Source organism: Paenibacillus sp. MZ03-122A (assembly GCF_024213325.1).
In the GTDB taxonomy this organism is placed as follows: domain Bacteria; phylum Bacillota; class Bacilli; order Paenibacillales; family Paenibacillaceae; genus Paenibacillus; species Paenibacillus polymyxa_B.
Genome location: NZ_JANAVI010000008.1, coordinates 115,343 through 173,013, shown reverse-complemented (window position 1 = coordinate 173,013; position 57,671 = coordinate 115,343). Strand labels below are relative to the sequence as shown.

General features: G+C 47.9%; 46 protein-coding genes and 1 riboswitch (1 of these 47 cut by a window edge). Of the genes, 9 read left to right on the top strand and 37 right to left on the bottom strand.

Annotation, left to right across the window (positions count from 1 at the left end; translation table 11 throughout):
- The 3 genes in view from cydS to NLX74_RS18025 are tightly spaced (at most 6 nt apart) and all read right to left on the bottom strand, a layout consistent with a single transcriptional unit that may run on beyond the window.
- On the bottom strand, positions 1-6 hold the 5' end (the start) of the coding sequence (cydS, locus tag NLX74_RS26025; protein WP_414126406.1) for a cytochrome bd oxidase small subunit CydS family protein. Its footprint begins 105 nt before the window's first position; the window shows 6 of its 111 coding nt (coding positions 1-6); it begins with the start codon at positions 4-6; its stop codon lies beyond the left edge, outside the window.
- A 6-nt stretch (positions 7-12) separates the two neighbouring features.
- A complete protein-coding gene (locus tag NLX74_RS18030; RefSeq protein ID WP_254329536.1) occupies positions 13-1,044 on the bottom strand; it encodes a cytochrome d ubiquinol oxidase subunit II in 1,032 nt (343 codons plus the stop codon).
- Positions 1,041-2,387 carry a cytochrome ubiquinol oxidase subunit I gene (locus NLX74_RS18025; protein ID WP_254329535.1) on the bottom strand — a complete coding sequence of 449 codons (1,347 nt, stop codon included), beginning with the start codon at positions 2,385-2,387 and terminating at the stop codon, positions 1,041-1,043. The genes NLX74_RS18030 and NLX74_RS18025 overlap by 4 nt, the downstream gene beginning before the upstream one ends.
- Positions 2,388-2,803: 416 nt before the next feature.
- Between NLX74_RS18025 and NLX74_RS18020 the strand changes: the two genes are divergently transcribed.
- Together NLX74_RS18020 and NLX74_RS18015 are read left to right on the top strand one after the other, a co-directional pair.
- Positions 2,804-3,937, top strand: a complete 1,134-nt coding sequence (locus NLX74_RS18020) for a virulence factor (RefSeq protein ID WP_254329534.1) — start codon at positions 2,804-2,806, stop codon at positions 3,935-3,937.
- Positions 3,938-4,058: 121 nt separating this feature from the next.
- A riboswitch (Lysine riboswitch) is annotated at positions 4,059-4,261 on the top strand.
- Positions 4,262-4,396: 135 nt separating this feature from the next.
- Positions 4,397-5,863 carry an amino acid permease gene (locus NLX74_RS18015; protein WP_367997047.1) on the top strand — a complete coding sequence of 489 codons (1,467 nt, stop codon included), beginning with the start codon at positions 4,397-4,399 and terminating at the stop codon, positions 5,861-5,863.
- A gap of 118 nt (positions 5,864-5,981) precedes the next feature.
- On the opposite strand, the gene NLX74_RS18010 is transcribed toward NLX74_RS18015, so the two are convergent.
- Together NLX74_RS18010 and NLX74_RS18005 are read right to left on the bottom strand one after the other, a co-directional pair.
- Entirely contained in the window at positions 5,982-7,358 is a 1,377-nt protein-coding gene (locus tag NLX74_RS18010) for an MFS transporter (protein ID WP_254329533.1), read from the bottom strand.
- A 47-nt stretch (positions 7,359-7,405) separates the two neighbouring features.
- The gene (locus NLX74_RS18005) at positions 7,406-8,533 is read right to left on the bottom strand and encodes a transglutaminase domain-containing protein (protein ID WP_254329532.1); all 1,128 of its coding nucleotides are present in this window, start codon (positions 8,531-8,533) and stop codon (positions 7,406-7,408) included.
- Between the two features lie 280 nt (positions 8,534-8,813).
- On the opposite strand from NLX74_RS18005, the gene NLX74_RS18000 reads away from it, so the two are divergent.
- From NLX74_RS18000 to NLX74_RS17990, 3 genes are read left to right on the top strand one after another with little or no spacing between them, the layout of a single operon-like run.
- The gene (locus NLX74_RS18000) at positions 8,814-9,059 is read left to right on the top strand and encodes a FeoA family protein (protein WP_016820309.1); all 246 of its coding nucleotides are present in this window, start codon (positions 8,814-8,816) and stop codon (positions 9,057-9,059) included.
- Positions 9,050-11,059, top strand: a complete 2,010-nt coding sequence (gene feoB / locus NLX74_RS17995; protein ID WP_254329531.1) for a ferrous iron transport protein B — start codon at positions 9,050-9,052, stop codon at positions 11,057-11,059. Before NLX74_RS18000 ends, feoB begins: the two co-directional genes overlap by 10 nt.
- A 36-nt stretch (positions 11,060-11,095) precedes the next feature.
- Positions 11,096-11,272, top strand: coding sequence for a FeoB-associated Cys-rich membrane protein (locus NLX74_RS17990; protein WP_081112420.1), 177 nt, complete (start codon positions 11,096-11,098; stop codon positions 11,270-11,272).
- Between the two features lie 87 nt (positions 11,273-11,359).
- Here the strand turns inward: NLX74_RS17990 and xylB are convergent, their stop codons facing one another.
- Together xylB and xylA are read right to left on the bottom strand one after the other, a co-directional pair.
- Positions 11,360-12,883, bottom strand: coding sequence for a xylulokinase (gene xylB, locus NLX74_RS17985; RefSeq protein ID WP_254329530.1), 1,524 nt, complete (start codon positions 12,881-12,883; stop codon positions 11,360-11,362).
- A gap of 57 nt (positions 12,884-12,940) precedes the next feature.
- Positions 12,941-14,257 (bottom strand): xylose isomerase, encoded by a 1,317-nt coding sequence (xylA, locus tag NLX74_RS17980; protein WP_254329529.1) that lies wholly within the window; start codon positions 14,255-14,257, stop codon positions 12,941-12,943.
- A gap of 134 nt (positions 14,258-14,391) precedes the next feature.
- Between xylA and NLX74_RS17975 the strand changes: the two genes are divergently transcribed.
- On the top strand, positions 14,392-15,564 hold the full coding sequence (locus NLX74_RS17975; protein WP_254329528.1) for an ROK family transcriptional regulator: 1,173 nt from the start codon (positions 14,392-14,394) through the stop codon (positions 15,562-15,564).
- Positions 15,565-15,745: 181 nt separating this feature from the next.
- Here NLX74_RS17975 and NLX74_RS17970 read toward each other — a convergent pair whose 3' ends face one another.
- On the bottom strand, positions 15,746-15,976 hold the full coding sequence (locus NLX74_RS17970) for a glutaredoxin family protein (protein WP_007432162.1): 231 nt from the start codon (positions 15,974-15,976) through the stop codon (positions 15,746-15,748).
- Between the two features lie 58 nt (positions 15,977-16,034).
- Positions 16,035-16,976, bottom strand: a complete 942-nt coding sequence (gene trxB / locus NLX74_RS17965; RefSeq protein WP_254329527.1) for a thioredoxin-disulfide reductase — start codon at positions 16,974-16,976, stop codon at positions 16,035-16,037.
- A gap of 281 nt (positions 16,977-17,257) precedes the next feature.
- On the opposite strand from trxB, the gene NLX74_RS17960 reads away from it, so the two are divergent.
- On the top strand, positions 17,258-17,989 hold the full coding sequence (locus tag NLX74_RS17960) for a ZIP family metal transporter (RefSeq protein ID WP_061828899.1): 732 nt from the start codon (positions 17,258-17,260) through the stop codon (positions 17,987-17,989).
- Positions 17,990-18,071: 82 nt separating this feature from the next.
- On the opposite strand, the gene NLX74_RS17955 is transcribed toward NLX74_RS17960, so the two are convergent.
- Positions 18,072-18,533: a hypothetical protein gene (locus NLX74_RS17955; protein WP_254329526.1), complete on the bottom strand. Its 462-nt coding sequence runs from the start codon at positions 18,531-18,533 to the stop codon at positions 18,072-18,074.
- A gap of 10 nt (positions 18,534-18,543) precedes the next feature.
- On the bottom strand, positions 18,544-19,098 hold the full coding sequence (locus NLX74_RS17950) for an NAD(P)H-dependent oxidoreductase (RefSeq protein ID WP_061828901.1): 555 nt from the start codon (positions 19,096-19,098) through the stop codon (positions 18,544-18,546).
- 133 nt (positions 19,099-19,231) lie between these two features.
- Between NLX74_RS17950 and NLX74_RS17945 the strand changes: the two genes are divergently transcribed.
- Both NLX74_RS17945 and NLX74_RS17940 read left to right on the top strand, forming a co-directional pair.
- Positions 19,232-19,867: an HlyD family secretion protein gene (locus NLX74_RS17945; protein ID WP_025724158.1), complete on the top strand. Its 636-nt coding sequence runs from the start codon at positions 19,232-19,234 to the stop codon at positions 19,865-19,867.
- Between the two features lie 9 nt (positions 19,868-19,876).
- The gene (locus tag NLX74_RS17940) at positions 19,877-21,400 is read left to right on the top strand and encodes a DHA2 family efflux MFS transporter permease subunit (RefSeq protein WP_254329525.1); all 1,524 of its coding nucleotides are present in this window, start codon (positions 19,877-19,879) and stop codon (positions 21,398-21,400) included.
- Positions 21,401-21,501: 101 nt separating this feature from the next.
- Here the strand turns inward: NLX74_RS17940 and NLX74_RS17935 are convergent, their stop codons facing one another.
- The 26 genes from NLX74_RS17935 to NLX74_RS17810 form a co-directional block, all read right to left on the bottom strand.
- Positions 21,502-23,484 carry a heavy metal translocating P-type ATPase gene (locus NLX74_RS17935; protein WP_302058650.1) on the bottom strand — a complete coding sequence of 661 codons (1,983 nt, stop codon included), beginning with the start codon at positions 23,482-23,484 and terminating at the stop codon, positions 21,502-21,504.
- A 426-nt stretch (positions 23,485-23,910) separates the two neighbouring features.
- A complete protein-coding gene (locus tag NLX74_RS17930; protein WP_254329523.1) occupies positions 23,911-25,362 on the bottom strand; it encodes a PEP-utilizing protein in 1,452 nt (483 codons plus the stop codon).
- Between the two features lie 308 nt (positions 25,363-25,670).
- Entirely contained in the window at positions 25,671-28,112 is a 2,442-nt protein-coding gene (locus NLX74_RS17925; RefSeq protein ID WP_254329522.1) for a heavy metal translocating P-type ATPase, read from the bottom strand.
- A 185-nt stretch (positions 28,113-28,297) separates the two neighbouring features.
- Complete coding sequence (locus tag NLX74_RS17920; protein ID WP_007432172.1) at positions 28,298-28,666, bottom strand: ArsR/SmtB family transcription factor; 369 nt, start codon at positions 28,664-28,666, stop codon at positions 28,298-28,300.
- A gap of 158 nt (positions 28,667-28,824) precedes the next feature.
- The gene (locus NLX74_RS17915) at positions 28,825-29,946 is read right to left on the bottom strand and encodes an NADH:flavin oxidoreductase (RefSeq protein ID WP_254329521.1); all 1,122 of its coding nucleotides are present in this window, start codon (positions 29,944-29,946) and stop codon (positions 28,825-28,827) included.
- Positions 29,947-30,147: 201 nt separating this feature from the next.
- Entirely contained in the window at positions 30,148-30,483 is a 336-nt protein-coding gene (cyoD, locus tag NLX74_RS17910; RefSeq protein ID WP_013311980.1) for a cytochrome o ubiquinol oxidase subunit IV, read from the bottom strand.
- The gene (gene cyoC / locus NLX74_RS17905) at positions 30,484-31,092 is read right to left on the bottom strand and encodes a cytochrome o ubiquinol oxidase subunit III (protein ID WP_023990327.1); all 609 of its coding nucleotides are present in this window, start codon (positions 31,090-31,092) and stop codon (positions 30,484-30,486) included. It lies immediately after the preceding gene.
- Entirely contained in the window at positions 31,092-33,068 is a 1,977-nt protein-coding gene (locus tag NLX74_RS17900) for a cbb3-type cytochrome c oxidase subunit I (RefSeq protein WP_235309930.1), read from the bottom strand. Before NLX74_RS17900 ends, cyoC begins: the two co-directional genes overlap by 1 nt.
- A gap of 25 nt (positions 33,069-33,093) precedes the next feature.
- On the bottom strand, positions 33,094-34,077 hold the full coding sequence (gene cyoA, locus NLX74_RS17895) for a ubiquinol oxidase subunit II (RefSeq protein WP_254329520.1): 984 nt from the start codon (positions 34,075-34,077) through the stop codon (positions 33,094-33,096).
- Positions 34,078-34,423: 346 nt separating this feature from the next.
- A complete protein-coding gene (locus NLX74_RS17890) occupies positions 34,424-34,672 on the bottom strand; it encodes a hypothetical protein (protein ID WP_061828909.1) in 249 nt (82 codons plus the stop codon).
- Between the two features lie 223 nt (positions 34,673-34,895).
- Positions 34,896-36,242, bottom strand: coding sequence for a GH1 family beta-glucosidase (locus NLX74_RS17885; protein WP_254329519.1), 1,347 nt, complete (start codon positions 36,240-36,242; stop codon positions 34,896-34,898).
- Positions 36,239-38,716 carry a glycoside hydrolase family 95 protein gene (locus tag NLX74_RS17880; protein WP_235309928.1) on the bottom strand — a complete coding sequence of 826 codons (2,478 nt, stop codon included), beginning with the start codon at positions 38,714-38,716 and terminating at the stop codon, positions 36,239-36,241. The genes NLX74_RS17885 and NLX74_RS17880 overlap by 4 nt, the downstream gene beginning before the upstream one ends.
- Before the next feature lie 105 nt (positions 38,717-38,821).
- On the bottom strand, positions 38,822-40,516 hold the full coding sequence (locus NLX74_RS17875) for an ABC transporter substrate-binding protein (protein WP_254329518.1): 1,695 nt from the start codon (positions 40,514-40,516) through the stop codon (positions 38,822-38,824).
- Positions 40,517-40,590: 74 nt separating this feature from the next.
- Positions 40,591-41,493 (bottom strand): carbohydrate ABC transporter permease, encoded by a 903-nt coding sequence (locus tag NLX74_RS17870; protein WP_023990333.1) that lies wholly within the window; start codon positions 41,491-41,493, stop codon positions 40,591-40,593.
- Positions 41,494-41,508: 15 nt separating this feature from the next.
- Positions 41,509-42,522, bottom strand: a complete 1,014-nt coding sequence (locus NLX74_RS17865; protein ID WP_254329517.1) for an ABC transporter permease — start codon at positions 42,520-42,522, stop codon at positions 41,509-41,511.
- A 451-nt stretch (positions 42,523-42,973) separates the two neighbouring features.
- A complete protein-coding gene (locus NLX74_RS17860; protein WP_254329516.1) occupies positions 42,974-43,390 on the bottom strand; it encodes a cupredoxin domain-containing protein in 417 nt (138 codons plus the stop codon).
- Between the two features lie 104 nt (positions 43,391-43,494).
- Positions 43,495-45,261: a thiol reductant ABC exporter subunit CydC gene (cydC, locus tag NLX74_RS17855; protein ID WP_254329515.1), complete on the bottom strand. Its 1,767-nt coding sequence runs from the start codon at positions 45,259-45,261 to the stop codon at positions 43,495-43,497.
- Positions 45,242-47,002: a thiol reductant ABC exporter subunit CydD gene (cydD, locus tag NLX74_RS17850; protein WP_254329514.1), complete on the bottom strand. Its 1,761-nt coding sequence runs from the start codon at positions 47,000-47,002 to the stop codon at positions 45,242-45,244. The genes cydC and cydD overlap by 20 nt, the downstream gene beginning before the upstream one ends.
- On the bottom strand, positions 47,002-48,015 hold the full coding sequence (cydB, locus tag NLX74_RS17845) for a cytochrome d ubiquinol oxidase subunit II (RefSeq protein ID WP_254329513.1): 1,014 nt from the start codon (positions 48,013-48,015) through the stop codon (positions 47,002-47,004). Before cydB ends, cydD begins: the two co-directional genes overlap by 1 nt.
- Complete coding sequence (locus NLX74_RS17840; RefSeq protein WP_254329512.1) at positions 48,002-49,408, bottom strand: cytochrome ubiquinol oxidase subunit I; 1,407 nt, start codon at positions 49,406-49,408, stop codon at positions 48,002-48,004. Before NLX74_RS17840 ends, cydB begins: the two co-directional genes overlap by 14 nt.
- A 405-nt stretch (positions 49,409-49,813) precedes the next feature.
- The gene (locus NLX74_RS17835) at positions 49,814-51,472 is read right to left on the bottom strand and encodes a response regulator transcription factor (protein WP_254329511.1); all 1,659 of its coding nucleotides are present in this window, start codon (positions 51,470-51,472) and stop codon (positions 49,814-49,816) included.
- Entirely contained in the window at positions 51,465-53,255 is a 1,791-nt protein-coding gene (locus NLX74_RS17830; protein ID WP_254329510.1) for a cache domain-containing sensor histidine kinase, read from the bottom strand. The genes NLX74_RS17835 and NLX74_RS17830 overlap by 8 nt, the downstream gene beginning before the upstream one ends.
- Before the next feature lie 162 nt (positions 53,256-53,417).
- The gene (gene def, locus NLX74_RS17825; RefSeq protein ID WP_165179319.1) at positions 53,418-53,999 is read right to left on the bottom strand and encodes a peptide deformylase; all 582 of its coding nucleotides are present in this window, start codon (positions 53,997-53,999) and stop codon (positions 53,418-53,420) included.
- Between the two features lie 299 nt (positions 54,000-54,298).
- On the bottom strand, positions 54,299-55,273 hold the full coding sequence (locus tag NLX74_RS17820) for a polysaccharide pyruvyl transferase family protein (protein WP_254329509.1): 975 nt from the start codon (positions 55,271-55,273) through the stop codon (positions 54,299-54,301).
- Positions 55,248-56,627, bottom strand: coding sequence for a lipopolysaccharide biosynthesis protein (locus NLX74_RS17815; RefSeq protein WP_023990346.1), 1,380 nt, complete (start codon positions 56,625-56,627; stop codon positions 55,248-55,250). The genes NLX74_RS17820 and NLX74_RS17815 overlap by 26 nt, the downstream gene beginning before the upstream one ends.
- Positions 56,628-56,699: 72 nt before the next feature.
- Entirely contained in the window at positions 56,700-57,653 is a 954-nt protein-coding gene (locus NLX74_RS17810) for a glycosyltransferase family 2 protein (RefSeq protein WP_254329508.1), read from the bottom strand.
- Positions 57,654-57,671 lie beyond the last annotated feature (18 nt).

Below are 57,671 nucleotides of genomic sequence, written 5' to 3'. Positions count from 1 at the left end.
AGCCACTCTAACTCACCCTTTCTTCCCTTCATGTCCGCGCACATATTTTGCATCGAACAGAAACAATCTTAATATCAGGATCAGCGAAGGGATCAGCACCAGCAGACCCGCAACAAACGCCGTAATCAACGCATACGCCATCGTAGAATTTGTAAAGCTGTCGTAGACATTAATGTAGGGATACAGAACATACGGGAGATGCGAACGGCCGTAGCCATACCAGGCAAATGCAAATTGCAGCATCACCAATATGAATGAAACCCCCAGATGCCGCCGCTGCCATACCAGATAAACTGCTCCTGCAAAGCATATGAAGGATGCAACAAACATCCAGGCTATGTTCAGCATATTGGTAAAATGATCTGGATTTTGTTTGTTAATCTGAAAAAATGCGAGCAGACTCGCAACAATCGTTGGGCCGCTCCAAAGCAGCGCATATCCCCGTACAATTTCAAAAGCGACCTTGTCTCCCGCCCTTTTGGCATAATAGGCCAAAAACATTGCCGAGATATACAGCACGCTCACCAGCGCCAGAATAATAACCGCCCACGTGTAGGGATTACTTAATAGCTGGCCCCATTGCAGCTGTACACCTGTACTGTTTTCTATAATAATGCCGCCCTCCGAAATAGCGAGAACTGTGGATAGTGCCGCCGGAATCAGCAACCCTGTCGCACCGTACAACGCCATGTAGACGATATTATTTTTACCGGAATGCCCATACGTATTGTATGCATAATACACTCCCCGGATGGCAAGAAGCACAATCGCAATACTGCCGGGAACGAGTAACGCCGTACCATAGTAATATGCTGCATCCGGGAAGAACCCGTTTAATCCCACCACAAAAAAGATGAGAAATACGTTTGTTACCTCCCACACCGGGGATAGATACCGTTGAATGATATTGTGGATTTTGTTCTGGTGGCCTGTTAACACACTGTAAAAGCTGAAAAACCCTGCACCAAAATCAATGGATGCCACAAGCAAATATCCGAACAGGAACGTCCACAAAATGGCGATACCTACAATTTCATAGCTCACTTGCCTTCAGCCCCTTCCAGGCCCAGCTGCCTTATCTCTTCCTCCGCATCCTTATTGCGGAATAGCTTGCTGAGTACCTTAATGGCCGAGAAACACAACACCAGATACAAAATAACAAACAACACCAGCATCCACCCGACACTCGTAGAAGTGGTTGCTGCTTCGGATACCTTCATATATCCGCGTAAAATCCACGGCTGTCTACCGACCTCCGCAAACATCCATCCGAGCTCAATAGCTACCATCGCCATAGGCCCCACTAGAATGAGCGCCAACAGCAGCCATCTGGGGTACGGTTTGCGACCTGGCAAACGCTTGCGGATCAGATACAGCAGTGGGATGACGAGAATCAGCACTCCTGTGGTGATTTTGAGGTCAAACATATAATGAATAGACAGCGGCGGACGCTCCTCCACCGGATAGTCATTTAATCCCTTAACCTCCGTACTGGGCAAATTACCAGCCAACACACTAAGTGCATAAGGCACTTTCAAGGCATATTTGATTTCACCGTTTTTATCCATGTATCCGCCATATACAAAGGGGGCGTGCGTCATCGTATCAAAATGCCATTCGGCGGCAGCCAGCTTCTCCGGCTGATATTTGGCCAGAAATTTACCGGATGCGTCTCCGATCATCACGGTGCTGATGGCAAACACAATGGTACAGGTGGCAGTCAGCTTTAGCGCCTTTTTAAAATAAGGGTGATTACGCCCTCGCAGCATGCTGTAAGCAGCCAGCCCCATCAGCACACCAGCGCTCAATGTATACGAAGAAGCCAATACATGGGACACTTTGGTTGGCGTAGCCGGATTTAGCATAGCCTCGATGGGATGAATATTTGTCATGACTCCATTTTTGAGTGTAAAGCCTTGAGGTTGGTTCATGAACGAGTTCACAGTCGTAATAAAAACCGCTGAGGCAGACGAGGCAATCGCTACCGGGATGAGCAGCATCAGGTGAAAATATTTGCTTTTAAACCGATCCCAGGTATACAAGTAGATGCCCAAGAATATAGCTTCGATGAAAAAAGCAAACGTCTCCAAAAATAAGGGCAGCGCAATCGCTTGTCCAGCCACACGCATAAAGGTGGGCCAAAGCAAGCTGAGTTGCAGACCAATGGAGGTGCCTGTAACGACACCCACGGCAACGGTAATGACAAACCCTCGCGCCCACCGTCGGGCCAGCAGTGTATAATGCGGATCACCAGTTCGCAGCCCGCGCCATTCTGCTAGTGCAATCATTAAGGGTACGCCGACGCCGATGGATGCAAATACGATATGAACAAACAGGGTAATTCCGGTCAGCATCCGGCTTAGCAATACAGGGTCCAGTGAAGACAAATGGGTTTCACTCCTTCATTTCACATTTTAAACATCGCAGATCACTCTGGATTACCAACTAAGGAGTCAAGCGAGCTATGCTTTTAATTACGGCATATAGCATGATGGCCGCAATTACTATACATACAATAATGAGCGTTCTTTCCTGCTTGCGGAACATAGGAACGCCTCCTTCACTTATCTATTGGCGCATTTTGGTAACCTATTCACAGTTTGGTTCATTCTATCGAGTTTTAACCCTGCTTCTGCATTGAATGTAGCAGTATTTCTTTTTAGTGTTTACCTGAATTAGTGTGAGATATGTCATTGTGTTTTTCCCGTATACGCGAACTTATCTTTGGAGACATTCGCAGAATGAGTTACAATACAGATAAGCTATATATGGAGAACTTTTGAACAGGAGGCTGTACTGAGCTATGAAAATAACATCTATCGAGCCTACTCCCAGTCCGAACACCATGATGCTGCATCTGGATGAGCGACTGGAAGCGGGTATCCGCAGAACATATACACGGGACAATGAGCGTTCCGCTCCCCCATTTATCCGGTGCATGCTGGGCATTGAAGGGGTCAAAAGCGTGTTTCATACGACTGACTTTGTAGCCCTTGACCGCAAAGGGAATGCAGATTGGTCCACCATTCTGGGTCAAGTCCGGGATCAGCTAGGCGAGGAAGGCGCTGACGCCAATTGGGATTTGCCAGAGGAAACCTCTGGAGAAGCATTTGGCGAGGCACAGGTCTTTGTGCAATTTTTCCGTGGTATTCCAATGCAAATTCGAGTCAAGGCGGGGCAGCAGGAGGAACGAATTTCCTTGTCCGACCGCTTCGTGCAGGCCGTTACCCGTGTAGCGAGTGCAACGCTGATCAAGGAACGCAAGCTGAGTGATTACGGCGTCCGCTACGGTGAGCTGCCGGACATTGCACGCGAGGTCGAGCAGGAATTGGAGGCAGCCTTTCCGCAAGAGCGGCTGGAGCAGATTATCCAACAGGCGATTGCCCACGGCGCAAACAACAGCGAATTCGTGGAGGAACGCCGCGAATGGAGCGAGGCCGAGCTGGAGCAAGCCCTGCAGCACGAGGATTGGCGCACACGCTACGCTGCGCTGGATCGGCTGGAGCCGACGCCTGAGCATTTGCCGCTTATCCGGCAAGCGCTGCATGACGACAAAATGCAGCTACGGCGGCTGGGCGTCGTCTATCTGGGCGATATTCGCTCACCGGAGGCGATGGATCTGCTAGCCGAGGCGCTGCGCGATCCTTCAGCGGCAGTACGCCGCACCGCAGGCGACACGTTGTCGGACATCGGCGACCCGGTCGCTACCAGCGCAATGATCGGAGCCCTGTCGGATAGCAGCAAGTTGGTGCGCTGGCGGGCGGCACGTTTTTTATACGAGGTTGGAACCGAGGATGCACGTGATGCGCTGGAGAAGGCTGTCGATGATCCCGAATTCGAGGTTAGTCTGCAGGCTAAAATGGCGCTGGAACGCATCGAATCAGGCGAACAAGCCGCGGGCACAGTTTGGCAGCAGATGGCCAAGCGGAACTCTTAATTTAAGATTCTACGAGTGATTTTCAAAAAATTGTCGATTGTCAGAAGATGTACAGGTACGATATACTGTAGTTCGCTATACAATAAAATATCATGTCATACACCTCATCAACCCTGTTTTATGATGAGGTAGAGGTCGCGGATGTAATCAGTACACCGGAGGAGACGATAAGAGCCGTCTGAGATTCCAGTGGAAAGGTACACCCGCCGAAGTATGCGGAGCTGACTCTTTGTAAATACTCCGAATGCTGGGGCTGCTAGCCGAAAGGAGCAGAACTGTCACACGCTGTCCTAACACAGACACGTGTGTTGAGCTATCTTGTTATGGAAGAAGGTATGGTGCGGAATGCATAGACAAAACCGCAGGCGTATTCCCTGCGGTTTTTTTGATTTATATACTCCCCCTCCTTCTGGCTCTTGCCCTGACATGAAATACAATTTCATGAAGGAGTGTTTGAACGTGCAACACAAAGCAACACCTGACGCAACCTTGCGTAAAAGTCTCAAAGCCCGCCATATGACGATGATCGCCCTCGGCGGCTCTATCGGTACGGGCCTGTTCCTTGCCAGTGGAGGCGCGGTTGCCGAAGCTGGACCCGGCGGTGCGCTGCTGGCTTATGCAGCAGTTGGCCTCATGGTCTACTTCCTAATGACCAGCCTCGGTGAGTTGGCTACATTTATGCCTGAATCCGGCTCTTTTAACACCTATGCAGGTCGCTTCGTCGATCCGGCTTTTGGTTTCGCCATGGGCTGGAACTTCTGGTACAACTGGGCGGTAACGATTGCTGCCGAATTAGCAGCAGCGACCGTGCTCATCAAATATTGGTTCCCGGAAAGCCACTCTGCCTGGTGGAGTCTATTATTCCTAGCCGTAATCTTCGCGTTGAACGCATTGACAGTCAAAGGCTACGGTGAGTCTGAATACTGGTTCGCCATGATTAAAATTGTGACCGTGGTCATCTTTTTGACCGTAGGTGTGCTGATGATCTTCGGCATTATGGGTGGCCCTGCGGTCGGCTTTGCCAACTTCACGGTAGGAGACGCCCCGTTCCATGGCGGATTCTTTGCTGTATTGGGCGTATTCATGGCAGCCGGCTTTTCCTTTCAGGGAACGGAGCTGATTGGGGTAGCCGCTGGAGAGAGCGAAAATCCGCGTGAAAATGTACCGCGCGCCATCCGTCAAATCTTTTGGCGCATCCTGTTCTTTTATATTCTCGCGATTCTCGTGATTGGGTTGATCATTCCATACACCAATCCAAATCTGCTGCGGGGAGATATCAGTGACATCGGGGTCAGCCCGTTCACGCTCGTATTTGAAAAAGCAGGGCTTGCGATTGCTGCTTCTGTTATGAACGCCGTTATTTTGACTTCCGTATTATCGGCAGGTAACTCGGGTATGTACGCGGCAACTCGGGTACTATACGCTTTGGCACGGGAAGGTAAAGCCCCGCGTTTCCTCGGACGTATCAATAGACGCGGCATTCCTATGAACGCTCTGCTGATCACGACCGCTGTCGGTATGCTAGCCTTTCTCGCCTCCCTGTATGGAGACGGTGTAGTCTATAACTGGCTGCTGAATGCTTCTGGAATGTGTGGGTTTATTACGTGGGTCGGGATTGCAGTCAGCCATTATCGTTTCCGCCGTGCCTTTACTGCACAGGGCCACAGTCTGAGTGAGCTTCCATACAAAGCCCGCTGGTTCCCGTTTGGGCCGTTGTTTGCCTTCGCTCTGTGTATCATTGTCATTATCGGGCAAGGGGCGGATGCCTTCACCGGACAGGAGATTGACTGGAAAACGATGATCGCTACGTATATGAGTGTGCCGCTGTTCCTTCTCCTGTGGCTCGGCTACAAATGGATCAAACGTACTAAAATCGTTCCGTTAAAAGAATGTGATTTGAGTCCAGATACTTCTTCGGATAAATAATAGATAACACTAAAAAAAGCCCGTCTCCACATATCAGGGAAAACACGCTGATAAACCTGGTCCAAGACCATTTATCCGCATTTTCACCTGTATATGCCCGGAGACGGGCTTTTTCTGTTTATTTGGAGGAAGGTTCCAATGAAGCTGACAAAGACATGGATAAGGCACGACGACTTAAAACACCGTATATAACAGCAATCAGCGTCAGCACTGCTGAAAACAAGTACAAATTAACGATGCCCAGATGATCTGCAATCCAGCCCATTAACAGGAGCGAAATACAAAAGGTCAAACTTGTCAGTGTGGCCTGGGCAGACAGCACCTTAGGCAAATCATGTACAGACACACTCATTTGCATCATCGTGCGGCGGGATACGACAGACATTTCCGCAGGTAGTCCCATCAACAACACGATAAGCAGCGTCAGCGGCGGTAATGTGTTCAGTGCATACCATGCTGTCAGCAGCCCGTAGCCTGCCATCCCCGCCAACATGGCGGGTAGCAGCCTGCGCTGCAAATGCTTGACGCAGGCGAGGACAACGATGCCGCCGCCAATCGCTCCTGCAAAATACGCTGCATTGATGTATCCCCACCATGCTTCGCTCTTGTGCAAAACCTGCTGGGCGAAAGCAAGCGTGAACGCGCCTACCCAAACCGAACCCCCTAGAAGGTCAATCATATCCATAAAAATAAGAGCTTTCAGTCTGCGACTGGCTCCGATAAGGCTCCAGCCTTCACGGAGTATTTCCTTTTTACGTTTGGGAGGTAGTGCAGGGCTCTCTGATTCCGGGCCATACAGTGTATCTTCCAACTGTGCAGGAGGCAAGTCATGATGTCCTTGCCCGGGCTCAGTACCAGTTTCGGAAACCGAAACATCTCCACCTCGCACCCTTGTTCCAGGTTGCAGCAAATAATGGGCTTTACCCTCTAGTGGATCTCGAATCAAGCTGGTGAAGATCATTGCTACCATATAGAGTCCGCCAGCCACTAGCAGTGTTTTTTCCGAGCCTAGCATGGCTACGAGCACACCACTAAGCCCCCACCCCGCTAATTGCACCGTCTGATCGCTGACCGACACCAGACTGTTTGCCCGCATGAGTCCTTCCCCGGACGCAAGGCGGGGAATCAGCGCATTACGTGCAGGCGTGGTCCAGCCGTCCAGAAAGGACATGGCTGCCACCAACGTAAACACAATCACCCATATCGGCTCCGTACCCGCTGACCACAAGTGGCCCAGCAGAATAGCGAAGAAAACCAGTTGTCCGAACTGAGAAACGAATAAAATAAAAGGAAGCTGGAATCGGGCCAAAATGAGCGGTGCTAAAAAGCCGCTGATCATCTGTGCTCCCATTCGCAGCAATGGAACGAGCACCGAAGAGAAGATGGAGTCCGTTTCATGAAAAACCAGAGACACAAGTGCCATAATGTAAAGAATGTCGGCTGCATTAGACATGGTCTGCGTGCCAAGCAAATAGGTAAAGGAACGCTTGTGCATATAAATAAAATACTCCTTTGTTAATGTAGCTTTTTACAGCAAGATGATTAGGTCCATTTCAGGGTTACACGAAGATTGCCGGTACTTCCTAGATCCGTAATCTGATAGGAAATGGATTTCAAACCGAGTTGATATAAGGATTGTAAATCCTCCTTGAGACTTCGCTCCGTTCCCTGATAGGCAAAGGTAAGTGTCGTCCCTCCCTTATTTACAATCTTACGTACCTGTTCCTTCATGTCGGCAGATGATTTAACCAGACCCTTGCCGTCTTGCAGCGGATATTCGAGGGTATTGTACAGTTTTTGATACACAGCAGCCTTTGATCCTCCGGTAGCTACTAGTGCTGATAAGGTTTCCCGATACGATGTATTCGCCTGAGGATACGGCTTAACCCATGAGTGATCCCGCCGCATTTCGGTATCCGTTAGCAGATAATATGAAGTGCTTACCTCGTTCGCGCGATCCGGGGTTGGATCATCCCATGTCGTATCCATGTGATACCATCGACCATCTAATAAAACCAGATTCCATGCATGCAGCTGGCCCCCTGCTCTTCCTTCCACAATCCGGTTCGTAATGCCTGCACGTTCCAGCATTTTATAGGCCAGCAGTGAATAACCCTGACAGACCGTGCTTCCCGTTTTCAGGCCATCATAGGCTGTGTACTTTTGCTGTGCTTCATCATACTTCAGACGAACGACGATCCAATCATGAATGGCCTTTACCTTCTCATGATCCGTCATTCCCTTCGTAATAATATCCCCCAGCACCGCTTTAACTGTGCTATCCACATATGCTGTCTGTTCCTTCGTCTCCCGGTAGCTTAGACGAATCGTAACCTGAGCGGAGGTCGTTGTGCCTGTATAGCTGAATGCGTAGCTTTTGATCGTATAATTCACATACGGATCGCTCTCCATGGCCTGTTGGATGGCCGTCTGTAATTGCTGCTTGAGACCGTTCACTCGCCCTTGATATGTAAAGGTCAGCGTTTCACTCCGCGTAGCCATTGCCTGTAAAAGCTTGTTCTGAAGCTGCTGCGATGATACGGATGGAGCCGGCTTAACCGACGTCGCATACACATTGCTGCCCCACTCCACAGCCTGCGGCAGCAACACAGCCAGCGCTGCACCCGCAACCAGACATTTTACAAGCCTAACCCCGATTTTTCTGTTCATACAGAGCGTTCCTGCCCTTCTTAGCATAGTTGTAAACAGCTATATCTTACCATAAAAACAGTTGCCCCAAACGCTCTAGTTTTGTCGGTTGCAGACGAGTAAGGGTGCAGTTCAAGACAGGTTGTGACATCATACTCGGCTATATAACAGATCGGATAATGAGCAAACATGTCGTTCGTAGAGAGTTTTATCACAGCAATCTAGATTTCCTCATGATATGGTACTGGCATCGGAAGTAAATGATATTGATTCTCATTCTAGATCAGAAAGGCTGAGCACCATGCCAGAATGTATCTCACTCCTTCGTACGCCACTGGGTCAGACTGTGCGTTTGCAATCTCTCGCCCCTCTTCATCCCTCATTGCGCCGCCGCTTAACAGACATGGGCATTAACGAAGGTTCCATCATACGGTTAAAAAAAATCAGTTTATTGGGCGGTCCTATTGTCATTGAATGCAACGGCCAGCTGGTCGGCCTTCGCCAAAATCAGGTGAAACAACTGGAGGTTGTTCCAACATGGACATGATCGCTCTATTCGGTAATCCCAACACAGGAAAAACCTCATTATTTAACAAGCTGACTCGTACGTATGCAGAAGTAGGAAACTGGTCCGGCGTCACAGTGGAAAAGAAAACAGGAATCCTGCGTGACAAGTCTGCCGTATTGGTGGATTTGCCGGGCGCCTACTCTTTACTCCCTCTTTCGCTGGATGAAGGTGTCGCAACTCGATATTTGCTGGAAGAACCTCCTACGGCCCTGATCAACATTGTGGATGCCTCCCAGCTCCAGCGTAATCTCTATCTAACCGTACAACTACTGGAGTATGGCCGTCCGCTTGTACTTGGCTTAAACATGACTGACGTAGCCGATGCCACGGGTCTTCGTGTAAACAAGGAATTGTTAGCTGATCAATTGAACGTTCCCATCATTCCTATGGTGGCGCGTACAGGCAGTGGAAGTAAGCAAATGCTCGCTTCTCTTCGGGAGGTAAGACGTACATCCAATGCTTTTCAACTGGACTACGGCCCTGCCGTTGAAGCTGCTATTACCGATATTTGCAACTTGCTGCCAAATGCACCTGTGCCGCAACTGCGGTGGGCCGCACTGCAATGTCTCGAAGGTAATCCTGTCGTCATGGAATGGATGACGAATGAGGTACAGCGTGAACAAGTAACTGCACGCATCCAACGTTGCGAGGAAGAACTTCTCGGTGAAGGCCATGCCATCACCCCTGCTCAGCATATTCGTTCTGTACGAACAGCATGGATTGCTGATCTGTGCACCAAGGCACTCGACACCTCCAAACTCAGACCGCACAGCCTGACGGATAGACTAGATGCACTATTAACTCACCGGTATCTGGGGATTCCGATCTTTTTGCTGCTGATGTACGCTACCTTCAAGTTCACCTTCGATTGGGCGGGTACGATCCTTTCAGATATGCTGGATGGATTTTTTTCAGGGACACTCAGCACTTGGATTTCTGAGTTACTCGTTCACTTGAACGCGTCTGCTTTTACGCAAAGTCTAGTCGTGGACGGCATCGTGGCTGGAGTCGGGGGTGTGCTTGTTTTTCTGCCTCAAATTGCTATTTTATTTCTGATTATTTCAGTGATCGAAGACTCTGGTTATATGGCACGGGTCACGATACTCATGGATCGCCTGATGCAAGCCGTTGGCTTGAACGGGAAAAGCTTCATTCCCTTCATCATCGGATTTGGCTGCAATGTCCCTGCGATTATGGCGGCACGCACCATTGAACAGCCCAGAGAACGTCTCATTACCACGTTGCTGGTGCCCTTTATGTCGTGTTCAGCCCGCCTGCCGGTATATGCGTTGTTTGCGGGTGTATTTTTTCCAACACATGCGGCAAGCATCATCATGCTGATGTATGTGTTAGGAATCATCGTTTCACTTATACTTGCCAAAATTTTTTCCAAAGTATCCATTTTGTCGGGTGAGCCCTCCCTCTTCATCGTGGAACTTCCTCCCTATCGAGTGCCGCAGGCTCTTACACTATTCCGCAGCACATGGGAGAAGGTCAAAGGCTTCGTCCGTAAAGCCGGAACCATTATTCTTGCAGGTTCCGTTGGCATCTGGCTCTTGTCCAATTTCGGTCCGCAGGGCTTCGGGGCAGAAATGAATGACAGTCTGCTTGCCACCGTTGGAGGTTGGTTCGCTCCATTACTGGCCCCTCTCGGTTTTGGCACCTGGCAAGCAGGTGCTTCCCTGCTCACAGGCTTTATGGCCAAGGAAGTTGTCGTATCAACGATGAATATTATTTACCACGTTCCTGATATGCAGGGACTGGAACTACAAGTCAGACAGGCCTTTACACCGCTTGCCTCCTTTAGCTTTATGGTGTTCATTCTGTTGTATGTTCCGTGTCTGGCTACGGTAGCCGTCATTCGTAAAGAAACCCTTTCGTGGCGTTGGACCGCATTTTCTGTGATCTATCCTTTGACCGTCGCATATATCATCGCCGTCTTGATCTATCAATGTGGCAGATTATTAGGTTGGGGTTAAGTCAGGCCCAATAGTAAATAAAAGGAAGTGAATTCCATGATCAATATCATCATTTTATTGGCGATCCTCGGTTATAGTGCGTGGGTGCTGGTACGATTTTTGCGAAAAAGCCGTCAAGGCGCCTGTGCGGGGTGTTCGTCGAGCAAGTCATGTCCTGGCTGTGCCGTAAGTTCTATGAATGAAGATCATGCGAAAATCAAGAAAAGTATTTAATTCATGCTCATCATCACATGAAAAAGCGGCTCCGGGGGTTTCTTACACCCGGAGCCGCTTCTTATTTACGCTTAAAGCTCACCGTATTCACCGATATACCGCCAAATGCTCACTTAGCTCTCGCGTGTGCAAGTAAACTTCACGGTACAGCTCGTATAGGCCTTCATACTGTGCCACACGTTCCGGGTTCGGGGAATATCTCGCTGCTTCGCGCAGAAAAGCTTCAGCGCACGCTTGCAGAGATTCAAACCAGCCGCTACCATAAGCAGCCAGCATGGCCGCCCCCAAGGCAGGCCCCTGCTCGCTTTCCAGCTTGATGATATCCGCGTTAAAAATATCTGCCTGCATTTGCAGCCATGCCTCATTACGCGCACCGCCGCCGATGGAAATCACTTCATTCACCGTTTTGCCCGTTCCTCTCAGAATATCAATGGATTCCTTGAGCGAAAACGTAATTCCCTCCAGCACCGCTCGTGTAAAATGCGCAAGCTTATGCCCCGCATCCATTCCGATAAAGCTACCTCGAATGGTTGCATCTGGATGAGGTGTACGCTCGCCGACGATATAAGGCGTGAACAGCAGCCCTCGGCTGCCTGGTTCAATAGAGTTCACATCTGCCAACAGTGCATCAAAAGAATGCTCTGGTGCAAAGGTATCCTTAAACCAGGTCAAGCTGTATCCGGCCGCGAGCGTAACCCCCATAATATAATAAGCATCCTGCTCACTATGATTAAAAAAATGTGCCCGTCCCTGCACATCAATATCCTTGCGTTCCTCATAGGAAAGTACAACCCCTGAGGTGCCGATGCTGCACAGGGTGCGGCCTTCGCTCAAAATGCCGGCCCCAATCGCGCCACATGCGTTGTCCGCACCACCTGCAAAGACCTTCGTTTCAGGCGAAAGCCCGCTCTGCTCCGCAATCTCCGGCAACAGTGTACCCGTCTGATCAAAGGATTCCACCAACGGCGGGAACAGCGACAACGGTAGGTCAAACGCGGCAGCGATCTCTTCGCTCCACTGCTTGTTCGCAATATCCAGCAGCAGCGTGCCCGCCGCATCCGAATACTCCGTCGCCAGCTCTCCTGTCAGACAGTAGCGCACATAATCCTTGGGCAGCATAAAATGGGCCGCACGAGCCAGCACGTCTGGCTCATGCTCCTGTACCCACAGCAGCTTGGGCAGCGTGAAGCCTTCCAGTGCGCGATTACGTGCGATGTTCAGCAGCTCCGATCCGAGCTTTTCTTCAATACGACGGCATTGGGCTGTTGTACGCGTATCATTCCACAGAATAGCCGGACGAAGCACTTGGCCTTCCTTGTCAGTCAGCACAAGCCCATGCATCTGTCCCGAAAAGCTAATACCGTCCACAGCATCTGTGCCGCCGATTCCAGCCTTCTCCACAAGCTGTTTCAGTGATGCTAACGTGCCACTGACCCAGTCCTCAGGGTACTGTTCGCTATATCCTGCCTTCGGCTGATAGAGCGGATAAGACTGGGAGGTTTCATAGGCCACCTGCCCTTTGCGGTTAACCAGCACCGTTTTGACCGCGCTGGTACCCAAATCTACGCCAATGACATAGCGTTCCTGCTCCTGATTTAGCTTCTCCTGCATTGGAGTTCCTCCTTCCTTGTCATCGTGCAGCCGTTGTTTCATATATAAGTCCTGGTATTAGTCAGCCAAAATGTATTGATTTAATGTTGCTTTCAGATATTCCTGACGCCCGGATACGTTTTTACGTGGTGTTTCGTTCGCCAAAGCATATTCAGCTAGAGAAGCAAGCGTTGCTTTTCCAGATACGATGTCTGCTCCAATACCTTCTTTAAAGCTGCTGTAGCGCTTCTCAATAAAGTCTTCAAACACACGATCCTCGATCAGTTTGGCGGCTACCTTCAGTCCCTTCGCATACGTATCCATACCTGCGATGTGCGCAAGGAACAAGTCTTCCGGCTCAAATGATGCTCTGCGCACCTTGGCATCAAAGTTGATACCGCCACGACCCAAGCCTTCATTTTGCAGCACTTCATACATGGTTAGTGTGGCATCATACAGATCCACCGGGAATTCGTCCGTATCCCAGCCCAGCAGCAAATCTCCCTGATTTGCATCCAGTGATCCCAGCATGCCGTTAATCCGTGCTACACGTACTTCATGATCAAAAGTATGGCCCGCCAAAGTTGCATGATTAGCTTCCAGATTAAGCTTGAAATGCTGATCCAGATCATATTTTTGCAGGAAGGCAATCGTCGTCGCCGCATCAAAATCATACTGATGCTTCGTTGGCTCCTTCGGTTTTGGCTCAATCAGGAACTGAGCGTCAAAGCCGATTTCACGCGCATAGTCTACGGCCATATGGAACATACGTCCCAAATTGTCCTGCTCCAGCTTCAAATCCGTGTTCAGCAGTGTTTCGTAGCCTTCACGGCCTCCCCAGAAAACATAGTTATCTGCGCCCAGACGTTTGCCCACTTCCAGTCCTTTTTTAATCTGAGCAGCTGCGTGTGCGTATACATCTGCATTGCAAGTCGACGCAGCCCCATGCAAATAACGTGGATGGCTAAACATGTTCGCCGTGTTCCACAGCAATTTTTTCCCCGTAGCTTTCATATGTTCCTCAATCAGATCCACGATGGTATCCAGATTGCTGTAAAATTCCTTCAATGACGCGCCTTCTGGTGCAATATCCACATCATGAAAAGCAAAATAAGGTAAATTCAGCTTATCCAGCAGCTCAAAGGCAGCTTCCACACGTGCCTTCGCCAAATCCAGCCCGGTAAACTTGGACCATGGACGTTCCGCTGTTTCTACACCAAAAGGATCGGAGCCGCCTGCAACCAGTGTATGCCAATAGGCCATGCTAAAACGCAAATGCTCCTCCATTGTTTTTCCCGCTACAATTTCCTGTCGATTATAAAATTTGAACGCAAAAGGATTGTCGGATTGCTTGCCCTCAAAGTTAATTTTAGATACCTGTTCGAAATAAGCCATTATAAGTTCCTCCTTTGTAGTAAACGTTTACAAAAACGATTCTAGCACAGCCGAAAGACTTTGTCTATTGCTTAAACTAAGTTTGTTTTTATGATATAATATCAGGAATTACACCAACAGGAAGTGAATTAACCATGAATGTCACTGGCGATCAGGCGCTTGTCAAAAAGCTAAATAAATCCATTGTGCTGGAGCGTATTCGCCTTCATGCTCCGCTATCCCGGGCACAGTTATCCAGTCAAACTGGATTAAACAAGGCTACCGTTTCCAATCTGGTGGCAGAGCTCATCACCGATGGACTTGTATATGAGACGGGGTTAGGGGAATCCAGCGGCGGGCGTAAGCCTTTAATGCTGCTGTTCAACAGCCGTGCAGGCTTTGTACTCGGTATTGAGGTAAGCGTACAGTACATCAAGGGCGCTCTGACTGATCTGGCAGGTACCATTGAAACTGAGCTTACCCTTTCCCTTACTCAGCATGATCCCGCCTTTGTTATGGAACAGATTCGAAAGCTCGTTCAGGAGCTCATGCAGGCCACTCCTCCCTCCCCTCACGGTATTGTCGGCATTGGGCTGGGGGTGCCGGGTATGGTGGATGAAACCGGAACCGTTTTGTTCGCACCCAATCTGGGCTGGGAAGAGGTTCCGCTGCGGCAGCAACTTGAGGCCGAGCTAGGTCTGCCCGTCGTAGTGGATAACGAAGCTAACGTCGGCGCACAGGGCGAGTTGTACTATGGGATGGACGGCGATCACCGACAGCAGGTGCAGGATCTGGTTTACATCAGTGCAGGGTCCGGGATCGGAGCCGGGATTATCATCGATGGCAAACCGTATCAAGGAGCTTGGGGGTACGCCGGAGAGACGGGTCATATGACCATTGATTGGAACGGACGACTCTGCTCCTGCGGTAGTCGCGGCTGCTGGGAACTCTATGCTTCAGAGAAGGCGTATGTAGCATCCACATTGAAACTACCTGCACAGAATACAGCGGAATTACTGCCATTTGCTCAGCAAGGTGAAGAAAGTACATTAAACGTCCTTGATGATATTGGGCGATATTTGGGTGTGGGTATTACCAACATTGTGAACAGCCTCAACCCCGGAATGCTTATCATCGGCGGTCCACTGGCGGAAGCCAGACCTTGGTTGGAACAAAGCATGCGTGATGTGATTGACGAACGTGCCCTGCCCTATCACCGTCGGCAACTACAGATTCGTTTCTCCACGCTTGGCAGCCGTTCGACGATGCTAGGTGCCGCCTATGCAGCGACAGCTCCTTTTCTGGGGCGAGTACGCGTGTCTTTATAAGAAAAAAAACATACGGGAACACTTAGGTTCCTGTACGCCCACTTTTCTCGGAATTTTGCAAAATCCTATAAAAAAGATTAGGGACTTATAAAAAGGCCCCCTCCGCAGTATGTAACTGCGATGGAGGCCTTATCTATACCCTATAACGATCCACAGGACCGTCGTCTGCTCTTAGGTTGGATTAAGCGTTCAATACTTTTTCAAACTTGGTTTTGTTCATACCGGAAATACGTTCTTCTCCGATCAAAGTCAATGGAACGGCACGAATGCCCATATCCCAAACCTCTTGTGCAAAAGCTTCATTGGTTTCAATGTTGCGTTCTTCGTACTCTACGCCTTTTTCACTCAAATAGCTTTTTACTTGACGGCAATGCGGGCAGTTTGTAGATGTGTATACTATTGCTTTTTCCATGAATATCACCTCATCATTTATTTTGTTACAACATATTTATTCATATTTCCAAGGATCATTACAGGGCCAGTGCGCTGTGCTCCAGGCTTTCAATGTACTTCTCGCTGTCCATAGCAGCCATGCAGCCACTACCTGCTGCGGTAATCGCTTGTCTGTAGCGAGTATCCTGTACGTCACCACAAGCGAATACGCCAGGCACGTTTGTTTCGGAAGTACCCGGATTTACGACGATATAACCGTTCGCATCCGTTGTAATTTGTCCCTCAAGGAAGCCTGTATTCGGATGATGACCAATCGCCACGAATACGCCGCTAACTGTAATGATTTCCTCTTCACCTGTTGCATTATTCAGTACTTTCAAGCCAGTGACTCCATTCTCGTCCGCAATCACTTCTACAGGAATACGATTAAGCGCCCATTCAATTTTGTTGTTCGCACGAGCACGATCCTGCATAATTTTGGAGGCGCGCATTTCTTCACGACGATGTACCAATGTCACTTTGGAGGCAAATCGAGTCAGGAAATTGGCTTCTTCCAATGCAGAGTCTCCACCGCCGATGACAACAATTTCTTTGCCACGGAAAAAGAAGCCGTCGCATGTTGCGCAAGTGCTTACGCCACGTCCGATATTATCCTGTTCACCGGGAATACCTAGATATTTGGCAGTCGCCCCCGTGGAAATAATCAGCGTATCAGTAACCAGTTCACCCAAACCTTCTACATCCAATGTAAATGGACGAGCCGTTGTGTCTACTTTGTTTACCCAGCCTGTGCGGAATTCAGCGCCAAAACGCTCTGCTTGCTTACGCATATTATCCATCAAATCGGGTCCCATGATTCCTTCAGGAAAACCTGGGAAATTTTCGACTTCCGTAGTCGTAGTTAATTGTCCGCCTGGCTGTGGTCCTTCGATCACCAGTGGGCTCATGTTAGCACGTGCCAGATAAATTGCAGCGGTCAAACCGGCAGGGCCGGTACCTATAATAATGGACTTGTACATATCTTGGTTCCTCCTAAAATATCATAAGTATTATATAACGAGTTTTCGGCACCGGGCGCTGGGCAGCTGCATATACTCTAAAAGTAATTCCACCAGAAGCTTATCCCAAAATGTGGACACCCGGATATTGCAAAAACGAATCACTTGTTTTGTAGCTTCTTATGACTTAGACTGATTCTAAATCCTAATTTCATTATGCGGAAATAGCTGTAAACAGTCAAATGAAGTTTTCATGAAGCGAAGTATAAAGATAAATCAGGTATGGAGGGATTATCCCCATTATGAATGACGTTTTTTTAGGTAGCTTTATTTCTGCCCTGTCCACTGGACTCGGCGCCGTGCCCATACTGTTTATGCGCAATATCACGCATCGGCTTCGCGATGTTCTGTTGGCTTATGCCGCAGGAATTATGACCTCTGCATCCGTGTATAACCTCATTCCCGAAGCAATCCAGCATTCCAATTGGTTCGTGCTGACTGCGGGAATCCTGCTCGGCTGTCTCGTATTACTGGTGATGGAAATGTACATTCCCCATGCGGATTTGGAGGACCCAGACTCCAAGACCTTTCAACTGGAGTCCAAATCTTTTCTCATTATCGCAGCTATTACATTGCACAATTTGCCAGAAGGCCTCTCTGTTGGGGTCAGCTATGCAAGTGAAACTCAAAATCTCGGCAATCTGATCGCCTTCTCTATCGGCCTGCAAAATGCCCCGGAAGGCTTTATCGTAGCGTTGTTCCTTGTGAATCAAAATATCGGCCGTTTCAAGGCCTTGGGCATTGCTACCCTCACCGGAGCCGTGGAAATCATTACGAGTCTGATCGGGTTTTATTTGAGCAGCTGGGTGAACGGACTGGTACCTTACGGCCTTGCTTTTGCCGCCGGAGCCATGATGTTTATTGTCTACAAGGAATTGATTCCCGAGAGTCACGGGGATGGCAACCAGCGGATCGCCACATTCTCTTTTATTCTCGGCTTAATTACGATGATTGGGCTAACCGAATGGCTATAGCCGAGCAACACAAAAAGGCTGCCTTCTGCCTGTAATCCAGACAGATAAGCAGCCTTTTTTGGCATGTTCACATGGGGATACCTCATTTTTTTTGGTTCATGGAGCGCAGTGCTTCACGATACTGCTCGTCCTCACTTTTGTGAGTCTCCTTCTCTCCATTGGATATTTGGGAACGTCCATCCTTTTCTTCTTCCTTCCTGGCAAAACCACGTAAAGCCGCACGATAATCCTGATCTCCGTAAGCATCTTTGATATTCTCGCGATCCTTTTCTACCTTCTTATCCGTCTGGATATCAGGCACCTTGTGTTGTTCCTCCGAATGATGTTCTTCGACGTCGATATCCTTATGCGGCATCTCTCGCGTAGAATCTATCCTTTCACGTGCCTCGGGTTCCACCTGTACAGGATAAGGACGTTTGCTTCTTTGCCGTGACTCCTCTTCCGTGGGGCGAGTTTTGGGAGAGGATTTGCGCGTCATCTTTGTATTAAATACCAGCAAAAAAATAAAGGCAACCGCAGCTACTACGATAAAAGCAATGGTCATCGGTAGCCTCCTATTCTCTTTCAGCGCTACGGTACCGTCCCGCTATCTCAGCGACCCGTTTGCCCAAAGAACGACCTAGTGCAAGATCATCACCCGTTGGAAGATTAGGCGGACCATTGGGGTCTGTCTCCACTGGACATGTTACCCCTACGCCGTAATAGGAGCCGTATAATGCATTTTCCGTAATATTAGCGGGCAGTCCTACAATAATCATGCCTTGATGAAGCATCGGAGTAATCAAATTCAGAAGCGTAGATTCCAATCCACCATGAACGGTAGCTGTTGTGCAAAACACAGCGCCGATTTTATCCACCAGCTTGCCCTGCGCCCACAGATACCCCAGCTTATCAATCCAGCTTTTCAGACCGCTGCTGATGGTACCAAAATGGCCCGGGCAACCCCATATAATGGCATCCACACTCACTAGCTCATTCACATCGGCCTCATTTACATGCTTTAACAACACTTCCGTATGCTCAAGGTGTGCTCCTTCTGCGATCGAGCGAGCGAGACGTTCGGTATGCCCATTTTCACTGTCATATACAATCATGATTCTGGTCGTCATTATGCGCATCATCCTTTGTCAGCAAAATCATCTTTTTCGCATGCGCTCTTAACCTTGCCCAAAACCCATCTGAATATTATGAATCATTTGACGCATACTTTGAAAATCCAAAGAACTAGGGAGGCATGTAAACATGAATTCACGCGCCATATTAGTCAACCTGCTAGTTATTATCATTATTCTGGCAGGTGGTGGAGCCGCCGCCTATTACTACAATCAATCCGCCAACTACATAAAAACCGATAATGCCCAAGTGAGCGGACAAGCAGTTACCGTTGCCTCTCCAGGCGCTGGCAAACTCACAGGCTGGAATGCTGAAGTTGGTAAGACCTACACCGCTGGAAGCACGCTTGGTAATGTAGAAGGGGGAGGAAGCCGAATTAGCGTTACGATTCCAACCGATGGTACCATCGTACAGCAATCTGCAGTCAACAACTCGATTGTTGGGGCAGGCACACCCTTAGCGAAGGCTTTTGATCTAAACAATTTATGGATTACCGCCAATATTGACGAAACGGCTGTACAAGATCTTCAAGTAGGACAGACGGTAGATGTATATATTGATGCTTACCCGGATACGTCCCTGAGCGGTAAACTCGAAAAGATCGGCCTGGCGACCGCATCAACTTTTTCACTACTGCCCACTTCTAACACCACTGCCAACTATACCAAGGTGACACAGGTCGTGCCTGTCAATATTTCCATTCAAGGTTACAAGGGGCTGGGTATTATCCCGGGAATGAGTGCGACCATCAGAGTTCACAAGTAGGAGGCTGTCATGGATCAAAAAATGTCCGTCGGACGTATTCTGTCCGTGCTGCTGCTAGGCGCCTTCATTTCGATTTTGAATCAAACGCTGCTCAACGTGGCCATCCCACATTTGATGAATGATTTTAATGTATCTGCAACAACCGTTCAATGGCTATCCACCGGATATATGCTAACCAACGGGATTTTGATTCCTATCACTGCTTTTCTGATTGAGTCATTCGGAACACGTGCGCTATTCATCTCCGCGATGGGGTTATTTACGGCCGGGTCTGTCGTCTGTGCTACCAGTACCGGCTTTGCGCCTATGCTGGTTGGACGCGTTATTCAGGCCAGCGGAGCGGGCATTATCATGCCTGTGGTCATGAACGTGTTCCTGACTGTGTTTCCCCCCGAAAAACGAGGCGCTGCTATGGGGACCATGGGGATTGCCATGATGTTTGCCCCGGCGGTTGGACCAACTTTATCCGGTTGGATTGTGGAGCACTATAGTTGGAGACTGCTATTTTTGCTGGTGATTCCGTTGGCAATCATTGATATTCTGTTTGCCATACGCTGGCTCAAAAATGTATCCAAGCTAACGAAACCGAACTTTGATCTGTTGGGAACCATCTTTTCCACCCTTGGTTTTGGCTTCCTACTGTATGGCTTTAGTTCAGCTGGAGACAAGGGCTGGGACAGCAATACGGTAATACTTACACTCGCTGCCGGGGTTGTGTTTATTGTATTGTTTATCGTGCGCGAGCTGAATATGGTACAGCCGATGCTGGAGTTCCGTGTGTTTAAATATGATATTTTTACCGTATCGACCTTAGTCGGGGCTACCGTCAACATGACGATGTTTGGCGGGATGCTGCTGCTACCGATCTATTTGCAAAATATACGCGGCTTTACGCCGCTGCAATCCGGTCTGCTGCTGTTACCGGGTGCACTGCTGATGGGTGTGATGTCACCGATATCAGGGGCAGTATTTGACCGTATAGGGGCAAGACCGTTGGCGATCATTGGACTGATCATTACAGCAGTCACAACCTGGGAATTCAGTCTGCTGACCGATGCCACCACCTACGGACATATTATGATCATCTATACGATTCGCAGCTTCGGAATGTCATTGCTGATGATGTCCGTCCAGACGGAAGGTCTAAACCAGCTACCTGCCCATCTCGGTAGCCACGGTACAGCCATGTCCAACACAGTACGGCAAATCGCCGGGTCTATCGGTACCGCTTGGCTCATTACTGTAATGAGCAGCCGAACGACAATTCATGTAGCGGATTATGCGAATGTCGCTACCACCGCCAATGTTCCTTTAACCGAAGGGGTAGCACAGTTGGGACAAACCCTCGCGCAAACGGCGGGCATTTCAACAGAAAGTGGTTCATCGTTGGCGCTACAACAGGTGTACCGAAGTGCCGTTACAGAATCAACGATCCATGGCATTAATGATGCCTTCATCATTGCTACAGGGATTGCACTAGCGGGGCTATTGTTTTCCTTGTTCTTACGACGATCTATGCCGCGCCGAAGATAGACGTACAGCGTTGCGAGGCTGCAAAAGAAGGAGCATTCACCCCCTTGGATTTTAAGAGGTATGAATGCTCCTTCCTGTTTGTCATCTTGTAATTATTAGTCCTATGACCGCAATAAGCGCAGGCCATTCAAAATGACCAGTATTGTGCTGCCTTCATGCCCAATAACCCCAAATGGCAAGGCTATATCCTGCACAAAGTTGCTGATCACAAGCAGCAAAATGACACTTACCGCGAAGACCATATTTTGTTTGACCACCCGCTGCGCCTTGCGCGCCAGTGCTATCGTCGGTGCGATCTCCTCGATTCCATCGTTCATCAGTACCACGTCAGCGACCTCTAGCGCTGCTCCGCTGCCATGCATCCCCATGCCTAGTCCTACGGTTGCTGCTGTCAACGCAGGAGCGTCGTTCACACCGTCGCCGACCATGACGACATGCCCGTACTGCTCCCGCAGCATGCGAATATGGCTGACTTTGTCCTCCGGCATTAAGCCAGCATATACAGCGTCGACTCCGGCCTGCTCCGCGATCACAGCGGCCGTTTCTGGACGGTCTCCGGTTAACATGACAACCCGGATACCCTGCGCTTGCAGGCGTTTCACGGACTCTTGAGCCTGCGGACGCAACTCATCGCGTAGTGCCAGCATTCCAGCAATCCGATCATCCGCGAGGATGATGGATACGGTTTTGCCCTCAGCTTCCAGCCGGGCCCGACTCTCCATCCACTCTGGCTCTGCCAGAGGACTAGGTCCATCCAGCACATCTGTGCGACCGATTTTCCATTTCACCCCGCCTATGATGCCTTCCATTCCCCATCCGGTGAGTGCCTGCACTTGCTCGGTTGGGAGAGGATCTCTCTGTCCCAATTTAGCTTCGGCTTTGGCTACAATCGCTCGCGCCAGCGGATGCAAAGAATAACTTTCAATTGTGGCGACAATGTGCAATAGCTCATCGGCATCGTATTCTGCGGCGGTAATCCAATCCGTGACGACAGGTGACCCCATCGTTAACGTACCTGTTTTGTCAAAAGCAACAACAGAAGTCAATGCCATATTCTCTACATGTGCTCCACCTTTGAACAGAATGCCCCGTCGGGCACGGTTGGAGATGGCCGATAGCATCACTGGCATAATGGATGACACGAGCGCACAGGGTGAGGCCACGACGAGGAACACCATAGCCTTATAGAACGCTGCTGCCCACGTCCAGCCTAATGCGATGGGTGCACCGACAATGACGATCAGCGTGACAGCAACAACAATTCGAGCGTACACCGATTCGAACGTTTTAATAAACCGCTGGGAATCAGGAACTTCGGTCTGAGCCTCTTCCACCATACGAATGATTTTTGAAAATAAAGTGTCCTCCGAGGACTGACTAACCTCTACATATAGCACGCCTTCTCCATTAATGGTGCCCGCATATACTTCGTCACCTTCCACCTTATTTACCGGAACAGACTCCCCGGTAATAGATGCCTGATTCACTGCCGAAACGCCCTTGGAGATTCGGCCGTCCGCCGGAATCAGTTCGCCCGGCTTCACCAGCAGCAGGTCGCCTGGCAACAGCTGTTCAATGCCGACTGTTTCCATCCCCTCACGAGATAAGCGCAAAGCCGTTTCCGGCTTCAACGCCATAAGCTCAGAAATATCCTTACTACTACGCTCGGTGGTATAGCTCTCCAGCGCACCGCTGAGTGCAAAAATAAAGATCAGCATGGCTCCTTCATTCCAATAGCCAATGGCCGCAGCTCCTAGGGAGGCAGCGATCATGAGTAGATTAACATCCAGATCATGTTCTCGGATCAGTGTTTCGACCCCTTCTCTGGCTTTGGACCAGCCCCCAAGGGCATAGGACACTACATACAGAATAACCGATAGCCATTGCCACCAATGGGAGGCTCCCCATGCCATCAGCATCAGCAATCCACTACCTAGAGCTGCTTGCATCTCCTTGTTTTTCAGCATGCTTTTAAGCTGAAATTGCGGCTTGCGATTCGGACCGGGTCGTCCGCTACCACTGTTTTTTGAAAGGGTTCGGTTAGAGGGAGACAATGTATCTTGTAATCGTTGAGTAGCTTGCATCATGTCACGTTCCTTTCCATATTTTGTTCCTTGTACTAGCATTTCATTGAGAATGATATCCATTGTTAAGTGCCCTAAAATAGCACATGCTGCTTCGGGAAGTCCGAAGCAGCATGTTTGACAATGAGAATGATAATCATTTTTGCATCTATACAATTATTTTGGATTAGCGAAACTTTTGTTTTATTATATACCTTTTCTTTTCCACTTGTAAACCAGCAATGGCCTAAATAAAAAAAGATACCCGCGCCAACGCAGGTATCCTCCATATTTAAAGCATCCTATTCAGGATTTGCAAAATTCGATTCCAGTCGCTCCAAAGTGCAATATATAGACGAACTAGACCATTTCGATCTATATATTGTTCATTGAAAGTCGCTTATTGGATTTTTGCAAAATCCTCTATTACAAGAATTCCGGTTATCTTCAGGCTAAAGGAAACTTCCACGCATGATTGTGTGCAGTTCCTGAAGTGTGCTGACGATCTGCGGGCTGTTGCAGTCCCAAACGCGCAGCTGTAAGGCGTGCAGTGGGAACCGCTGTGTCCGGGCAAATGACCCCCGTCAGCTCATTCTCCCAGATCGAAATCATATCCAGAGAATGGTTAATTTCATCTATTGCTACCCATAAAGGAAGCTCAGGCTTTACACGTCGAACAGCTTCCATTATGCATTTTATCGTATCACTATTATTCTTATGACCATCGACACCGGATGGAATCAACTGATCCTCAGCCCTAATGCCATCGGATGGAGTTGGTATGACTTCTAAAATGACCGTATCGGCAAAACGTGCCAGATCTGCAGCTTGAGCCACCTGCTTGATCTGTCGTGCGCTCACTTCGGACATGTTATTGGAATTGGCTGACTCCCCCGACCGTGCGGCTTGCCTGTTCCCTGTTTGGCTTACGTTAGGCACCAAAGACGGGTCAACTGTCAAAAGCACGCCTACCCGATATGGAATGCACCGAAGACGCCCGCATAAAGTCTGCTCTGCAACGCCGTCAATCCAGTCTCGGGTTGCCCGGAATTCTTCCACGTCAGTCGGATTGCGCACTATAATCTCCAGCTTGGGTTCTCCCCCCTGCCGCACGCTTCGCAATGCCGCACGCAGTAATGCCTCCAGCTGCATATCTTGCAAGCTTCCAATACCCACTGCATTGTTCTGCTCAATTAGGGCTATAGTGAGTGGTGATCCGTTCAAAGACTCGAATAAGCTTTCATATTGTGTTTCCAGCAAACTGATAATTCGGCGGGACAAATGCTCACACAATCCAGGCAGGCCAGATGCCTGGTTAAAGGTTTTGTACGTGTCAGATGCACGTGAACCGGGAATAAGGATGGGATCGGGCTCCCCGTCAGGGGCATGAATCGTCTGTCCAGACTCTGCTACGTCCAGATAGGCATAGCATAGTTTCCCTACACGGCCAGATGCCTGTGACAAGGGACCTTGCAGAAGACTATAACCGTCATAACTGCCTATTTCCGATGCTGTCTCTGTGCCAATACGACTCAAACTTGCAGGAGCATCGGCATAAATCCGTATGGAGGTGCGCCTGTATTCATCGCTCCATTTTAGGAGTGTGCGCACTGCTTGCCCAATATCGTTGCCGTTATTCAGCATCGTTTCCCCAAGTAATTCCGGATTCGCAGCCATCAAAGCCTCTGCTCGACTGATTACGCCCTGCTCAGCTAAACCAACCAGCCAGCCCAACGGATCTTCCTCCTGCGTAGCAGATGCTTCATGGCTGCCTGCCTTTAGCGTCTCCATAGCCAACCTCTGTGCAGCAGCCTCCATACCCGGCTCTGGAACTTTGAGATCCCGGCTATTTTTGCCACCCAACAGCTCTGCGAATACATGCATCAGTTTAGCCTCCATGCTATTAATCCATCCTTTCTTCCGTCAGCAAGTTGGCACACACGAATTCGAGTACCCCTCCAAATAAAGAAAACGCTTACTCATTATGGAGCAACCGAATCTTACATGGGCCTTACTTGTAAAGCCCCTACCTTAACGTATTAGGCACGCCACACATTTATACATTTCGGCACAACTACCCTACATCCCAAAATAAATCTCTATCCTGCTGGTACAAGACCACTCGAAAAAGGAACCTATAAAATAAACACCCCCGGTTTTCACAGGATGCCTATACATCCGATGCTAACCCAGAGGTGTCTATTTTTTTACTCGTAAGAACGAACCTTCAATACACGCATCACATTCAATACAGCTAGCAATGTTACACCTACATCGGAAAATACAGCCTCCCACATCGTAGCAATACCGAATGCTCCCAGCGTAAGAAACACAGCTTTGACACCTAGCGCAAATATAATGTTTTGCCATACGATACGACGCGTGCGCTTGGCGATATGGATCGCCGTAACCAGCCTTGAAGGCTCGTCGTTCATGATTACGATATCTGCCGCCTCAATCGCAGCATCCGATCCCAAACCGCCCATCGCTACACCGACATCTGCCAGCGCCAGTACGGGTGTATCATTAATCCCATCGCCTACGAACAAAATTTTGTCGCTCGTTTTTTTACTTGCAGACAACTGCTCGATGGCTTCGGCTTTGTGCTGAGGTAACAGTTCTGCCCGTACTTCATCCAAACCCAACTGTCGTCCTACGGCCTCGGCAACAGTCCGATTGTCACCCGTCAGCATGATGGTTTTCACCACACCCAACTTTTTCAGTGAAGCAACCGTTTGGGCTGCGTCTTCCTTAACCTCATCTGAAATCAGAATGCACCCGGCATACGTTCCGTCTACAGCCACATGTACGACCGTTCCTTCATCCAGCGTCCCTGCTTGCTGCGCCACGTTAAAAGCCACATGCTCCCGCTCCATCAGCTTGGCGTTCCCGGATGATACCAGACGACCATCAATTTGTGCCTGAATCCCGTGACCGGATATTTCACTATATTGCTGAACCCGTTCTGCTCTGAGTTCTTTACCGTAGGATTCACGCAGAGACGCAGCAATAGGATGTGTGGAATGCAGCTCCGCCAAAGCGGCGGTTTCGAGCAGGGTTTCGTTTGTAAAATCTCCGGCAGGATAAATCCCTGTTACACGGAAAACACCTTTGGTGAGTGTGCCTGTTTTATCAAAAACAGCGTATTTCACATGATTCAGAGCTTCAAGATAGTTCCCGCCCTTGATCAGGACACCTGAACGGGAGGCTGCCCCAATTCCCCCAAAGAAGCCTAGTGGAATGGATACTACCAGCGCACAAGGACAAGAAATAACGAGGAAAACAAGCGCACGGTATACCCAATCTGCAAATTGTGCATCTGGCACAACAAGCGGTGGAACAACCGCCAACAACAGCGCTACAATAACCACTACTGGAGTATAGTATCTGGAAAATTTCGTGATAAACTTTTCAGTCGGCGCTTTTTTGGCACTCGCATTTTGCACTAATTCCAAAATTTTCGAGACCGCCGATTCACTAAATTCTTTGCTAACCTCTACCGTTAGAAGTCCGTTCGTATTGATAAATCCACTCAACACGTTGCTTCCCGGCTCTACGGTACGAGGCACGGATTCACCAGTCAACGCAGAGGTATCCACATGCGATTTACCATCTATAACCTTACCATCCAGCGGGATCTTCTCGCCCGGCTTAATTACAATCAAATCCCCAATGCGAACGTCTTCTGGGGACACTCTCCGTACGGACTCAGCCGTCTTCAGGTTGGCATAGTCCGGTCTAATATCCATCAGATCACTGATGGATTTACGTGAACGGTTAACTGCAATGCCTTGAAACAGCTCCCCGATTTGATAAAAGAACATGACAGCTACGCCTTCCGGGTATTCCCCAATCGCAAATGCACCAACAGTAGCCAGCGTCATCAGGAAGTACTCGTCAAAGGCCATTCCACGTACCAAACTGCGTGCAGCCTGCAAGACAACATCACCACCAACGATGATATATGCCAGTAAAAATAGGGCCAGCTTTCCTACACCTTCGACAGGTAACCACCAGGCAACAGCCGCAACGACCGCACCAATAGCCAAACGCGCAATCATGCGGCGCATACCGTCCGTACCGTGATCATGCGTATGCCCAGCGTGGCTATCATCTCCATGCGAATGTGAATGAGCGTGGGTGGCTTCACCATGTTCGTGCTCTGCATGGTGGTTGTGATGCTCGTGTGCATGATCCCCGTGGTCGTGTCCATCGTGCGTATGGGCTTGCTTGCCATGTGCTCCATGATGATGACCAGCGTGACTGTGAGAAGCATGTTGCCCGATCTCCTGTGTATGTCCTTCACCTTCACTATGATGCTCATGACCGCATGCACAACCCTCTGTGCAGTCTGGCTGTACTGCACCAGCATTGCTTCGGCTGTCTTCATGCAGGCGGCTACGAGCACTTTTTACCACCATCCGAACATGTGGCTCAAGTCTGTGAACCTTCCGTTCAGTCTGGCGAAAAACCTCTTCCTTTTGATCCGAACTTGTGGTCATCGTCAACGTTTTCGTAACAAAATTGACCGAGCAATCCATGACCCCTTCTATTTTACTGACACCATTTTCAATCTTGAGAGCACAGTTGGCGCAATCCAAACCTTCCAAAATCCATTCATGCCGTTCCGTTCTTTTTAGAGCATCCATAGTCATTGGCCTCCAATTAACTATATATGAGCAACTGTTCATATATTATTTGTTAAGGCCATTATATTCAGGATCAGGGTCAAAAGTCAATGACTCTAGCCCTTTTTAACAAAAAAATCGACTTCAACGGACGAACGCCAAAAGAGCGCCAATCGCTTGGCGCCCTCTGTTGTTTTATCCCAAAATTATTGATGTGATATGTGCTGATGGGTTTGCAAAAAGATCTGCTCCACATGATTATCATCCAGTGAATAAAACACCGTCTTGCCTTCTTTGCGTCGTTTGACAATACGCAGGTTGCGCAAATAACGAAGCTGGTGGGATACCGCAGATTGTCCCATGTTCAACACCTGGGTCAGATCATGAACACACAGTTCTTTTTGTGCCAGGGCATAAATCAGCTTGATTCGTGTCGGGTCACCCAGTGCTTTGAACAGCTCCGACATTTTGTATGCGATGGAATCCTCAACAAGGGAAGATTTTATGCGCTCAATTTCCTGATCTGAACCGTGACAAGCCGGCTCGCAATCCAAAGCTTCCGTTTCAGAATTCATCCTTTTCACCCCGTGTATTTCGACTTGATGCTCCTATTATAGCAAATTCGTAGAGTTTACGAATAGCTTATATTACAGCTTGCCCTGTAACAGAAAACTTCCAAGTCACAATGCTTGCCTAACACTATAGCTTTACAATACTTAGAGCCTAATAAAGCTTAATTCAACGTTTTTAATACTTCATCACTGTAAGGAATAATTTCATCTATTTGTTGATCACGTAACTTCACCGCAAACGCTGGATCAACCAGCAAAGCACGCCCAACCGCAACCAGATCAGCTTCCTCTCGTTCTACTTGCCCCACGAGTTGTTCTAATCTTGTCTCTACATTACTGGATTGATCGGTTTGACGATTATTATTTTCAAAATCACTCAAAAAGGCCTTCTCTAAACCAATCGAGCCCACAGTAATCACTGGCTTGCCTGTTATCTTTTTGGTCCAAGCTGCCAAATTTAGATCAGACCCTTCAAATTCCGGTTCCCAAAAACGGCGGCTTGAGCAATGGAATACATCCACCCCGGCCTTCACTAATGGAGTGAGAAACTGTTCAAGTTCCTGTGGTGTTTGGGCCAGCTTTTCTTCATAATGGTACATCTTCCACTGGGAGAATCGCAATACAATTGGAAAATTCGGCCCTACTGCACGACGACAAGCCTCAATGACCTCCACCGCAAACCGAGTACGCTGGACCAAGTTGCCTCCGTATCGGTCGGTGCGCTTATTGGTTTTGTCCCAGAAAAATTGATCGATTAAATAGCCATGTGCTCCATGAAGCTCAATGCCGTCAAAACCCACTCGCTGGGCATCGGCAGCGGCCTGTGCATAAGCTGAAATAATATCCGCAATCTCAGCCTCCGTCAATGGCTCAACCACCTTTTCGCCGGCGGGAGAGATACCGGACGGACCGACAGGCAATGCCTCGGGATTCGGTTGATTATCTGCACCTATTTTACGGGCCGTACCCACATGCCAGAGCTGCGGTATAATCTTGCCACCTACCGCATGAACCTCCTCAACTACCTTGGCCCACCCCTTTAATCCCTCACCATAAAAATTAGGAATGCTTGTGTGCTCCACAGCTGCGGGATGATTAATAGCAGTTCCCTCTGTAATAATCAATCCTACTGCATTTTCGGCACGGCGACGATAATACGCGGCCACGTCAGGCCCTGGAATACCTTGAGGAGAAAAATTCCGTGTCATTGGCGCCATAACAATCCGATTGGGAAGAGATAAATTACCTAACTTAAAAGGTTTAAACAGTAATTCTGTGTTCATTACTTTTTCCTCCGCTCTCCACTAGTATTATCGTTTTCACTCTACTGTTATACAATTCCATTTTACACATATGTAAACTTGAGTTCAAGAAGCCACAGTTTTTATTTTAATATGCTACACAAAAAAAGAAGAAGCGGCTCTAAGTCCGCTTCTTCTTTCCTAATTCGTTTGTACTTGAGTGATTTTGAAAAATCCTACTTATTAGTGTGCTACCATGTTGTATTCCATAATCCATACAGAACCACCAACAACGGTCAACAGGATAACTACCCCGAAAATCAAAGTCATGACATTCCAGCGTGGTCCATTGCTCTCACGAATGTGCATGAAGAAGAAAAGCTGAACCAGAAATTGCAGCACTGCCGCGGCTAAAATAACAACCATGGTCGAAGTGCGGCTCAACATATGATTCATAACCACACCGAGAGGAATGATGGTCAGTACGATGGACAGAATAAACCCGATAACATAGGATTTCACTGAACCGTGAGAATCATCATGACCATGCGAACCCGCTCCTGTTTGATGCTGTGCCATCTACATCACCCCCATCAAATAGACGACTGTCAGCAAGAAGATCCAGACAGCGTCCAAAAAGTGCCAGTACAAGCTCAATGCCGAAACTTTCCCCTTCGTCTCTGGTGTAAGCCCGCGTTTTTTCAACTGGAACATGAGTCCAATCATCCAAACCAGACCTAACGAAACGTGAAGTCCGTGCGTTCCGACTAAAGTGAAGAATGCCGACAAGAACGCACTGGTTCCAAAATTGGCTCCTTCGTGTACCAACTCAACAAACTCGTAAACCTCAAAACCGATAAAACCAAGACCCAGGATCGCCGTCACGATTAACCAGTTGATTAATCCCTTCATGCTTCCTTTGTTCATGGCCAACACAGCCAGACCACTTGTGAAGCTGCTCGTGAGCAAGAGGAACGTTTCAATAATAACGCCCGTCATGTTAAACAGCTCTGCGCCACCCGGTCCTCCGGCTGTGTTGTTCCGAAGGACGACGAAGGTTGCGAACAAGGTACTGAACAGGATTACGTCCGTTACGAGGAAGATCCAAAAACCAAGCATCTTCAATTCTTGCGGATCGTGATGCCCGTGGTCATGATCATGGCTTTGGTGTGCTGCTGCTTGTGCCATTATACAGACCCCCTTATTGCCGCTTCCGTGCGTTTTACTTCATCCGCAGGGATATAGTAGTCGCCATCATAGGAGAAGAACGAACGGCAAATCATACAAATTGCCACACCGATCAGCCCTGGAATATAGAAGAACGACCATCCGAATACGAACCCGAAACCTGCAATGAAAAAGAATACCGACATAATGAATGGAATCGCCGAGTTCTTCGGCATATGAATCGCTTCAATTGGCGGTTGCTTTCTGAAAATACCTTTTGCACGTTGATCCTTTTCTGCCCACCAGTCATCACGTTCTTCTACTTGTGGAATGGTAGCAAAATTGTACTCCGGTGCAGGTGAAGGAATCGACCATTCCAACGTATGACCACCCCAAGGATCGCCTGTTGTATCCTTCAGCTTACGGTAATTCTTGATACCCAGAAGAATTTGAAGAACCTGGAACAAGAAACCAATCCCCATCAAGAATGCCCCAACGGTCGAAACGAGGTTAAGCGGCTGCCAGCCGGTATCCCAGCCGTAAGTGCTCAGACGACGCGTCATACCCATCAGACCGAGAGAATATTGCGGAATAAAACATACATAGAAACCGATGTTCCAGAACCAGAAAGCCCATTTACCAGGCGTTTCAGGCAATGTGAAACCGAACATTTTAGGCCACCAATAGTACAGACCTGCCAAGTAACCGAACACTACACCACCAATCAGAGCGGAGTGAAAGTGAGCGATCAGGAAGTAACTGTTATGGAACTGGAAGTCAGCAGGCGCTACAGACAACATGACGCCCGTCAAACCAGCAATCAAGAAGTTCGGAATAAAAGCAATTGACCACATCATAGGAGTCTTGAATGTAATCTTACCCCGATACATCGTGAACAGCCAGTTAAATACTTTAACCCCTGTCGGTATTGCGATAACCATCGTCGAAATCGCAAAGAATGCATTAACATCTGCGCCTGATCCCATCGTGAAGAAGTGATGCGCCCAGGTGAAGAAGGACAAGATCGCAATAATGAACATGGCGTAAACCATGGACTTGTATCCAAACAATTTCTTTTTGGAGAATACGCTGATAACCTCGGAATAAATACCGAAGGCAGGCAAAACTACAATGTATACCTCAGGGTGACCCCACATCCAAATCAAGTTGATATACATCATCGGGTTACCGCCGAAATCAAGCGTAAAGAAGTGTCCTCCTCCGAAGCGGTCAAGGAACAGCAATGCCAAAGTAACCGTCAGAATCGGGAATGCGAAAATGATAATAACACATGACGAAAATACGGACCACGTAAAGACAGGCATTTTCATCCAAGTCATACCAGGTGCACGCATTTTAATAATAGTAACAATAAAGTTGATACCCGTAGCCAATGAACCTATACCCGAAATCTGAATACCCCAGATATAGAAGTTCTGACCGACGCCAGGACTAAATTGCAGTTCTGAAAGCGGTGGATAACTCAACCAACCTGCGTCTGGCGAACCACCGATAACGAAGGACAGGTTAAACAACATCGCTCCCATAAAGAAAAGCCAGAAGCTCAATGCGTTCAGGAAAGGAAACGCAACGTCACGCGCACCAATTTGAAGGGGTACGGCGATATTAAACAAACCAAACATCAACGGCATCGCCATAAACAGGATCATGATCGTGCCATGAGTTGTGAAAATCTGGTTGTAATGCTCAGGATGCAGAAGTGTAACATCCGGTGTAGCCAGTTGAACACGCATCAATAATGCATCCACGCCTCCGCGGAATAACATCAAGATGGCCGCAAGAATATACATAATACCGACTTTTTTATGGTCAACAGTAGTCAACCAGTTTTTCCAAAGCCAGCCCCATTTTTTGAAATAAGTGAGCACAAACACGATCCCGATCGTTGCTAATGCGATGGAGACGTCCGCTCCATAGATCATTGGGTCTCCAGTAACGAAGAAAGTGGATGCAAACTCTTTTATTTTGTCAAGCATTGGGGGCCTCCTTCCCTATAATCATTTAATTGTGTCCGCTCATATTCATATGACTCATGTCCATTGCCGCATGATCTTCTGTGCCGGACTGAGAAGAATCTTCTGTGGATGTAGCTTCACCATGTCCAGCATGTGGGTTAGAAGCACCTTCCACTACATACTTGTTAACAATGTCTTTGAACAAGCCATCTGGAATCGAAGAATACTCATCAGGCTGGGACAAACCTGGTTTTGCAAGCGCCAAATAGCCGTCTTTCGTCAGCGGCTTAGACTGCTTTTTGATGTCAGCGACCCAGTTTTTATACTCTTCATCCGACTGGACTTCTACATCAAAACGCATTTGTCCAAAATGCTCACCGCTAAAGTTTGCACCCGAACCAAAGTAAGTTCCTTCGTGATCGGCCTGCAAATGCAGTTTCATAGCCATGCCTGACATGGTGTAGATTTGTCCGCCCAATTGCGGAATCCAGAATGAGTTCATCGGGGCGTCAGCAGTCAGTTCAAAACGGACTGGAACACCTTTAGGAATGTGAACTTGGTTAACTGTAGCTATACCTTCCTCTGGGTACATAAAGAGCCATTTCCAGTCCAGTGAAGTCACTTGAATGGTTACTGGCTTTTGCGTACTTGCCAACGGCTTGGAAGGCTCCAGCAAGTAGGTATATCTTGCAGTAATGACCGCAATAATACAGATAACGATAATTGGAATAGCCCACCATGTGGTCTCCAGCTTTTTACTGTCATCCCAGTGGGGTTGATACTTCACCTTGTTTGTCGGTGTATCACGATACCGCCAAATGATGAAGAAAGTCAAAATCATGACCGGTACAATTATTAGCGCAGACAATGCCGTTGTAAGAATGATCAGCTCTTTTTGTGCTTGCCCAACGGGTCCTTTCGGATCGAAAACAACGTATTTTCCGCCAGCATAAAAACACGTCCAAATGAGCAATGCTACCGTGAGCACGGTCAAAACCAACGCAATAATCGCTTTTGGTTTTTTGTTCATGTTGTTCCCCTCTCCTTAAATAATAAATTACTCAAAACTTTACGAACTCCTGTAATGTTGCCCCTATATAAGATAGCAGAAAAGTGGCCACTTTTTTTATTGTTAACAGAATTGTCGATTATTTGTCCGTTTTTTGTGAAAAACATCTCTAAAAATAAAATTTCTCTTGCAAATTCAAAATTTCTTTTTAATACAAAGATGACATAATAAAAACGTTATTTGTGTATCTTAAAGAAGTTATATTAAAGAAAAAAGCGGGACTCCTTACAGTTATCATCCTACACTGCTCGAAGCCCCACATTGTTGTTTTCGGCATATCTTTGCTTTAAATCATTTTTAAATTGTATTAACTGCGGCCGTTTTCCTGGTCTTCCTTCTTGCGTGCAATGACAAATGATTTCCCAACTAGAAAAATAAAAATCCCGGCAACAACGCAGCCAATGCCTGTCATTAAATATATATTCCGATCAGTTAAATTACCTATATCAAGCAAAATAAGGATAATACCTGCAATACAGGCGATCCAAGCGATAACAGATACCGTCCGGCTCATTTGCCCGTCAGTTGATCCTGATTTCCTAAAATTTGCAGCCATACCCTCCACTCCCTTCGGTCTAAAATAATTTTTAGCGCCCTCGTCCGGTATTTTTGTCAGTATGCACATATCTTGCTTCTTTATTCCCTTGGTCTCTACATACCTGAAACAACCCTCTGCATATCTTGACTATTATTACCCCGGAAGACCCAGTGTTCAAACAAAAGGGAGCAGAGACAGGCCTAAATCTGCCTTATTTTCAAAACATCTCTTCGTTTATCGTTTAACGTCTGGTCTCCAACCAGTTATTACTTACTACATTTCGATACCAATAGTAACTTTCCTTCGGGGTGCGGACCTGTGTGCGGAAATCAACATGAATCATGCCAAATCTCATATTATATCCCTCTGCCCACTCAAAATTGTCCATAAGTGACCATGCCATATATCCTTTGACATGAAGACCGTCATGAATAGCCCGGTGTACCTGCACCAAATGCTGCTGCATATACGAAATGCGACGGTCATCCTGAACCTTGCCATTCACGACATCATCGTTGATACAAGCCCCATTCTCTGTGATATAAATATCGAGGTTACCGTATTTTTGCAAATAATGCAGTACCTCGTACAGCCCACGCGACTCCACTGGCCAACCGATATCCGTTACAGGTAGCCCCATATTGATTTCTTCAGATTGAAGAAACCCGGCTTCAGGATTAAAACGATTAACTGACATAGCATAGTAATTGATACCGATCATATCAATAGGCTCGCCGATAATATCCATATCCCCATCCTGAATAGGCACGCTGGCTCCCTGCTCCGCAAACCAGTCTACCAAAAACTGAGGATACGAGCCTTGATAAATAGGTTGAAGAAACCAGTCACTGTGCAGGGAAATGGTGCGCGCACAAGCGGCTTTATCTTCCTCAGATGTGCTGTAAGGAACAGCCCAGGAGACATTGGGAGCGATACCGATCTGGCCACTGGTGCCCAGCTCGCGGAAACGGCGCACAGAAAGACCATGCGCAACTAGCAAATGATGTCCTACATCAATGGCTGTCTGAAGATTTGTCAGACCCGGGGCATGAACACCCAGCATATTGGATAAAAAGGCGATGCACCATGGTTCATTGAATGTTAGCCAATGGTGTATTTTACCGTGAAACTCGCGGAACATGGTTTCTGCAAACCGGACAAACGCTTGAATCGTGCGACGATTCTCCCATCCTCCAGCATCCTGAAGCGCTTGAGGCAGATCCCAATGGTACAGTGTACAAAACGGTTCAATCCCATTTTCGTTCAACAAATCGACTACGCGATGATAATAGTCCAATCCTTCTTGATTGACTTCACCGTCACCATTGGGAAATATACGCGGCCAGGACACTGAAAAACGGTATGTACGAATGCCCAGCTCCTTCATTAGGCGGATATCTTCCTCGTAGCGATGATAGCTGTCACAAGCTACATTGCCGTTATCACCGTTGAATACTTTGCCAGGCGTATGGGCAAAGGTATCCCAGATCGACAAACCTCTCCCATCCTCCTCATAAGCTCCCTCGATTTGATAAGCTGCCGTCGCGGTCCCCCACATAAAGTCCTGCGGAAATTGAAAAATGGTCATATTATCTCTTCCTCTCCTTCAATTATAATCGTATGTTGGTTCGTTATTTCCTGCTCTTTGGTAAAAATCCATGACAAAATAAATCCTCCATGCTCAGGATCAGGCAGAGCCTGACGAGCATCTGCGCTAAACGGATGTGAATAGCGAATTGTGCAGCTTCCCGTCTGGACAGACGCGGTCAATTCAGCACGGACGAGCCTGGAACCAGACCATTCCATGCCGACCGTCATCCCGCCACGCCCCTTCAATCCACTGACCCTTCCCTCCGACCATGCCGTTGGCAAGGCAGGCAGTAACGTCAGCTCTCCCGGACGGCTTTGTAGCAGCATTTCTGCAATCCCCGCTGTCGCACCAAAATTACCGTCGATCTGAAAAGGCGGGTGAGCATCGAATAAATTAGGATAGATCGATCGCGACAGCAACGTGCGAACATACCGATGTGCGGCGTCGCCATCTTCCAGCCGAGCGTACAGGTTAATCAACCAGGCACAGCTCCATCCGGTATGCCCACCACCGTGATCAAGCCGTCGACGCAGCGATATACGGGCTGCCTCAGCCAGCTCCGGGGTATCACGGATGTGAATTTGTCGACCGGGATATAACCCATATAGATGCGAAACATGTCGATGCCCAGGCTCCGCTTCCTCAAAATCGACAAACCATTCCTGTAACTGGCCGTGACGTCCGATTTGATAGGGCATTAACCGTGCCCGTGTCTCCTCACAGCGGTTGCGGAACTCATCGTCTAATTCCAACAGGTCCGCAGCTTGAATGCAGTTATCCAACAGCTCCCGAATCAGCGTCATATCCATGGTGGAGCCCATAGATATACTGCATTCCTCGCCATCCGGCGTTTTGAATTTATTTTCAGGTGATGTGGATGGGGATGTCACAAGCCGACCCTCCGGGCCTTCCACGAGCCAGTCCATGCAAAAGGCTGCCGCCCCCTTCATGAGGGGATAAGCTTGTTCTGCCAGATAGGCTGTATCCAGGGTAAACAGATAGCGCTCCCATAGGTGAGCAGTGAGCCATACACCCCCAAGCGGCCAAAACGCCCAACTGGCATGGCCCCCTGAAGGTCCGGCGTATCTCCACACATCTACATTGTGATGAGCTGCCCACCCTTGAGCACCATAATGGATGGAGGCTACCCTCCGTCCCGTACGAGCCACTTCTCCAATCATGTGCAGCAATGGTTCATGGCACTCGGCAAGATTGCATACCTCTGCGGGCCAATAGTTCATCTGCGTATTGATATTGGTTGTATAATTACTGTTCCACGGCGGCTGCACCCGGTCATTCCAGATGCCCTGAAGATTGGCGGGCTGACTCCCCGGACGCGAGCTGCCCATGAGCAAATAACGGCCATACTGAAATAACAGCACCTCCAGCCCCAGGTCGGCCTGGCCTTTCTGATAACGTTCTAATCGCAGATCGGTCGGTAGAACGGACTCGTCGGTTAGAGTATCACCTCCCAGTTCTAATGCAACGCGGTCAAACAGCTTTCGATGTTCCTGTTCATGGCGTTGCCGCACCTGCTCACTTCCCAGCGAAATTGCTCCGTCTAAAATGACTTGACATGCTTCTACTGATTCCGTTGCATCACTATTCGGCATAACGTGGAATCCCTGAAATCCGGTAGCTGCTGCTAAATACACCGTGATTTTATCGGCGCCCGAGATGATCAGTGCTCCATCAGCACCCTTCGTCAAGGTTCCTCCCTCAGGAATAACCCTCGCCTGAACTGCAAAAGCCATCCCCAAATCATTTTCATAAACGACAGACTGTGGATGATTGCCGTGATAATTAGATTCCACATGACTGGGCGCTCGCCCAGTCAACGTAATAAAGTCCCAGATCGGCTCATCGGATGGATCGCCATTATCGCTATCCCATTTGGATGAATCACCAAAATGTGCATCCTCTCCAACCTCGTCTTCACAAGGATGGGGGGAAGTGATGCGCACAGATGCATGGATCTTCCCAAGCTTATTCGCAGTCAGTGACACCATCATGATTCCATCTGGCGCACTAGCGATAACTTCACGAGTATAGCGGACTCCATCACTTTGAAAAGTGACCGCTGCCGTTCCGGTCAGCAAATCCAGTTCTCGCTCATAATGCACAATTTCCCCTAGGCCCTCCTGCGTAATCCACAAATCTCCCAAAGGCTGATAGGCTTCCGTATCGCGACCTAGCATATTCGCATTAATCAGTTGTTCCGCTTCCTTGTATTTTCCATCTGCAATCAGTTTTCTGACAGGCTGCAAATATCGCAAAGCATCATACTGAACGCCGTCTCTGGGAAACCCTGACCAGAGTGTATCCTCGTTTAATTGCAAATGCTCCTCTCTGATTCCGCCAAATACCATAGCTCCCAGTCTTCCATTGCCGACTGGCAATGCTTCCTCCCATACCTCAGCAGGTTGGCGATACCATAAACGCAGGGACTGTGGTCTTTTGCCTTTCGTCACATCAAGCCCTCCCCCATCAAGATGAAACAGAGCGCTAATCCCGTATGGACCATAAGGACAAGCGCTCTGTCTTCCGGCATTCAAAATTTCGTTAAAAGCAGTCAGCTATTTAGAAGCCTTACCGCTCCATAACTCCACTCTGTCCTTCACCAGTTGCGTGTATTGCTGTTCCATTTGGACAGCTCCGGCGGCATCCAGTTCTTTAATCATGTTGTCGTATACCGTATCAAAATTGGAAGCTGGTGCTAAAATAGCTTCGGGTATACGTTTGCGGATAATGTCTGTCGTTTTTTTGAATGTAACGTTATAGTTGGATTCATTGTCTGTTGTCAGGTTATAGGCTGCGCCCCAAGGCTTTACATCAAATTCTTTCTTGTCCGGGAACAGATCTTTCCACGTTTTTACGCCATACGCTTTAAGTGATTCTTTCTCCGGCTCCGAATAAGCTGCGACAATTTGCTCCGGGAATTTGGCAGTATAGTAGTTACCCGTTGGGTCCTTCACGCCGTCACCATAGTGTCCACTGATGAGCGTATACAAATCTATACCCGTGGATTTATTGAAGTTGGTTGCATTGTTCGTTTTTTGCTCCAGTACATCGGCAGGAATGACGCGTTTGCCGTCTTTGATCTCATAATGCTTGCCCTCGATCCCCCAGTTCACTAGCACTTGTCCTTCATCAGAAGCTAAATAATCAAGGAATTTAATAGCCCTCACCGGGTCCTTGCAATTTTCCGTAATCCCTACACCATAACCGGACGCGAAGCCCGTATCCTGAAAGGAGCTATCCTTGTATTTCTCCGAAAGTGTAACTGGAAAATGCGCGTAGCTGGAATCGGCCTTGCCTGAAGCTTTTAACGCATTTTCGGCATCCTGATACCCCCACTCCTGATCAATCAGACCGAGGACACGGCCGCTGGCAATTTTGGATTTGTATTGATCACTTTTTTGCACAAACGAATCTTTATCGAGCAGCCCTTCATTGTACATGTGGTTCAACCAACGGAAATATTCCTTTTCTTCAGGACGTTTGTAATGAAGCTTCGCTTCAAATGTTGTGGGATCAATAAAATATTCACCATCATCTGGCGCTCCAGTCGTCTGGAAGGCAGGATTCGTTACGGTAATCATAATTCTCCAGTCGTCTGCATCCAGCGTGAGTGGTATCGTTTTTTTGCCATTGATCGTTGGATGCTTGGCTGTATAGGTTTTGAGTACGTTTTCATAATCCTGTAGCGTTCTTACCTTTGGATAACCTAACTCCTTGAGCACCTTATGCTGAATTTCAAATCCGCCCGTCGCGTCAAAACTCTCCTGTCCCACACCTGCATACGTAGGAAGGACATAGATGGATTGATCTTTATTACTGTATTTCAAACGATCCATATAGGGTCCATATAGCTTTTTGAGGTTGGGTGCGTGATCGTTGATCAGATCTGTCAGATCAATCATGGCCCCCGCATCCACAAGCTTGTTAATATTCGCTTTAGGAGAAACCAAGTCCGGGTATTCTCCACTTGCTGCCATCAAAGCAATTCGGTCATCTCCACCTCCGCCGCTGACATCAAATTCCGCATTCAAGGTTACACCTGTTTTCTTGGTGATTTCCTTGCCTATTTCATCCTTCATTCCATTCCATTGCGGGCTTGTATCTGCTCCGAAGAAGCTAAATGTAATCGGGTCTGTGCCGCTGGACGCGCCTTCCTTCGCTGCTTTATCGCTTCCTCCACAACCTGCGAGTGCGGTAAGAGACACCGCGAGCAAGGGAATCAGTGCAAATCTGGACCAGTGTTTGTTCATGTATAAATCCTCCTATATTCCTATGATGACTTCTCCTGCAAATAACTTCTATTTCACTACCGGTATCCCGATTTTTATGATTTCACTGCCCCCAGCGTCATACCGCCTACAAAATATTTTTGCAAGAACGGATACACCATCAGGATGGGGAGCGTAACCGTAATCGTGATTGCCATTTTAATCGACTCTGGTGAAATTTGAGCCATTTGCTTAGCCATATCGTTACTATTCGTCATACTGGAGCCGCCTTGCTGCGTACTTTGCAGTATCTTCATCAGCTCATACTGTAGCGTCGTCCATTGCGGCGCCCCACCATTATACAAATACGTATCAAACCAAGCATTCCACTGACCTACTGCCAGAAAAAGAGCAATCGTTGCCAATACTGGTTTGCACAGTGGCAAAATAATTCTCCAGTAAATCGTAAAATCATTCGCCCCATCGAGTTTGGCTGACTCCTGTAGCGCATACGGCAAACCGTCCATAAAGGAACGAATAACAAACACGTTAAATGCGCTAATTAAGCCTGGAAAAATGTACACCCAAAACGAACCCAGCAGATGCAGATCACGCATCAAAATAAACACGGGCACCATCCCGCCGGAAAAATACATCGTCAACGCCAAAAACGTAGAAATAAACTTACGAGCGCGAAACTCGACCCGACTCAATGTAAAAGCAAGCATAGACGCGCAGATCAATCCGAGTACCGTCCCAACCAAAGTACGAAGAATAGATATTTGCAGTCCCTGAAGAAGGCCATCATACTGGAAAATCGTTTTGTAATTTTCGAGCGTAAATTGGCGGGGCCATATATAAATACCACCGCGAACCGTGTCCGTTGAATTGTTCAGGGAAATCGCAAGTACGTTCAGAAATGGGTACAGCGTCAACACCACGATCAGAGCCATGAGGATATAGTTGAACAGATCAAACAGCTTCTCAGATCGGGTAGCATTAAATGCCTTATTCGTCATTTCGCCTCTCCCTCCCTACATAATGCTTTCTTTAGTTAGTTTTTTGAATATACCGTTCGCCGTAAACAACAGCAGAATGCTAACCAGCGAGTTGAAAATACCAATTGCCGTCCCATAAGAGAAGCGACCCAAATTAATCCCGTAATTGAGCGCGTACAGATCCAGCACCTCGGAATAATCCGTCACGAGACTATTGCCAAGCAAGAACTGCTTTTCAAAACCGTTGCTCACCAGATGTCCAATCGCCATAATGAACAGAACGGCAATCGTCGAGCGGATACCCGGCAGTGTAATATGCCACATCTGTCTCCAGCGGCTCGCTCCATCCACACGCGACGCTTCATACTGTTCTTGATCAATTCCGGTGATTGCAGCTAAATAAATAATCGTATTCCAGCCCGTCTCTTTCCAAATGTCGGAAGCGGTTACAATGTACCAGAACCAGCTCCCCTTTGCCATGAACTGAATCGGTTCATCCACAATATGAAGCGCTACCAATATATCGTTGACAATGCCTCCGTCAATGGACAGCATCTTGGTGACCAAACCGGCTACAACTACCCAGGATACAAAATGCGGAAGGTAGGATATTGTCTGCACAAACCGTTTGAACAGCATACCACGCAGCTCATTTAACAGAATTGCAAAGAAGATCGGTACGACAAAACCAAATATAATCCCCATCAGGCTCATCGCTAGCGTATTGCGTAATACCAGATAAAATCGTTCATCCTGAAATAGCTCAATAAAGTTATTCAGCCCTACCCATTTCTGGTCCGAAAAAGATTTAGCTGGCTTATAATTTTGAAACGCCATCGTCCAGCCCCAGAGCGGAAGATAGCTGAAAACAAACACCCATATGACGAAAGGAATAGACATAAAATAAAGATACTTTTGCTGCTTCACACTGTCCCACAAGCCTTTTCTACCAAGTTCAGGCTTTGGGCCGCGAGCCTTGCGCGGTCTTCCCCGGTTGGATTCAGGAATCACAGCTCCATTACTGGAAGCGGTTTCAGTTGAAGATCCCATAACAAGCTCCTCCTCATCTCTAGATACTATTATCATACTTTGCTGGCTTGAAAGCGGGTACCCGACGAATTAGGAGAAAAATCAGTTCAAAATTAGATATATGGGATGAAAAAAATTACATTCGTACCACTACGCATGCGGATGGTGCTTCCCTCGCTGTTGTCCCCGGATTTCTTGAATAAGCAACCAAAGGTAGAAATCCGGGGACAAAGGCGACCGCTTCGCTTGTCCAGCACCATTCCGCCTGCTCCGTTCTCATGTAAATTTTCTGAGAGAAGTCTTGTAAAAAACAAAAGATCAGCAATGTAAGCTGATCAGAGGTAAAGGATAAAGGATAATGCATATTGCACCACAGGTGGATGATGGTATATACAGACTGTCGCAATTAACCTAATTGATTAAAGGAAAAAAATAGCTTTCTAGCATCAATGTGCTAGAAAGCTATTTTGATTTATTTTACTGTGATCGTCCCAAAGTACATGTACATGCCACAATTATACTCATATACCCCCGGCTTCAAGTCCTTGACGGTAAAATAATTATTTTCGTGATCCAGATAAACGTCCATTCCGATCTTCAACGACTGCACTTCATCAATGCAAGTAAAGGATGTCATTTTCTTGAAATTGATTTTGGTTGGAACGCCAGCTTTCACTTCAATATTTTTAGGATAGAAACCGTCCCCTTTTACACCCACTGTAACAATCTCATACTTGGTCTTGTCTGGCTCTTCCTGAGCTTGTTTAGGTTGACTGGCCGGAAACGACGACACGCTCCCCTGAAAATAAAACAAGACAAACCCGCCCATGCTCAGGGCTACAAAACCAATCAGCATCAAATGCCAATGCTTAGAGATAAGTGCTTTCATTCATATCAGCCCCTCCAGTTGAGTGTCTACAGTTGAGTGTCTACATGTGACGCATCAACTCTAACCAGTATATAAAAGTTAATCAAAATTTTAAATACCTCGTTTCACAGGCTCGGATGATCCAGTTCATACAGGCTACGGTATCGGGACTGCTCCTGCCACAGCTGTTCATGGCTTCCTCGCATGGAAATGACCCCTTTTTCCATAAAGATCACCTCGTCCATATGCTCCATTCCTGTGAGATGATGCGTGATCCAGATGAGCGTTTTACCCTCCAGCACACGAAACATCGTCTGCATGAGCTCATGCTCTGTCAGCGGGTCAAGCCCCACTGTCGGCTCATCCAGTAAAACAATCGGGTGATTTTGCAGCAAAATCCGCGCCAGTGCAATTCGCTGTTTTTCTCCACCGGAAAAACGAAGACCCGTCTCCTGCATTCGGGTATCGTAGCCCTCCGGCAAAGAATCGATTAGAGTTCCAAGCCCTACCTGCTCTGTTACTGCACGAACCTCATCCAGCGTAGCATCGGGACGTCCCAGCCGAATATTGTTCGCTAGCGTTGTATCGAATAAATATGGCTGCTGGTTTAGCACTGCAAATAGACTGGAGTATGCTCCACCTGTGTATACGGGAATCCCTGCGACAGTGACGCTACCTTCATCAGGCTGCAATGCTCCCTGAATCAGGTTCAGCAGCGTGGACTTGCCCGCACCACTGCGACCAAGTAATGCAACCTTGCCCCCCTGCGGTACGTGCAAAGAGATATCACGCACGCTCCATTCCTGCGTTGCCGCATAGCGGTAGCTTACCTTGTTCAGCAGCAGGTCCCCTCCGTGACCCAATCGCAGAGCGGTGGCTTGTTCCTCTAGAGTGCCTGCTGTTTCACCTGCTCCAGGTGTAGGTGTGTCCTTCTCCGAATCCTTTAACCGTCGAAGTGAATCCTGATACTCCGGCGCATGAACCACTGCTTCTCCAGCGCGAACGAAGGCATCCAGCAATGGGAAAGCCACAAGGGCAAAGGATGCCAGCCATGTGGCTTCTATACGATTCTGTGCTACCAGTCCTCCGGCCCACACAGTCATAATCACAACCCCGCCACCTACAACGCATTGTGCGATCCAATGAGAACGCCACTCGCTCCGGCGAAGTGAGTTTTCCATTACGGCAGCCCTATTGTGCCGTTGTGTAAAGGTACTCAGGAAATGCCCAGTCCGTCCGCTCAGCACCAGATCACTCATGCCGAACAGAGCATCCGTCAGCTCCTGATAGGCTTTACTCCGTTCCTGCTTGAACATTCGCCGTTTGGCGAGTGAGGTCCATAGTGAGATGGCTGGGGCAATAAAAAGCAAAAATCCGCCATATAGCGCCATGAGCAAGGCAAAGGTTCCGTCCATCCGTCCGAGCGCCCAGATGCCTGCTGCATAAATCAGCAAAGCCGATAGCGCAGGCAGAACTAGCTTCAGATAGATGTTTTGAAGCTGCTCAATATCCTCTGCCAGCAATCCCAATAGATCCCCTGTACGGAATTTGCTGCGAATCATCAGCGCCTGCGGTTCCACTGCCCGATATAAGCGCACCCGCATACGGGACACAAGGCGTAGTGCGGCATCATGTCCTACCAAGCGCTCCAGGTACTGAATAACCGCTTTACTAAAGCCAAATGTTCGCACAAGCACAATGGGAACGTACACCATTAATATATTTTCCGGTTTTAAGGCCGAACGGGTAATCAGATGACCGGACGTAAAGAGCAACGCGCCCGCACATCCAATGGCCAGTGCGCCCAAAAGAGCAGCTACCAGAAAGGCCCAAAAATATTGTCTCAGATACGTTACAAACCAGCCTTGTCTGCTATTGTCCGTTACTCTCATATCGTCCGTTCCCTCCTTCCGACATCCCCGTCAGCAATCGGTAATACGCCCCCTCACGGGCAATCAATTGCTGATGGGAACCTACTTCTTCTAGCCGACCTTGATCCATCATCCAGACACAATCCATATCCGGCATCCAATGAAGCCGATGGGTAGCAAGAAACATTCTCTTATGTTTCAAAACCGATAAAATCGTCTGTTTTAGCTCCCACTCTGTCTCAATATCCAGATGCGCCGTAGGCTCATCCAATAAAATGACTGGACGATTACTGAGCAATGCCCGCGCCAATGCAATCCGCTGCGCCTGTCCTCCGCTCAACGTCCTCCCCGCTTCACCAATGAGCTCATTCATTCCACCCGGAAGACCGTCTACCAGTTCACGCAGTCCAACCGCGTCAATCGCCCACTCTACCTGCTGGTTGGATGCCTCCGGTTCATAAAATCGGATATTATCTGCCAGAGAAGCGCTAAACAGGTATGGATGCTGTGGAATATAGGCAATATGCCGTTGCCACTCAGCTTTGGCATCCCCAGCCAATCCACATCCATTCAGGAGCAGCTCGCCCGAAGTGGGATCAGCAAAGCCTCCAAGCAGACTAAGCAGCGTCGTTTTACCTGCACCGCTAGCTCCAACGATGCCAATCATGTTCATGTGTGGTTCAACATGTGCAGACACATGTTCAAGCCGAGCCGAACCGTCTTCATTAAGGAGGCACACATCAGACAGTTCGAGGATGTCCTGTCCCGTGATGTCCAATCCTTTATCGTTAGCTGCCTGTTTATTTGGCTTAGTCGCATCATCTTCTGTACTGAGAATGGAGCGTATTGCTCCCCAAGCCTCCTTGCCATCCAGTGAAGCATGATAGTCTGATCCCAACTGGCGTATGGGCATAAAATATTCTGGTGCCAGAATAAGCACCGCCAGTGCTGCCTCCAAACCCACCGAGCCACTAATCAGGCGCAGACCCAAGCCTACCGCGACAAAAGCGACCGATAGCATACTAAAAAAATCAAGGGCAAATGAGGAAAGAAACGCTACCCGCAGCGTGCGCATCGTTGCCGTGCGGTATTGGTCGCTGACCTTCCCAACCGTTTCCCCATGCTCTTGGCTACGACCCAAAAATCTTAGTGTCTGAAGTCCACGCAGCGAATCCGTGAAATGATGAGATAACAGACGATAGGAACGCCACTGCTTGTCTGCCTGCTTCCGAGCCGCCAAGCCGAGCAAAATAAAGAAGCCTACCAGAATTGGCATCGTAGTCGTCAATATCACACCTGAAATGACATCCAATGTGAAAACATACACAAGCACAAGTATAGTTACAGCCATCATGTCAATCATACGAGGAATGGACAGTTCCAAATACGTGCGAAAACGATCCATGCCGTCCAGCGCTAGCGTCACCAACTTGCCGCTGCCTTCCTGCGCTGCAAAACCCGGCCCCCGTTCGAACAAACGTGCAAGCAGACGCTCCCGTAAGGAAGCGCCTGAAGCTTCGGCAAAACGGCCAGCTGTCCGGCGTTGCAGCCAGATCGCCGTATGCCTCATTGCAAAAGCAGCGAAAAACAACGCCAGCGACGGCCAAGCCATGACCAGCGGATTTTGTTCAAATAAAATCGTAACAGCCTTTGCCAAGAAGACTGCTTGTGCAATCACTGCGGCCCCCTGGAGCAGGGAAAGGGCTGCCAGTAGCAGCATCACTGGCCGAATGCCCTTTAATTCAAACCATGCCTTATCCATTAGTATTCCAAATGATCCTTCTCACTGAGACGCTTATGGAAAACAAAATAGCTCCATGCCTGATAAGCCAGCACAAAGGGTAAAAGCGTTGCTGCAACAATCGTCATGGCTTTCAGTGTGTAATGACTGGAGCTTGCATTATAAATCGTTAAATCAAAAGCACTGTTAATCGAGCTCACCATAAATCTTGGGAACAAACCGACGAATAACGAAACGAAGGTCAGCAAAATCACTGCACCTGTCATCCCGAAGGCCCATCCTTCGCGGCGCTGCTTCAGGAAGTACCCTGTCAGCACATAGGCGACAATTCCAACCGCAACCGCAGCATACATAAAGGGACCGCGACGTGCAAATAAATCCGTTGCAAAATAAGTCCATACCACCATGCCCGCGAGTAAAATGCCCAATACCGGAAGAAACTTGGACGCGATCACACGCGCGCGATCCCGTACTTCTCCAATCGTCCGCAGGGAAATAAACGTCAGTCCGTGCATTAGACACATTCCGACCACTGTCAGTCCAATCCATACGGTGTATCCATTGAACACATCGGAAAATCCAGCTTTCAAATCCATGTTTTGCTGAATAGGTACACCTTTCACCAAAGCCGCAAAAGCCATACCGAACAGCATCGGCGGTAGAAAGCTACCAATCAGAATGCAGGTATCCCACGTTCCTGTCCACCATTTCCCTTCAGCCTTGCCCCGGAACTCAAAAGAAACTCCACGCAAGATCAAACCTAGCAAAATAAAGACAAATACCAGATAATATCCGCTGAACATGGTTGCATAAAAATGCGGGAAAGCGGCAAACATCGCACCTGCTGCTGTAATCAGCCACACTTCGTTGGCATCCCAGAACGGACCAATCGTATTGATCATCAAACGTTTTTGTTGGTCATTACGCGGCACCAATCCTGTGGCCATTCCTACGCCAAAATCAAAACCTTCCAGAAAAAAGAAGCCAGTAAACAGCACAGCAATCAATAGGAACCATAAATCATTTAGCGACAATGGTGTCACCCCCTTGAGCAAATGGATCATGAATTACCGTTTGTTGATGCGGCTCAATATCTGGACCTTTGCGAGCCGTACGGTAAAACAGAAACGCCAGCACACCTGTTAAAATTAAATACAATGTGGTAAATGAGATGAACGAGAACAACACTTCTCCAGCCACAACAGTAGGCGAAACAGAATCTTTCGTTTGAAGTAAACCAAATACAGTCCACGGTTGGCGACCTATTTCAGTCATGATCCAACCTGAAGTATTCCCAATGAATGGAAGGGATATCCCCCATATGATAAGACGGAAGAACCAGCGATGTGAACCTTCCAACTTTTTACGGAACGTCAGGTAAGCTCCGTATAAAGCGAGTGCAATCATGCCACATCCCGCCGCAATCATAATGCGGAAGCTCCAGAACGTGGTTCTTACTGGCGGGATATAATCTCCCGGACCATAGGTTTTCTCATATTCTGCCTGAAGCTCATTCATACCAGGCACAGAACCGGTAAATTTACTATAGGATAGAAAACTCAAAGCAAAAGGAACTTTAATCTCAAAGGTATTTTCCTTTTTTCCAGGATCAATCCATGCGATAACTGTCCAAGGAGCGGGGTCACCGCTGTTCTCCCATAAGCCCTCACTGGCAGCCATCTTCATCGGTTGTGTTTTCACTAAATATTGAGCCTGACCATGACCAAACAAAGGAATAGCTATGGCGCTGATTAAGGCAACAATAATGCTCAATTTGAAAGAAGGTTTAAAAAAGTCCATATTCTTTTTTTGCATCAGCTTCCATGCACTGATACCCGCGATCAGAAATGCTCCTGTCGCAAAAGCAGCAAACAGCGTATGCGGAAATTCCCATAGCAGTTGTTCGTTCGTTAGCAGAGCGGCAAAATCTTTCATTTCTGCACGTCCATTTTGAATCTCATATCCTACGGGACGCTGCATGAATGAATTAGCTGCTAGAATCCACAATGCCGATAACATCGTACCGATAGATACCAACCACATACAGATTAAATGGACCGTTTTGGACAATCTTTCCCAACCGAATACCCATAATCCGATAAACGTCGATTCCAGGAAAAATGCAAGCAATGCTTCAATCGCCAGCGGCGTACCGAATACATCACCGACAAAACGGGAAAAGTCCGACCAGTTCATCCCGAACTGGAATTCTTGCAAAATCCCGGTGACTACGCCCAGTGCAAAGTTAATCAGCAGAAACGTTCCCCAGAATTGAGCCATTTTTTTGTACAAGTCATTTTCCTTGATAACATACATAGTCTCCATAATTGCCACCAATAACGACAATCCAATAGAGATCGGCACATAAACAAAGTGAAGAATCGTTGTGGTTGCAAACTGCAACCGTGCCAAATCCAATACGTCCATGATGCTGCTCCTCCCCCTGCACTTCTCTTAACAATGATTTATAGTGTCTTTAATCTGAAGTCTTCTACATTTGTGATAGTATTCACATTCTTACATATGCAGCGGTCACTTTTTAGATAATGACTCACCAACTACCTTCACCATGGTTGTCATGATCCGGCTTCAGATTTATCCCCATTATATAGAATAAATTTAAATGAAATAGAATCGAAAATGTGAACATCGTGTCAAAGCTGTGTCATAATGGTGGCGATTTGATGAAAACGCCCTAAACTACATAATAAATGTGACATTTTCGATTGATCTATCCATTTTTTCACCATAAAAAAAGAGCCTCTCTTCGTTCGAAGGTTATACCTCCGACATCTGCAAGAGAGACTTCATACCGTTAAACCTAGGAATCTATCAACAGCCATCTGTTCCTCCGTTCTTTTGAACCCGATTACGGTAGGAGGAAGGTGACATTCCAGCATACTTTTTAAATTTACTATGAAAATAATCTGCATTCGCATATCCCACGCGTTCCGCCACCTGGTGTACCTTAATTCCTTGTGCAAGCAATTCCCTTGCTCGCTCAATCCTCACCTTATCCAGGTAGGCATTAAAGGCCTCGCCAGTATGACTTTTGAACAGTTTGCCCAAATAGCCACTATTGTAATTGAACATATCTGCCAGTAACTCCAGTCGCAAATTTTCATCATAATGACTATGTATAAAGTCAATCATTTGTTTCATGATGATGCCCTTGCCACCAGATTCAATCTGGCCAATCCATTGCAACACATGCTCCAGCGAGTGATCCACCAGCTCGCCCAATGTGGAATAAGCATATACATCGGTTATAAAGCTGGAGTGCTCCTCCAGCACGGTTCTGCTGTGATCCTGTCCGGCTGCATACTTGTTCAACGCCAGTGTGAATGTTTGGGCGAACGCCGCCTTGATTGCAGATTCTGTGCAATAAATCCGTGGAAATTGGTCTTCCATTTCCTTAATGACACGGGTTGCAGCTTCACTATTAGCCATATCTAGCGCATAGTACAGCTTTTCTGCATAACGTAGGGGATCATTTGTAGCACGATCAGACGCTCCACTCATTTCAGTCTCAACTGTCTCCGATTCGTATAGGTCTCCGGAAAGCATGACTCTTTCTGCCCGGAACAAAAACGTACGTTCTAACAATCGTAGTGCCTGCTCAAAAGATCTGGGAATGTCGTTAAGAATGGATACAGGATCACCGGCAGCCACATAAATTTCCGTTGCCCACGGCTTTAGCTCCTGTCGCCAAGTAGCCAGTAACTGAACAGCATCTTTCTCCGTTTTTAACGTGGCGGGAAGCAAAAGACCCATATATATTCCAGCCTCAAACACGATACCTCTGCCCTGCTCATGACACAATTCCGTTAGCCGCTGCTTTGCTGCCGACTGCCGAGCTTGTCGATCCCAGTCAGGAATACGTAAATCCAGCAGAATAACCTGATAGCTACTCCAGTCCAAGGCTGGTAACGCGGGCTGTTGTCCATGTTTTCCGTTACCGCTTTGATGTTCAGCTTGCTCGGATGCTTTGTGCAGAGAATCGCTGCCTTCTACGGCCTTACGAGCATGCTCTCGATGAACCGGAAACAATAATGCTTCGATCCAATTACGCTCATGGGAAGGCGTACTTCCCCATTTGCCGTCTTCTTTCTCGTCCTCAATGTTTTGCCATACCCGTTTCAACTCTGTCGTCATTTCTTCCTCATCAACTGGCTTCAGTAGATAGCCATCTACCCCGAAGCCCAAGGCTTGCCGTGCATAATCAAAGTCTGCATATCCGCTTAATATGAGAAAATGAAACGGCTCTCCGTTCTTTTCACGTATGCTTCGTATGACCTCCAGTCCACTCATCCCGGGCATACGAATATCTACAATGACCAGCTCCGGCCGATGCTCTCCGAACTTATCCAGAGCCTCGCGTCCGTTCCCTGCCGTATCGACAATACGGAAGCCACAATTCCCCCAGTCAATAATAGAGGACAATCCTTCACGAATCGCAGGCTCATCATCTACAATCATTGCTTTATACATTTGACTCTTCCTCCCTTGGTATGGAAAAGTATACGGTTGTTCCTACTTGTAATGCGCTTTCAATATGCAGTCCATAACGTTCGCCGTACATCAATGTCAGACGTTGGTGTACATTACGCAGGCCAATACTGCTCCCTTCCGGCTCATCCGCCCCCCTGATCCGATCTAGCAGACGGGTCAGTTGCCCAGCTTCCATGCCGATCCCGTCATCTTCTACTTTAATTTTCAACTCTCTTTGTTCTATTGTAATATCTACCTTCACGGTAACTGGCTCTTCCTTATTTTCCAGGCCATGAATGACTGCATTTTCCACCAGCGGTTGTATGATTAAGGGAGGAATCGACATGTCCGTCGCGCTTTCTTCCAAATTCACTTCATAGATCAAACGATTTCCAAATCTGAACTGCTGAATTTGCAAATAGGATCGCACCATATCCAGCTCCTGTAGTACCGTCGTTTTACCACTACCAATCTCCAGATTCCGGCGCATCAGCCTGCCAAGCAAACGCACCGTCGTTGCAATTTCCGCTTCCCCATTCAGATGTGCTTTCATTCGAATGGACTCTAACGCATTAAACAGAAAGTGCGGATTAATTTGGCTGGCCATCATTTTTAGCTTGATATCCTTTTGTGCCAATTCCAGCCTGTTGTTGTGCTCACTCGTCTCATAGACCTGCGCCATGAGTTGGCGAATACTACTCACCATATAGTTGAAACGGCGGGATAAATCCCCGATCTCATCCTTTCCCTCCACACTCGATACCACATGAAAATCGCCCGCGGCTACCTTACCCAGCTCATAGCTCAACCGCTGTAGTCGTTTGGTAATCAGCCAGGAAATGATGGTGATCAGAATCAGTGCCATAACCAGCACTGCAAGAACACATAAAGCACCAATCAGGCTGATTCGGTTGGCTCCCTGTACAATATGCTCCGTCGAAAACACTGAAATAATCGTAAATCCGCTCACACTGGAGGCGGGCAGCAGCTCATCCACGATGATGTTGGAGGGCACTCCATTGATTTTCGCTTCATATATCCCCTTACCCGCACGCTGGACGTCAAAGCCCAAATGTAAATCGCTCAACGTTTGGCCCACCGACTGTGGATGAGTAGCTGCGACCACAATCCCGTTACGATCCGTAATCAATGTTTCAAAAGGCTCCTTGCTCAGCATATGATTCAACTCGGTCTGGCTCAGCGATATCATCAGAACTCCCTTGGTATTGTATTCGGGAAATGGAATTTGCCGTACCAGGCTCAGGCGATTAACCGGGTTATCTTCCTTATCCTGAATGTAAAACCAGTTAATCGCCGTCCCCTTCAAAGCCGTCTGGAACCACTGCTGCCGCTCAATGTTAGAGTCCACTGGAATAAACTCCAGATTATTGACAAGCGTCGGATTGTACGAATAGAACCGGATGGTAGCAACTTCTCTATATTGCTGAGTATACTCATTAAAATCCTTGTATTGATGATACGCATTCATCAGCTCTACCATACCCGGATACCGTCGGTTCGCCATCTCCCTCAGCCTTTTATCGAACATGAGCCCATTTGAAATATCCGTTGGCACACGCAGTAAATTTGCCGTTTGGCTCTTGATCTTTTCCACATTGTTTACCGTCTGGGCAATTGCACTATTCAATGCCTGCTCTCGCAAATAAAAAGTAACGCAACCGCCCACCACCAGCACCGGGATCATGACAATCAGTACGTAGGAGAACAGCAGCTTATTCCGCATACGCATATTATTCATCAAAAGCCGTACTCCACGATTCATGCCATCCCTCCCAAAAGATAAGCGCTTACATTTTTATGTATTTTCACATTCTCTATCACAATCTACACGTTTCCAGTTTAAAGCTTCGTAACCTCTATATCTATATTTTTGTAAAATTTAAAAATGTGGCGAACGGAGTCACCACACTTTACAATTCCTAAACTATTTACGTACAAAAGGTTCGATATGCACTCCCTGCGGCAGCTTGTGCGGATCTTCCGGGTTGATACGGTCATAGAACATAATGCCGTCCAAATGGTCCATTTCATGCTGCACGACAACCGCTGCATAACCTTTGAAAGTCAATAGCTCTTGTGTTCCGTCTGGTAAAGTGGCCTTAATACGAATTTTTTCGTAACGCGGTACATATCCGGCTACGTACCGATCTACAGACAAGCACCCCTCTCCCTGTTCCAAATAAATCATGGACGTGGAGTGACTGACCAGCTTCGGATTAAACAATGCATACTCTACCGTTTTGTCCCCATCTTCATAATAAATAGCGCACATTCTTTTGTTCAAACCTACCTGGTTCGCGGATAGCCCCACACCCGGGCGTAGATCATAGCGGGTGGCCAGCTCTTCATTTTGGCTATTTTTCAGATAATCCAGCATCCATTGCATCTGTTGCAGGTCCTCTTCAGACAGCGGCAGGCATACCGGCTCAACCTTTGTGCGCAAAATCGGTTCCCCTTCACGCACGATATCCTTCGTGAGAAGCATATCCATCGATTGATTACTCATTCGTCAGCCTCGATTCATTTAAATAAATATACTTTCATGTTATTCTGCAAAAGTTAGGGAGTTCCCAATATTCCTACGAGTTTTATCCCATAAATTATATCTATTCATGAAATGAATTGTCAAAATGAAGCGGTATTTAAGCCATTAAATATTCATTGCCTTAATAATTTATCTAATTAACAATTATACTGATGCTCTATATATCCTTAAACGAAAAACCCCCTTAACCAATGAAATGGTCAGGAGATTTTTTGCCGTTATCATACCTTTGAAATTAATCTACGTATCTTTTCTTACTATTAAGATGGCTGCTCCAACGCACTTGGAGCTTCACTAAACAGCTGCGCCTTTGGATTCGGCTGTGTCCAGGTATTATAATATTGCGAGTTCTTGCCGTAGGAGTTGTCAATGACAACATGCGGCATATCAAGCAGACAGGCCAGAATGTGACCGTGCAACCGTGAAGTGCGAACCTCTCGGTAAGAGCTGAACAGCGTAACCGCTTTGTTCATGAGATGGTCTGTATACTTGTACCAGAATGTACGCGTAGGTAATGGGCCACCGATTTTCTTATCCAGTCGATAAAACTTCTGGAAATAGACAATTCCCTTCACTTCCAGCGGAGTGAACAAAGTATCCCAGTCCAGCCGGTGAGCGGCATCTGCCTCGTCATCGAACTTCTTTTGTCCACCCACCGTTTCAATATCTGTGCGCAGGAAATACAATACATCCTTCACGGTTTCCGTAGTCGGCTTCAATGGCCAGAGCTGGTGTGCCATATCAGGACATAGTGTGATACTGCACTGGTTCAGCTTGTCCTTAGCCCACTGATAAGAGCGTGTATCCCGCACAAACATATGTAGATCCGGATGAGCATTGAACAAGGTAGCGACTTCATTAGCCTTCTGTTCAGATTGAAAGTGGATCGTCTGCGGCATAATCACAATTCGGTGGTTAGGGAAATCGCGAACGATGCGTTCTCGCAAATTTTGGTGATTTGAATAGAGATCGCCGAAGTTGCCGCCGCCGTGGCACACGATAATCCAGTCACCCGGAATTTGAAGTCGATCGGGAATATCCATAGCGCTATAACGGGCACGGACACGGATGCCATTATCCTTGAAGAACGCCTCGGTGCCTTTCATGATGAGTACATCCCCACCGTTATTATAGACGGGATAATCGACATAAATGATATTCGAACCTTGGGGGACTACGTCGAGAATGACGCTCAGCTTATTTTTCAGTTTAGCCATGGGATGCAAATTCGGCATCTTTCAGTTCTCCCTTCCTGCGCTTCTTTTGTATAGTCTGAATGACAAATGTAATATCACTTTTATCAAAAATGATCCGTGATAGCGGAACATTGAAAAACATCGGGAATGAGAACAGTGAGAACGCCAATCGTACACAAGCGCCTACAAGCAAAGCAATCGCAATGCCGTCCAGACCAAAGATCGGTGTACAAATAAAAAATAGACCGACGGTGATCGCATAGGCTACAATTTGCCGGAACAATACCAGTCCCGGACGTCCCAGCGCGTTAAAGGCCGAAGCCAGAATCCATGAGCCGCCACCAATGATACATTCCAGTGACAGCAGGTAGAACGTTAGCGATGCTTCCAGGAAAGCGGGGCCGTACAGCAAACCCAGCATGTATCGTCCAATGAAGAGAGCAGGCACAATGACGATTAGCATCGCAGCCATAGAGATGCGAAAAGCACGTCCTACCGTTTCGACAATCTTGCTGTGCTCCATCCCCGTCACTTTTGGAAAGGTAACGTTAGTGACGGCATTTTGCACCACATTGAACACACGAGACAAGGCGTAGACGACAGAGTACAGGCCGAACGCTTTGGGTGATAGCAGCGCCACAATAACGATTTTGTCCGTTTGTGTGGACAGCGTCCCCATCAGTTCCATCCCGTAAACCCTCGCTCCATAGCTATAATAAGGACGAAGCACTTGGCGGCTGGTAAATGGACGGAAAGCACGCACATTCATATACTTGCGCAAACGGAGGAACGCCCACACTAGTGCAAGGAAACTCGCGGCAAAATTCACTGCCCCAGCCAGCTGCACATTGAGCAAGCCCATCAGCCACAGTGTCACCAGACCGATGAAATTCAGTAACGGGTAGTAAAACAACAGACCATTATATACGCTAAACCGATCCAGTCCTTGCGACAATGCTGTCGTCAGCGCTGTAAGCACTGCCAGTGGTATGGCTGCCGCACAATAAAGCTGGGACAGTTGGATGATGTCCGCACCATAACCATTCAGCCACAGCGGCATGCATATCCAGGCCACAGCCCCTGCCAACAAGCTGGCAGGCAACTGAATCCAGAGCGACAACGCCAGCAGTTCTTCCGTCGTGCCTGTTTTCTTCTTGATGTTGTAAATTAACGACGTTGGTAATCCGAAGCTCAACACACTGCCGATCAGTGTAGGCCAGAACAGAACTGCCGCCAGTTCTCCTTTCCCCTCTACTCCGAGCATACGTGCGGTCAGGATGGAAGTCAGGGTCGTGACGATTAGCACAAAAAAATTGTTAAAGCTCGTGCGCATGATCGTTTTAGCGAGACTGTCACCCGTGAATACTTTCCTTGCTGCTGTCCATGTGCTCATGTTACGTCCAACTCCTGTTCCTTATTAAGCCTCTCGTCTCTATGCTCAATCGCGTCTTATGACGCACCTCCATCAGCCTACCGTTTTTTTGGAATTACGTTCAGGCAACTGTCCCCCGCCAACAGGCTCCTTCGGGCTTGAAAAGATCGCTTTCAGCGCTCTTCTATAGCCTTGAATGGCAGTATGATTTTTCTTGGGCTTTTCTCTCAAAATCTGATACAACGTCGTCCAGTATAGTGCTGCATAACCGATAGGCCCAGATCCCTCGTCACGCAGCAAATGAATATGATTCATCACCCGCATATAAGTAACCTGCTCCATATTGTCGCGTGAGGACGGCGATTCGTGATGAAGCAGCGTAAGCGCCGGGTTAATGTATAACGGACCGCTTTTCATCGCGATGCGCGAAAGTAATAAGTCCTCGCCTACGCTATAGCTTTGCAACCAAGGTACCGGCTCCAGACCGCGAATCGCTTCACGACGAAATGACATATTACAGCCATGGAAAAACTGGGTTCTAAACGTCTTCTTGGCCTTATGCCAGTTATACATCGAGCCGGACTGACCGCTGAGGGATAGCCTTCCTTTGGACAAAGACTGCTGGAATGACAGCAAGCATCGAATTGTTCCCATGAAGCTGTTACTCATTCCCTGTGCGATACCGCCGACACCAGCGGCCTGCGGGTAAGCCTCATAGGTACGCATCAACTCATTCAAGTAGCTGCTCGGCAGCTCAACGTCATCGTCAAGGAACAAAATGATGTCACCCTGCGCAAGTTCAGCTGTCTTTACACGAGATAACCATAATCCCGGCTGCTCCTTACGATGATATCGGTAGGTAATTCCCGCTCTGCCCAACTGACGCTCATAACGTTCCAGCACATGTTTCGGCAGTTCTCCGTCGTCAATAATCCATAGCTCGGTTTCACATGCCTCCGGTGCTCCCCCAATGGCAATTGAATTGATGCATCGGGTCAGATCATCAACCCGATTTCGGGTGCACAGAGCAATGGACAAGCTTAACATCATACTCCCCCTTTATCC

What these genes read in the sequence shown, in the direction of transcription:
- NLX74_RS17830 (WP_254329510.1), bottom strand. Translation starts at nt 53,255, where the DNA reads ATGAATCGTGGAGTACGGCTTTTGATGAATAATATGCGTATGCGGAAT.
- NLX74_RS17835 (WP_254329511.1), bottom strand. Translation starts at nt 51,472, where the DNA reads ATGTATAAAGCAATGATTGTAGATGATGAGCCTGCGATTCGTGAAGGA.
- NLX74_RS17885 (WP_254329519.1), bottom strand. Translation starts at nt 36,242, where the DNA reads ATGACCATTTTTCAATTTCCGCAGGACTTTATGTGGGGGACCGCGACG.
- cyoC (WP_023990327.1), bottom strand. Translation starts at nt 31,092, where the DNA reads ATGGCACAAGCAGCAGCACACCAAAGCCATGATCATGACCACGGGCAT.
- NLX74_RS18010 (WP_254329533.1), bottom strand. Translation starts at nt 7,358, where the DNA reads ATGCACAAGCGTTCCTTTACCTATTTGCTTGGCACGCAGACCATGTCT.
- NLX74_RS17900 (WP_235309930.1), bottom strand. Translation starts at nt 33,068, where the DNA reads ATGCTTGACAAAATAAAAGAGTTTGCATCCACTTTCTTCGTTACTGGA.
- NLX74_RS17920 (WP_007432172.1), bottom strand. Translation starts at nt 28,666, where the DNA reads ATGAATTCTGAAACGGAAGCTTTGGATTGCGAGCCGGCTTGTCACGGT.
- NLX74_RS17815 (WP_023990346.1), bottom strand. Translation starts at nt 56,627, where the DNA reads ATGAGCACATGGACAGCAGCAAGGAAAGTATTCACGGGTGACAGTCTC.
- NLX74_RS17960 (WP_061828899.1), top strand. Translation starts at nt 17,258, where the DNA reads ATGAATGACGTTTTTTTAGGTAGCTTTATTTCTGCCCTGTCCACTGGA.
- cydC (WP_254329515.1), bottom strand. Translation starts at nt 45,261, where the DNA reads ATGAGAGTAACGGACAATAGCAGACAAGGCTGGTTTGTAACGTATCTG.
- NLX74_RS17955 (WP_254329526.1), bottom strand. Translation starts at nt 18,533, where the DNA reads ATGACCATTGCTTTTATCGTAGTAGCTGCGGTTGCCTTTATTTTTTTG.
- xylB (WP_254329530.1), bottom strand. Translation starts at nt 12,883, where the DNA reads ATGCAGGAGAAGCTAAATCAGGAGCAGGAACGCTATGTCATTGGCGTA.
- NLX74_RS17865 (WP_254329517.1), bottom strand. Translation starts at nt 42,522, where the DNA reads ATGGGATCTTCAACTGAAACCGCTTCCAGTAATGGAGCTGTGATTCCT.
- NLX74_RS17915 (WP_254329521.1), bottom strand. Translation starts at nt 29,946, where the DNA reads ATGAACACAGAATTACTGTTTAAACCTTTTAAGTTAGGTAATTTATCT.
- NLX74_RS17860 (WP_254329516.1), bottom strand. Translation starts at nt 43,390, where the DNA reads ATGAAAGCACTTATCTCTAAGCATTGGCATTTGATGCTGATTGGTTTT.
- NLX74_RS17810 (WP_254329508.1), bottom strand. Translation starts at nt 57,653, where the DNA reads ATGTTAAGCTTGTCCATTGCTCTGTGCACCCGAAATCGGGTTGATGAT.
- NLX74_RS17870 (WP_023990333.1), bottom strand. Translation starts at nt 41,493, where the DNA reads ATGACGAATAAGGCATTTAATGCTACCCGATCTGAGAAGCTGTTTGAT.
- NLX74_RS18000 (WP_016820309.1), top strand. Translation starts at nt 8,814, where the DNA reads ATGCCAGAATGTATCTCACTCCTTCGTACGCCACTGGGTCAGACTGTG.
- NLX74_RS18020 (WP_254329534.1), top strand. Translation starts at nt 2,804, where the DNA reads ATGAAAATAACATCTATCGAGCCTACTCCCAGTCCGAACACCATGATG.
- NLX74_RS17945 (WP_025724158.1), top strand. Translation starts at nt 19,232, where the DNA reads ATGAATTCACGCGCCATATTAGTCAACCTGCTAGTTATTATCATTATT.
- NLX74_RS17890 (WP_061828909.1), bottom strand. Translation starts at nt 34,672, where the DNA reads ATGGCTGCAAATTTTAGGAAATCAGGATCAACTGACGGGCAAATGAGC.
- NLX74_RS17840 (WP_254329512.1), bottom strand. Translation starts at nt 49,408, where the DNA reads ATGGACGTATTGGATTTGGCACGGTTGCAGTTTGCAACCACAACGATT.
- NLX74_RS17970 (WP_007432162.1), bottom strand. Translation starts at nt 15,976, where the DNA reads ATGGAAAAAGCAATAGTATACACATCTACAAACTGCCCGCATTGCCGT.
- NLX74_RS17940 (WP_254329525.1), top strand. Translation starts at nt 19,877, where the DNA reads ATGGATCAAAAAATGTCCGTCGGACGTATTCTGTCCGTGCTGCTGCTA.
- feoB (WP_254329531.1), top strand. Translation starts at nt 9,050, where the DNA reads ATGGACATGATCGCTCTATTCGGTAATCCCAACACAGGAAAAACCTCA.
- cyoD (WP_013311980.1), bottom strand. Translation starts at nt 30,483, where the DNA reads ATGGCACAGCATCAAACAGGAGCGGGTTCGCATGGTCATGATGATTCT.
- NLX74_RS17925 (WP_254329522.1), bottom strand. Translation starts at nt 28,112, where the DNA reads ATGGATGCTCTAAAAAGAACGGAACGGCATGAATGGATTTTGGAAGGT.
- def (WP_165179319.1), bottom strand. Translation starts at nt 53,999, where the DNA reads ATGAGTAATCAATCGATGGATATGCTTCTCACGAAGGATATCGTGCGT.
- NLX74_RS17875 (WP_254329518.1), bottom strand. Translation starts at nt 40,516, where the DNA reads ATGAACAAACACTGGTCCAGATTTGCACTGATTCCCTTGCTCGCGGTG.
- NLX74_RS17975 (WP_254329528.1), top strand. Translation starts at nt 14,392, where the DNA reads ATGAATGTCACTGGCGATCAGGCGCTTGTCAAAAAGCTAAATAAATCC.
- NLX74_RS17820 (WP_254329509.1), bottom strand. Translation starts at nt 55,273, where the DNA reads ATGCCGAATTTGCATCCCATGGCTAAACTGAAAAATAAGCTGAGCGTC.
- xylA (WP_254329529.1), bottom strand. Translation starts at nt 14,257, where the DNA reads ATGGCTTATTTCGAACAGGTATCTAAAATTAACTTTGAGGGCAAGCAA.
- cyoA (WP_254329520.1), bottom strand. Translation starts at nt 34,077, where the DNA reads ATGAACAAAAAACCAAAAGCGATTATTGCGTTGGTTTTGACCGTGCTC.
- NLX74_RS17930 (WP_254329523.1), bottom strand. Translation starts at nt 25,362, where the DNA reads ATGGAGGCTAAACTGATGCATGTATTCGCAGAGCTGTTGGGTGGCAAA.
- NLX74_RS17935 (WP_302058650.1), bottom strand. Translation starts at nt 23,484, where the DNA reads ATGCAAGCTACTCAACGATTACAAGATACATTGTCTCCCTCTAACCGA.
- trxB (WP_254329527.1), bottom strand. Translation starts at nt 16,976, where the DNA reads ATGTACAAGTCCATTATTATAGGTACCGGCCCTGCCGGTTTGACCGCT.
- NLX74_RS17950 (WP_061828901.1), bottom strand. Translation starts at nt 19,098, where the DNA reads ATGACGACCAGAATCATGATTGTATATGACAGTGAAAATGGGCATACC.
- cydD (WP_254329514.1), bottom strand. Translation starts at nt 47,002, where the DNA reads ATGGATAAGGCATGGTTTGAATTAAAGGGCATTCGGCCAGTGATGCTG.
- NLX74_RS18005 (WP_254329532.1), bottom strand. Translation starts at nt 8,533, where the DNA reads ATGAACAGAAAAATCGGGGTTAGGCTTGTAAAATGTCTGGTTGCGGGT.
- NLX74_RS17990 (WP_081112420.1), top strand. Translation starts at nt 11,096, where the DNA reads ATGATCAATATCATCATTTTATTGGCGATCCTCGGTTATAGTGCGTGG.